Origin of the sequence: Oribacterium sp. FC2011 (genome assembly GCF_000701645.1) — a bacterium.
Taxonomy (GTDB): domain Bacteria; phylum Bacillota; class Clostridia; order Lachnospirales; family Lachnospiraceae; genus Oribacterium.
Genome location: NZ_KL370810.1, coordinates 1 through 52404, shown reverse-complemented (window position 1 = coordinate 52404; position 52404 = coordinate 1). Strand labels below are relative to the sequence as shown.

Here is a 52404-nt window from a genome sequence, read left to right as displayed (position 1 = left end):
CGTGTTAATGCCCTAGGTCGGGCGTCAGCCTTTTCTACACTTGGTGTCCGGAATTGGCTCTATGAGCGGCTCCGTAAGGCTGATTTAAGACATCTATGTTAAATATTCTACAATGTGGTCGTTTTTATGCTTGTATTTGGTGTCAGGCTGAAAACACCGGATTTTTTCAAGTTTTTACACAACTAATAAAACCTCGAATAACCCATCCAAAGCACCTAACCACTTATGTACGCATCCCTGAAAAACCGATCAGTCTTCTTACTTTCACTAAATCTCCAATCGTTTCTGCAGATACCCTGAACCAAGTCAGTGCACCCATCCACTATGAAGACTCACCTCCTATTAAGATGAACCTCTTCAATCTTCACCTTATATCATCAGCTACACTCTGATTCACCTCCATAATGGCCATTTTGCCGGAAGCTTTCCTCGGAATCAAAACCTATCCTCTGATATCAGTACGTTTGTTTATTAAATTTTATATTAGTATTCTTTATTAAGCAATAACTAATTTACAAGCATAATGCTTATGGTTATCAATCTCTAGACAATCCTTTAATACTGAATAAAGGTAATAACATGAGGTGCATTATATCCTGCGAAAGAGGATATAATGCACCTAAGAATTATACCGGCGCATGATACACTTGCTGAATTTATAGTTTAAAATAAATCAGCGAATTACATTTTATCATGAAATAATATCATCAATTTTAGGTAGTGTTGCTTTATTATTTTTTTGTTTTCTGAATTCTTCCAAACTCATATAGCTTACTTTTTCATTTGAAGGAATCTTCGTCGAATTTTTCATCGAAAGGAGTGCCTTGATACTTGGGTTATTATCCCATGTGGTTTTGAGCTTGCCGTTAAGGAACTTTTTATACTTATTGATATAATCATCAGCATCCTTATTCGCAAAAGGATTTAGATCAAAATCATTTAAATCATATCCTTTTGTTTTTTCAAAACAGCGTAATTGTATATCCTTAATTTGTATTGTCCCAAAACCATAAGATTTTGCTTTTCCTATATTCATCCAGCAGTTATTTTCTAATTTGATACTCCATAATATCAATCCTAATTCATTCTCTGTCAGATTGTGAAAACGAATAGTTCCTTCAAAAACACTTCCTGTGTTAAGAGCCCTTATGGTTGATCCAATATTATTATTGTTCGACTTGTTTGGATTCTCTCTCAAAGTCCAATTTTTTGAACAATCTGATAGCCAATATTGTTTGATACCTCTAAGATTAAAATCATTGTTGTATGTCTTTCCATTTTCAACATAATTAAGATATGCACTAGGTTTAGGTTCGCCTAAAACAACACCGGCTTCCGGACATTCTCCGGCATCTTTTATTATCGTTGCATCCGTAAAAGAAACTCTTGACTTATATGCTTTATTATTATCTGTATCTGTATAGCCAAATAAAATCTTGCAAAGATCTTTATTACCGGTTTTTTTGCTCTTTGGGAATCCGTCTTTTATTTCATGATTATAAAATATTCTAAGCCTCGGAGTAAAACCAATATATTCTACATCATCACCAGATTGAATGTAGAAAACGGGACGTTCTATACCAGACTCCGGCAATGAATAGTATGCCTTCTTTTCTTTATAATCCGGAGCGTCGGGATTCTTTGATGATCCTATCAATTGATTCTTCCGACGATTAAAATCTATCTCGAACTCTCTGATCACTTTATCTTTTACTGAAATCTTTACGGTTTTAACATGATCTATCGGAATGATATACATTATCTTTTTTTCCTGCATAGCACCGGAAGATACAAGATAACCTTTTCTACTGTATTCCCCAGTCTTACCAACAGATGTAACCAGTCTTCCTTTTGATTCAAAAGATACAAGTCTATAAAATGGATGGTATACTTCATTTAGATAGTCTTTAATTTTATGTTTCTTATTTTCAAAAATCTTCTTTATTCTGTTTAACTCTATTTTATATGATTTAAAATCCTTTTCTTTAAATGTTTCTATCAATTTATTTATTTCTGCTACACCCTCGTTAAATAATTTCTCATCAGGCATACTAACATAGTGATTTTTAATTATGCGCTCATTATTTACCATTTCATATTCTTGATATTCATAAAATATATTATTAATCTTATGTTGTAATAAATATGGATTTTTTTTAAAATAATCAAATTTTGAGGGTTTATTGTCTTTTTTTGATTCTTGTATAGCTGAAATAATCGTTTTTTCACTAATCGGATAATAATTCATCTTTTCAAGATCTTTAAACGATGAATCTTTTTCAACAGGATAAATGACATAATTACCATCTTCATTTTTTAAAATACCTGCTTCAACATTAGTAAGAACGCTTATATTATGACCCTCTATGGGAATAGGTTTTGTTCCTAATATTTCATTATAATATTTTTTATCAACACCATTTGCCACTTCCCTAAACATCAGCTTGTAATTATCGATATCATCATCGACGTCTGACATACCAAGTATTTGCGCATTACTACGAATCATACCTCGTATGGAACTTCCGGGAATTGCGTATTCTCCATAAGAATTTTTATAAAAATGTTCCTGTTTATTCCCATTGCCGATAAAAATAGGCGTTTTAGCTTCAATTTTATATGACACTTCACCTGAAAGAAGCTCAGAAGCCACCGAATCGTGCGAAATCTCTTCGCCATCTAAAATAATCTCAGGAAAGGGGATGAAATTATATGGAGCATAAGCAGTGAAATCAGAACCCCTTTTATTTCCTCTATTATTATCTTTTCTATCTCTTTGAGATGATCTTTCTTTCTTCATTAAATCATCAATATTTTTTTTATTCTTTTCTTCCTCTTTTTTATCGCGTTCTTTTTTTGCTGCTGAGGCTTTATCCGGATCATAATCATTGGTTTCCAAATTCAGTCCTGCCAACATAGAAAAGTCATTTAATCTTATATTCATCAATAGACCTCACTTTCAATTTAATCCTTCCACATCAGATAAACATGTTGCAGAAATAAAGGTCTGTCCATCATCGTCAGTATCCAGGTATTCCCTCACTGTAATTGTACCGTTTCCAAACACATCTTTCAGAGCATACTTTTTTTCGATATAGTCAGCATTATTTTCTTTTGTTCTGACTGCTCTCATCTCATCACCATAATTAAACAAATGCAGCTCTTCATCCGGCTTAAAGAATCTGGCCTCGTTAAATGAACACTTATTATTTTCCCAAACATCCGGTGTTAAACCAAATCTTATTCCTGAATTAGTATAGATGATTGCATATGGAAAGTTATCAGCCTCAGAAAGTGCAACATCTTTATTTATGATTTCTCTGATAACGCCCATTTCATACCTCCTGTTTCAATAATTTCAAAGATTCCATTGCTTTCTTGATTATGCTATCCCTATCATCCATCTCTGCTTTTCCTGTCTCATCGTATGATATACACATTTTTTGACCGGTTCCTGTTTCAACCTCAATCTCATCAGTTTTTATAAATCCTTTTCCTATATTGTAACCACTACCAAGTGAATAAGTTTCCGCTGCCAGATCTCTTAATGCAAAAATAAGAAGTGCAAATGTTTCATCACTGTATCGATTATCACTTATCTGTATTTCTATTTTAAGCTTTCCATGAACGTTCTTTTCCGAAAAAAGATTTCCGTTGATAACTGCTCCGGAAAACTTATCGATATGGATACGATTTCTGACAGGTGATTTACTGTTTGATTTTTTATCACCTACAACTATATCTCTGAACGATATATTCCCAACATAACCGGAGATACCTTTATCTTCTGCACGACCAAATGCATGATAGATCACATCTTCAGGAAGCCCGAGATACTTTCTGATCATATTCATCCTGTTTCGTACAGCACCCTTTACAGAGCTTCCGGGAACGATGTATTCGTCAAGAGCATTTCTTATATTTTCGGCATCGGGAGAGTCTGAATCATAAATTCTGGACGATATAGCTTTTACAAGCATTTCCCCGTCTGTTTTTCCGGAAAGATGTATGGTATAAGCCATAGAAGATTTCTTTTCTTTTATTTCAAGTTTCTTCTCATTGTAAGACTTTCCTACTTCCCATGCAGATCTTGCTGTCTTATCTTTCATGTCATACCGGGAATATTCAACATTATCTATATAGATAACACCACAGCCGTTGCTCTTCTGTCCTCCAAACCGGATACTTCCGTTATTAATCTCAGAAAAGCACTCTGAAAGATTATCAACGTATGATTTTACTGAACGAATAGTTATCTCAAATTGAAGCTCAGCTCCCGTACCTACATACTGCATTTCAAATTTGTGACCTGAAGCAATTCCCTCGCCCTTTGTTTTACTTGAAGAAACGGTTCCGGTTGCCGGATCCAGTGCAAGTCTCGGGCGTATTTCAACCTTGACAGTTCCGCCTGATGTAAGGAATTTTCCATCAGAAAACTTTATGAGACTATCAGGCATCTCAGCATTGGCTATGGTACCGAACAGTTCACAGGCAGCTTCGCGGCCGAATTTCTCTTCATAACAACTTCTGAAGACCCCGGCTAATCCTGTTGCAGGAATAAATGGCTGATTGCTTTCCTCGTCTAAAAGTATATATCCTTTATCTTTATCACCACTTCCTATATGCATAGGTTCAGCACAATGCGCTTTGATGATAAATTGCTCAATCATTGTGTAAAGGGCTTTATCCATTGTATTTCTCCTTCCTGTTACTATGATCTATCATCTCAAGCAACATTTGGATCCTGAACTGCTTCCATTCCGTTTCATCATAAATATCCTTAACGGGTATACCGAGAATTGTTTCCTGTCCTTTTGTGCCAAACAGTATTTCCGGAACATCATTATTGATCACAGTTCTTATTTGTTTATTCAATGACTTAACATCTTTTGTACCTGAAAAGACTTTCATGTCATCGGCTTTCTTTTCACTATGTTCCATATAGTCTTTTAACTGTTTAACCGCTTCATCCGGATTGAACTGGTTAAGAGATGCTATGGACCTGATTGTTCCAATCTGGCTTCTTTTTAATTTGCCAAAATTCAAAGGATTACTGTTTATATAATCCATTAATGCACTGTTCAGTTTCTTTCTGAGGATACCTTTGGCAGCTACCTTTAAAGTACTTCTGTCATCAGCAGTAAGCTCAGTATCTTTACTATGTTCTATACCTGTATTTCTCTCTTCAATTCTGAACGCTTCCTTGAATTTGATGTCATCATAATTTTTAACAAAGATAACCCGACCGAATCCTTCATTTTTTCTGATTCCTATTCCGTCATCGTAAAGTTTTTTGACTCTGTCTTTCTGTATCTCACCATCAAACTCAAGTTTAAACATTGATCCCATTTCATACATCTTTACTGATGGTACATGAGTTTTCCATGTTCTGTTAAAACCACGAACATCTACAACCGATGAGGATGCAAGGGCTATCTTCAGGTTTTTTATTCCCAAAGCTGTCTCAAGAGATGAAATATCGATACCTACATTCTCACCATATTGGTTAAGCATGGTTCCATGAGAAAGAAGCATCATATATTGAGGTGCTTTCAGATTTCCGGATTCTGCAAATGTTTCTGCGTCTGTTGAGTCACACTCTTTAATATCTATTATTTCTGTATGGCCTAAACCGCTCCACTTACCATTTCCAAGATATAATGAATCATGCTCCTTTATCCTGCTAAGAGTATCTTTGATCTTATCAAAGAGCACTTCATCTTCAACCTTTATATATCCGGTAAATATCCTTCCTGAAGGAATATACTGAATTCTGAAAACGTTTTTCTTTATTCCTGCCTCGCGTCCTATGTTTATTTTCAGATCAGCTTCCAGATTGAAATTGGACAAATACTTTATGGTATCACCATCAGGATAGCAATATCTTCCCAGACCTGCTCTTTTTTTCCCTTCCTCCACTTCTCCGGTTTTAAGTACATTTTCGATTGGCTTTTTCCCTTTTACTTCCTGCTTATCTTCGTAAAAACCTTTAACAGAAGGGATGAGCTCCTTAATTCCATCAGAAGAGTACGAACTTGGGTAAGCATTTATAAAGCTCACTTTATCGGAGAGTATTTCATCTATACTTTTCTGAAGCTCCTCAGCTCCTTTCATTTTCTCATTCTTTATTATTTCCGCAATTAATGCACCCCTCATGGAAGAACCGGGAATAAATGTAAGTGTTTCTGTCTGTCCACTCTGACTTACACTATCATCCGATATGCGAAGTGGTTCGATATTTTTTAATTGTATTCGTAAATATTTCATCTGGATGCCTCCCGGACTATTTCAAATCCAACACGTCCAAAGCCTCTGTTCCGCATACTTCCGATCCATTTAATTAAAGAAAGGACCTCTTTAACAGTTTCTTCCTGTTCCTTGCTGCAGGTGATATTTCCATATAGAGTGATACCCTTTTTTAAACATCTGGCCTGTCTTAAGCTTCCTTCCTTAACCATACCGTTATCATTGTCTATGGCAGTAAATGTTCTTACAGTGGTAAAAGCTTCATTGACCTCATTGGCAGATAGTCCTTCTTTTCTTATCACATTTTTTACAGCTTCTGACAATTCAAAATTTGTAAATCGAAGCTTTGTCTCATCTGCATCAGAACTAAAACCATTGCTGCCTAAAAGATTAAAAAGTTCTTTTTTTACTTCATCCTCTGAGCAATCATTCCAGTATAAAAGATTTGAGTATTCTTCCCTGAATATACCCTTGAGAGATCCACCCTTATAATATGGAAATCCCTCCCTGTCAACCAGGATAGTGATATCTTCAGCACCCGGCACTGACTGTCCACTTCCAATGATCGTATCTGATATAATATTCATTTTTATTCTCATATCATGCCTCCAATGGATTGATCGGAATGAATGTATCGATCATTTCTATTGCATCAAAGAGTATTGATCTTTTAACTCCGTCAGCTGTCTCAATTACCACCTTGCGCTCCAGACCTTCCCCGATTCCTATACCTTTGATTTCAGGCTTTGTATAAGTACCCTGATATGCATCCAGGGCAAGCTCATTCATCAAATTCTTTTTCAGATATGTATAGGTAGACTTTTCGCCCTGTTTAATCGCATTTCTAAGACCTTTAATCTTTCCGCTTGCATATCCGATATTACCATCCTGAATACTGCATATGGTCTTCTTGAAATACTTATAATCTCTGGACGGATCTTCTTTTATCACACTATCATCACCGCAAACAATATATGGACGTAATTCCATACGGCTTCCGTCATCGCATAAATAGTCATGTCTTACTTCATCTAGGGTGTCAGAAAGTTCACCGTATTCTATATGCCAGTCAATTGCCGAGTTTCCTGCAGCCGCATCCGGTCCCGCAACAGTTGATATGTACTTTTTCGCATTACTGCATAGTAATTCCGAAAGCTCGTATGCTTTATAGAAAGGATATTTTTTATGGACTATAGCAACACCGGCACATGCCGAATATCCTTCACCATCCACACTATTTTTCTTTGTGGACAGTTTCTCTATAAAAATCCTTGCACATTCAAGACCCAAATGTCCTTCAGTAACAAAGCAAATGTCATCTCCCGCAGTAATGATACGTTTTACCGGAAAATAAAACATACCTTTATCCTCTACCTCTTGGAGCTGAAGTTTTCCCAGCTTCCCTTCAGGACTGATATGCTCCGCAATTTCTTCACACATTTCTTTAAAGGAATTTTTGAAATCTGTATCTATGGATGTACTGAATTTGTCCAGTTTATCTTTTGCAGATGCCCAGTCAGAACCGATTTTTTCCATTATTTGAATAGTTCTTTTACCCATGGAATTTCCATCAATGTGAACTACTGCAATAAAGCTGTTATCTCCGTCCTTTACAGTTAACCTTTCAAATTCGAAAGCTCTTCTAAAACCTTTAGGAGAAAGTTCTTTATCAATTATTTCTTCTTCAGGAATAGAAATATCAATATTCTTGCCATTAACTGTAATAGGTTCAACTGAATTGTTCTCTGTATTAATTTTTTCTATGCCGAAGCTTCCCTGATGAAATGAAGCAGATCTGATGGATTTTTTCTTTTCCAGTTTTTGGCTCAATTCAAGAAGCTTGTCCTTTGGTTCACCATCCGCATCAAGATAAGTGCCAAATAATTCAAGTCCGGGATATCGTTCCATAGCTGCCTTAGTAACTATTGAAATGAATTCCTTTGCAGATTCTTCATTTTCAAAAATAAGAACAGTGTGTCCTCCGCCCGAGTACACAAGGTTTTTGTCAGCATAATCATTCTTCGCAACTTCCTTAAAAAACTCAGGTGAAGTTACATGTGCTATAACAGCTGAAGCTTCGATATTCTTTCTAAGCTTATTACTCGAAAATATATATGCCTGTTTTTGTGATACCTCAAGTATAACCAGATATTTGGATGCCATTTGTCCTCCTCATTCGTGACAGTACAGTCTGTGGACCGTACTGTTTTCATCATTCAAATCAATTTAATTTGGTTTTACAATCATTAAATGAAAACATTTCTTCATATCTTTCATATTCTATATTCTCTTTATAGAATTCATAAAACTTTGCCCTTTGTTGAGATATGGCTCCGTCTGATACATCCATTCCCTCATATTTTTTTAAATATGTTTTTATTACACCCTGCTTAAGCGGCAGTTTAGCCTCAGATACATCTTCCGGATCTTCATCGGAAATATCACACAATTTCTTTAATGGCGAACGTAATATAGCAGCTATCTCCCTGCATTTATCCAAAGTATAATAATCCAGAAATTCATGCTTCAAGGAGTCGATCAATTCTCTTTCATGTTGATATTCTTCATCAATAACACCTTCATGACAAAGTATAGATACCGCTTCCGTATGAAACATCCTTTTGTACATCATACTTTTTTCATTCTTGCTTTTCCCTGACAAATAATCTTCGAGACTCAGCATAATCGTGACAGCATGAAGCAAAGTATTGTCTATACCATCTTTTCTTATATAATCACCGTATTGATCAACCTTATCACGTACAAAATCCAATTCTTCTTCATTCTGATCTTCACCAAATTTATCTTTAACAGGTGCACTAAGAAGATTAGAAGCGGCAAATTTATATACTTTTTTTTGAACGCCTTCTGCTGTGTACCCATCTGTGTCATCTAATATTCTATGTCCATCCCAATCTTTTTTATAATCATATTTGCTACTATATTCCAGATATTTATCTACATAGTCCCCTAATTGCTTTTTTGATGGATCATATTTTTCCCAATATCGTTCAAAAAATGTTGACAATGCATCAAGATATTTATTATTACTATAGCAGTTATAAATAGCGACAAAAATCTTGTTTTGCAATTCTCTGCACATTGTTTCGTTTTTTATATCCCGTTTGCCCCATTGTCTTCCAAGCTCATTTAATATTTTATTATTTATTTTATTATTCACTGACATATCACAGGCCCTCCCATCAGACATTCAGTGAAGCCTGTATGATATCCTTTGCATTCTTGATCTTCTTCGGAGCAAGAATATTGATCAATTCATTGACCTTGACAAGCGCAGTCATATCAAAAATCCTGGCTGCCTCATGGTCTCTGTTTTCACGATTGATCTGCCCGTATACGATGCAGTCAATAGAAATATTCTTCATTACACGATATGCATACTGGATTGCCATCATAAGGATCAAAGACAATGTTTTTGTTCCGTATGTCATGCATGCATGAAGGGCATCATCATCTGAAACATAGTCTGTGACCTTCTGGAAATTTTCAAGTTCGGTTCTCACGGAATCATCAACCGGAACTGTTATCGTCTCAACACCTTTTGGGCATGTGATATTCTTATCTTTACATATCTCCCTGATTTCATCTTCCAGTACTTTGAAATTCCTTCTACAATCTTCGTTATCTGTCAGGATCGCGATAACACGGATCTCATCTCCTTCCTCTGCGTATCCGTTTATCACATTAATGATCGGAAAATGTGTTTTCTTATTGTATGTCAGTCTTTCATTCTCCGCAGGTGAATAATCATATGCAGAAAACTTCTCCGCAGGCTGTAATGGGACACATGTAAAAAACTTTTTCATTATTAATTCCTACCTTTCGTTATTTGTTTTTAATCACTTGTATTAATATTTCCGGAACTTCACGAACTTGAATACAGAGGATTTTTTGCAGCTGCCGTCCTCTAAGATTTCGGTTGTTGTCATCCTTTCCGAACAGGCTGAAATACAGTTAATACCCAACTCTTTCAATTTATTAACCAAACTATACGTAAGCGTAAATTCACCCTGAACCATAGCCGCTTCCGGTTTATATTTTTTCACTTCTTCAGCATAGTCTTCAGCAAGTCTTTTTATCTCTGTTTCAGTACTCTGTGCTGATATCATCGGAAATGGGATATCTTTGATTTCACCATATATGTGTGCTGCTTCTTTTTGACTTTCATCCCAGACATCTGATGGATGGTTTGATAAATTAACGATCATAATTTTTCTCCTTTTAAAAATTGTTTTGATGTTTCCTTATATCCTTATATCCTTATATCCATCTGAAATCACAGATATTTAGCGATGTCAAAAAAATTATTATTTTTGCACAAGATTTGTTTTTGTTGTCATAAATGTCGTCTATGTTTTAAATACATTATTCACCACCACTCATAATTGTATATTTGCCAAATCCAAAGCTCGTATTCTTCCCTATATGTATCAGTTCTCCCGCAGCAAGAAGCTCTTTCGCATACTGATCTATTTCTTCTATGTCTGCATATCCCTTTATTCCTCTAAAAGTCATCACCTTTTGATGTGTTGAGGAATACCTGGAAACACTGCTTTGTTTAACGTCTGAATCAGTCAGTAAGGGGATATGCCCGTTCAGATCGATTCTTCCGGTATCATTCCCCTCAAAACAATTCAGAATATAAACTCGTCTTTCAATTGCACGCATTATAGCTTCTATATCGAACTTTTTTAAGAATTCCGAGTTATATTTCAAAGTCAATGGAGTATGGAACATGAGTCTTGCGGTTCCGTTGATCTTTTTACATCTATAATCTACATACTCCCGGATTGACATCGTTTCAAGTGCGTTCATGTGTACCATAGTTCCATCGAAAATTATCTTACCCTTGGAATTGGTGACCTCGGAAACAATAAATTTTGATTTATCCTTACCGATTCCGGACATGCCAAGATATTGAAACGCCTGAAGATATAAACCAAAAAATGCAATATTTCTTCCAAATAACAACAGATTAAACATGAGTTCGTCTCCGGATTCGAAATAATCTGAATAGTCCTCACATTCTATAACGTATCCAGCACTATCCCCTTCTGTCATAAAAGTGGGCTGTATCTTCATCTGAGAATACATCATCTGCCTTACTAAACAATCAGGATTGAAATCACAGTTCTCACATTCTCTGCTTCTTACACAATGCATCCTTAAAAGCATCTCACCCATGCCACCACGCAATGCAGAAACTTTGTTTTCCGGCCATTCAGATGACACGGTAATGTTTAGATTAAAATGTAATTTTATGTATCTTATATTAAATATCTTCATAGTTATTTTGACGCATTCTTAATAAAAAATATGAGTGTTTACCTTATGTGCTTGAACCATTTATACAATTGTCATATTGCCCCATTTAATTTTATAGTAATTATGCACAAAGTCAATGGAATGTGTTAAGATAAAGGTTATGTAACTATTATGTAAGGAGAAATTGTAATGGATGAAGCATTTATTCACGATTATGTATGCAAAACTCTAAATGAGTATCATTTAAAGGAAGCATCCCTGAAAAATATATCAGCTTATGTAAAATTCTGTTTGATATCAAACCATGAGGGCAATCCTGTACACTTTGGATTTATGGTGCAAACAGATAAATATATAAAAGGCTCTTTTATTCATGATTTTTTAAAAATTCTTAGAAATGTTGTATCTTCATCATTTACCGGCTTGGTTGTCAGCGAAAGGGAACTTTTGGACAAGCACCCGGATATATTCAATAAACTAAAAAGTAACAGTGTTCTGTTCATACAGGAATGCGAAGATTCTCCCATGACAGAATCCGAGGAAAACACTTGGAAAACTATCGCCGATTTATTTAGAGAACATTCTCATGTTGTTCCTGTTATGATGGCATCAGATACCATTATCGAAAACCGATTCAAAGGGCATGATGATCTTTTCTATCGCATATTCAGATATAAAATCTATTCAAAAAATACTTTAAATATCTCCGAAGTCGAAAAAGAAACTACTGAGATTTTACTCAGTCATGATTTGACGATGGATAAAGCATTTGAACAGGAAATCCATGATTATATAGAAACTGTTTATGATAAAGCAGATCTTAAAGGTTTTGATTTTGTCAGTGATCTTATTGACCGCATCATAGGGCAATATTACAGAAAAGATCAGATGGATGGTATACTCGATTCTTCCTGCGTACCTTTTTACAAAAAAAGTGTTTCTTTTGTTCCTGCAGCAAATTCTCCATCTCAGGAAACATCACTTCCTGAAGATGATCCCGGAACCGTAGATATAAAAGACTATGTTCCCAAAAGCCTTGATGATTCAACTGATATTGAGGTAAAGAATGTTTTACTTCTCGCCCTCAGTACATTTCCATATAACAGTCAGATGAAAGAATTCACGTATGAAGGAACATATGCCGGAACCAATTATTCAGGATCATACTTCTATCAAATGGAACCGGTTGTTGACCTTTTGACTAAGCACCTTTCAAAAAAAGGCGAGCATATTGATGAAATCATAATTCTTTCAACAAAAGAGACGGAAGAAACTGTTGAAAACATAAGAGTTGTCACAAAAGATAATAAAACAAACACCGTTATCATGTCTGACAGAGAAGAACCAACACGTATTTCTCCGTTAGATTACTTTGTATATTGCGTAAATAAAAGAAACAGTGAAAGGAGTACCAAATTCAGCATTCACGATTGTTCTTCGCTCGAAACCAGTCATATTGCAGAAACCATCCATGAAGTTCTGACGAAATTACGAGAACACAGTAAGGCAAAGGTATATGTTGATATACATGGCGGTCCCAGAACCACACAACAACTTGTCAGCAGCATCTTATCTTTATTACACCTGGAAGGAATAGGAATACTGTCAGACAATGTTTTTAATGTCAGAATCGACAAAAACAATACTTCATACGTTGAAAATGCCGGAAACACATTTAGGATCATGGATTTTGTTTCAGGAATGAACGAATTTATGGCTTATGGAAGAACAGATTCTCTTGAACGTTTTTATAAGAATGAAAAAAAACTATCACATACCAATGAAGATAATATAGAGAATACCAAGTCCGAATTGGAAGCAATCGAAATATTTAAAAAGATCGCTTCCGGTATTCAGCTTTGTGACATAACTTCATTTGAAAACGGTTTAAAAAATCTTAGAACATTCAACAGTTCCATGAGTAAAACAAGCAGTTTTTTATCTATTTTCTGGAATGATGTTGAAACCAATTACAAAGGTCTTCTGAACCCCGGGGAATCCAAAGCAAGTGTACTGGATGAGATAAGATGGTGTATTTCAAAAGGCTTTTATCAGCAGGCTCTCACACTCATTGAAAGTAGAATGCCGGAAGAATTGATCAACGACAAAAAGATAATCAATATACAGAATAATTCCGGATATAATCCTTCTTTACGAACTCCGGTATCCGATTTTGACTTAAAGAGGTTTAAATGCAAAATAATTAATTCCAATAAGCCAGATTTAGAGCTGGAAAGAATCCTGAACAATAATAAACTTCCCTGGGGTACCATTGTCAACTGTTTATTTGAACGTTGGGCAACAAGCTGTTATGTTATCAACACAAAGCTAAACAAAGAAACCGGTCGAAACGAAAAAATATACCTTGACTTGAAATCAAGTTTTGATTTGCTCCAGAGACAAATGAGAAATAATATTAATAACCCTCAAAACATGAAGATATATATTAATTCGCTTGATACTTCACTGTGTGGTTCTAATCCTAATAACTATCTATATTTTGAAACAAAAGAGGATCCTTCACACAAAGACTCTGTCAAGCTGCGTATATCTCCTGTGCGTAGGGATATTAAACCTCAGCTTGAAAAATTCATGTGTCTACACATGACATTAAAGAATCAAAGAAACAGCTCAAACCATGCTTCTGATGATTCATATACACTGGAGGTCATTGAATGGGCATTAAGAGCCTATGTTACGCTTGCCGAAGAATGTTTTTATAAATAATCTGACTCCCAAAAGCCACGGTTAACCTACTATCTGATAGTTAGATGATCGTGGCTTTTCTCACCTCCCTCCATCTACTATATTCAGTCTACTGATATCATTTTTTCTTATAAAAAGACATACATACGGTACCGGTTTCCCGTCTTTTTCTTTATCAAAAGCGACATTCTTTATTTTCATGTACGGCTTAGCCACATTTTCTATCTTTATATTTACAGGCACATCACAATCCCCCTTTTCAAGATACATTAAGACTTCTCTTTTTATGTCTTCAAGATATCTGAATTCAAACCGGTCTTTATTCAGGTTTATATAGTATTTACTCTCTTCTGTTACTTTACCGTCTGAAGGATTGTATGGGATCACTCTCATTCTGTCATAATCCCTCTGGGAAATGATAAGGACCCGACGCCGCACCGGAAAGCCCACTATGCTCATTTTATAGTTTCTAATATACGGAATTACTACATTCTCCTTTATAACTACTCTGAGGGGTTTATCTTCTTCGTTTCGGAACACATAGGAGTCCGGATACATTCCTCCCCTGTCTCTGCCCATTTGAAACACATCTTTTTCTATATTAACCTCTTCGACTTCAATGGATGGCTTGTTTCTCATAGTAATGCATATTCCGGCGATAAAACTAAATACCAGTATAATAATTGACAAATTCATATGCTTATATCCTTTCTTTTTTTCGGATACTGATTAATTTCTGTTTCCTTAACTCATAAAGCTTCTCTTCGGCTAAAAAGACAGCATACTATTACAAGTTTTTAAATATAGAATTCAAGCTCAAAGGTTGTATAACGCTGCGGCATAAACAAAACCTGACTTGATGTTACATCTATATTGTATGGTATTCCTCCTATAAAGAATGTTGCCCAGGCGTGAGGTCCCCCATTAGCAGTTCCAATAGAAACTCTTGATGTGATACCGTCCATACAGGCCAGTTCATTTATAAGCATTGCCTGCCCTTTACAAATAGTCTTACGAGTATTGACCGCATCGTAATAACACTTTAACATCAGGTCTAAATCCAAATCACAATAAGCTTTCTCGTACTCAACATTGTCATTCACCCAATTTGCGATATTAAGGGCTGTATCCATCTCACTTCCTCCCTTCAGGGCTTCAGCCAGTGCTTTTACCTGCAATACACAGCTTTTGTATCTTTCGATATCTGAAGGTGTAGAATCTTTAATCTTTGTTGCAACCAGGTTATATCCTTCGGTAGACCTAATATTCATGGCCATCAGTTCATAGACAAAGCCATAATAGTAGTTGTAATAATTTACAAAGTTTTCGCAATCTTCCATAGTGCCGGTATATAAGATGAGCAGCTTACCACTGTTGAACCTGTTACGCTCAATCATGTCGAAAGCTTTGTACACATAACCGTCAAGAACATCATTCGATGTACTCACATAAGTTCTTTTCAGAATAGAACTTATAGGCTCACCCTCGATATCTACAGATGACACTTCTTCACCTATAATTTTAGGCGTACCGATATGACCGTTATATATAAAGTCAGTGCTCAAAATCGCAGCATCCGCATGTGTTACATTAAATGAAAATACTAGCACCATACTCAACATAGCTAAAACCAGGGCAGCAAATATACTTTTATTATTGTTTTTCATCCTTATTTCTCCTTTTGATCTGAAAATATAATTTGATTACTATCTACTTATATATGCACTTTCAGATCATAGGAATTTAGCGATGAACAAATCTTTTTTAGCTAAATGTGGATTGATTGCTAATCCTTCAAGGCCCGTGCTTTGAACATTTTCATAATCAACATAAAAGTATCTCATACTCTTCCTCACGTATAACCGATTGGAATTCCAACCGGTTATCTCCTTATTTACACAAAGGTCTCAAAACTCTTTCAAAGGTTCTGTAATTTGTTTCATCTTTTTGATTACTGTACACTGCGTATTCTATGTGTTTAAAGGCATGAAGATAATCCTCCAGCACATTTTTGTTTGCCCGTGCAACCACTTCCGGACTATTGCAAAATGCTCCACATCCAAAGGCCCCCAGCACGATAGCCTCTGCTCCTTCCGATAATGCAGCTTCAAGGATTCGTCTCAGTCTCTTTTCATGCAATGCAAGAAGGTCCTTATCCTTCATGACTGCCCGATGTGGGTTGTTGCCGCCGTTCCCCTGCAACTTCGGTGCTGCACAAGTTATGACATCAACGTTATACCAGTCTTTTTCCGGCATCAGTACCGGGTTGGAAGTATCCGTCTTGAATACAGTAACATCCGGAGTGTAGATAATATCATCATTATGGATTGGATCATGTGCGTCCCTGTGAGGCTTGTAAAAGCCTTCCCACATCTCAGGTGTGTTGATACTGAAATATAATCCTGAGCATCTGCATAGACATTCTTCCTGTGCTCTCGCTCCATTGACTACACCTCCTCCCGGAGTTGTGGCCGAAGCAAAGTTATGTACGACAGTTTTGAGCCCTTTATATCCTTTTGCGGCTTCAAAAGAACGTTTCTTTGAAACTGTAACTTTCGCCGGTTCCTCATACAGATTTCTGTTCTGTTCAGGAATGTTATCCGTTTCTCTGATCAATTTCTGCCCGGCAGTTGCATTTTTAACTGATGCCTTCAGCTTCTCGTTTGTTTTGCATAGTTTTTCTGTGTCTTCAAAGACTCGTATATTATCTTCTCTACCCATTTTATGATTTCCTTTCACTTACTCGATCAAATGTTATACAGCAAGTATAAGACCCTTGGGAAACCTTGTCATTTAACCATAAGTTTAAAATATTATCTACATTTCATTTTTTAGATATCCTGTTTTTTCATTATCTGTGCTATAGATACAGAAATTATAACAATGAATTAAGTAGGGGTGGCTAACGATATACGCAGCCACCCCACTTAATTCATTCTGTGCAAATCTTTACTTTTTTTCCGGAAAATGCTATCCCCATTTTGATGATGTTTTTTACTCCGTTATCAATCATCTCAATGCTATAGCTTTTATCATTTATTTGATTCAATGCTTCTTTAGATAACAACTCCAGCTTATTATCTTCAAGATCTTTACCCCATTTCAGCTCCAATATAACCCCCGGATACTTATTTTCTCTGGGTATCAAGCTGATATCATATCTTCCTTCACCAGATTCCCTGTTAGATCTGACCATGTACTGGTTATCCATTAATGCTACCAACCCGAGAACAAGTCCATGATAAAAGCCCTCAGCGCCTGCATCATAAAAGCTGATACTCTTCATCATATATTCACCTATTCCATCCTGAAGCTTTCGGACATCCAATGCATAAATGCTTTCCGCAATCTTATTAGCTGTTGCCCTGCCCATTGCCCCGATATAAACCAGATGTGATAGTACTTCACTCTTATAAACAGCTGCTATCTCTCGGTTAGGTATAGCAACCTCACACAGCCATGATCCGTCCCCCTGGAGTTCCTTTTTTGGTGTTTTAAGATATCCTGCAACCAGAAGCAGGCTATAGATATTCGCAGGTTCTTCTGTAAGTGATCTATATACTACATTCTGATCTATTCTGGCTATAACTCTTTCTCCCATAAGTAAGGATCTGAGTCTTTCTGTTGTATCATCGGAAGCAGACTTCAATACATCTTCCAATATTTCATTCTTTCCTGTATTAACCCAATAGGCCTGAGGGAGGCATCCCTTTGACAGGTAATTGATCACTGACCATGGATTATATATCTCTTTGTTGCCGAAAATGTATCCGTCATACCAATCTCGCAATTCATTTTCTTTTCCCAAAGCACCATAATAAACAAGCATTTCCCTTACTTCGGATTCTGTAAACCCAAAGAAGCCATCATACTCACTATCCATTACCGAGTTTACGGTAAGATTATTGAGTCCGCTAAAAATACTCTCCTGAGCAATCCGCAGGATCCCTGTCAAAAATCCATAGGATAGGTTTCTATTATCTTTAAATGCACCGGAAAAGAAGTTTCTCATGAATCCGATAATCTCATCATAGAACGATTTAGAATAACCCTCCTGTATCGGTGTGTCATACTCATCAATGATTATGATAGGTGCTTTTTTATAATGTTCAGTAAGCATTTTAGAAAGCTTCTGAAGGGACGCAGACAGTTCAACTTCGTTTGCTTTTCCGTTTACTACCTTCTCATAATAATCTTTCTCGTACTTTTCGATCTCATCACTGTTTTTAAGTTCAGAATGTCTGCCAAATTCATCCTGGAGAAGTTCTGCGATTTTGGAAAATGTTGCTTCCCATGAATCAAATTTTACATCTTTAAAAGTCAGAAATATCACCGGATATTTCCCCTGATGAACTGTATATTCATTTCCACACTTCCAAATGGCTTTGTCCAAAAAATACTTACTGGTATCATCTTCAGATATTTCAAAGAAAACACGGAGCATATCCATGTTAAGTGTTTTTCCAAAACGTCGTGGACGGGTGAATAGGGAAACAAGTGCTTTACGATCAAGAAACTCTTTTATCAGAAGCGTTTTATCAACATAATAGTATTCTGACTGCGCACGTATATAATCAGAAATCCCAACAGGAAGTGGTTTCATTTCTTTATTCTTATCGGATTTAATGTATTTTCCTGTTACTATACGACTGTCAACAGGCTTTTCCGCATCATTTGGGATTTGCCACTGTTTTCCATCCTTCACAGCTCCCGGTATTTTACCAGTTTTACATAATTCAGTGATACGTCGCTCCGAAATACCCCATATTAAAGACATTTCTTTACATGATTTCATAAGACAATTCCTCATTAATAGTACTTTTTTATATAATAAAACATAATTCGGAAATATGTCAACGTAATATCGATATACTTCCGAATTATGTTTTATTCTACGAATTATTTTCTTCCATATCCTTGGTTATGAGACCATTCGGGTGAATTAATTCTTTAAGAAAGTGAGCATCTGTTCCGATAATCAAACTGTTTCCCATATTAAACACGTATTTATATAAAGTCAGTATAAAGCCTTGGGTATGCCATGTCACTTAACTTGTGGTTTAAAAAATCTCAAATAAACAAGGAAAGAGAGGGACCTTCGTCCCTCTCTCTGTTACCTATCAATATATCATCAATTGGTGTTTTAAATAACTTGCTTAGCGCATAAAGGTTATCAATGGTGGGAAGGCTTTCTCCCCTCTGCCACTTGTAAACCGACTGTGCGGAAATATCGCCAAGGAATCTGGTTACATCTTCCACTGACAATTTCGATTCCTCCCGAAGATCTTTAATCCTTTTTCCCGTTTCCTTCAGATCCAGTATCGGATATTCCATTTTTGCCTCCTTTGTGTAATACCTATCGTTAAAGTACAAACTGATTACAACATCCTCTGCGATACGCGCAATCAGACACCTCTGTCTTCCGGGGGATGTAAGGCTATGATTTTAATGTGCTGAATGTCCCCAAACTTAGTGTTCAAGAGTTTTTAATTATAGCATAAATTCGAAAAAAAGTTAAGATTTTACATCGTGTTTATTTGACAGATTTTACATCGTGGTTATTTGATTTTTTAACATAATGCTACATAGTAGTCATAACCTTCCGGGTGATGAACTTTTGAGCCTTAAATTGATTACTTGTTTTTCTCAAACTATAACCTTATCATCTATAGTAAGTATCGAATGTGAACATATAAAACACTTCGGATGTGGGAGGAAAAACGATGCTTATTCACGGACTTCAAAAAATGACGCTTCTGGATTTCCCGGAACATATAGCATGTACGGTGTTTTTGGGCGGATGCGATTTCAGGTGCCCATACTGTCACAACTTTGAGCTGGTGGATGGCAGTGCTGCACCCCTTATGGATGATGAAAAGTTCTTTGGGTTTCTGGAAAAACGGCATGGACTTCTGGATGGCGTTGCCATAACAGGAGGCGAGCCCCTCATGAGAACTGACATTGCCGATTTCATCAGAAAAATAAGAGCTATGGGATTCAAGGTTAAGCTTGATACCAACGGCTATCACCCGGAAAGACTTCAGGAACTGTATCGAGAAGGACTTTTGGACTATGTGGCAATGGACATAAAGAATTCCTTGCCAAAATATGGGTTAACGGTTGGTATCGACAGCCTTGATACAGAACGCATACTTAAGAGCATCTCCATCATCATGAGTTCCGATATCCCATATGAGTTTAGAACCACAGTTGTACATGAACTGCATTCAGACGAAGACTTTACAGCTATCGGCAAGATGATAAAAGGTGCATCCCGTTACTACCTCCAGCAGTTCACCGAAAGGGATACTGTACCTAATAAAAATCTTACCACGCCATCAGATGAGGACATGGTAAGATTTCTTGAGATTGTAAAAAATTATGTTCCGGGGGCTGAACTCAGAGGGTTATAATAGCTTCTTCAGCTCCCCATACATTATCTTCCCCGCTTCGTTCTTCGGGAATTCATCTATCTCATAAAGGCCTTTTCCGCTTTCACTCTGTCAATCATTTTAAATCCTCATTAATCCCGGTTGATTTTTCCCAACGCAAAATTATAAAACTCTTCCTTCTTATTCCCCAAAACCCGATCCGTCAACATGTACCCATGCAGCTTGTCCGACATGACTATCACCATGTTTTTCTGTTTTATAACCTTTGGAATTCTGCTCCATGGGATATCCTCATGTTTGTCTCCCTGTTCAACATGCATTCCGCTGTCATCAAAACCGAGAACCACACCCTCAGGCATGCTTTCCTTCTGTTTGATGCTCTGACCGTATATCGCAAGTGGGTGAATAACGGGGAACAGTAAGCAGCCGAATATGATCAAAATTTTATAAAACATATTGGCAGTTCCCAGGAATTTAAACGCAAGTATAAACATTGCAACAGTAAAAACGATGTTTACTGTCCCGGCCAGGGATCTGTAGGTTCTGGACATTGTTATATAGAACAATTCGGAAGCACTTATGTCCATCTTAAACTGATATTTCAATAAAAAATCCTCCACTACCTATCAAAATAGAGCCGCAAGAAATTTTGAATTCATTTCAAAATACTGATAAATGACATCATCATACGAAAAACTAATTCCGGTCAGATAACGTTCCCGGCTCCAACAACCTGAATCTTTGCGGTATCAAAACGGGAACGTATAGGATATATCTATTATCCCTTACGTCCCCGTACATCTCAAGCTATTTACTTATGCTACTTTTGTCATTTTATCCTGCATTAACCTGCATATCCGAACATTCTTGGAACACCCAGAGAAATTGCAGGAATAAAGGTAATAAGCAAAAGGGCGATGATCATGCAGATATAGAATGGAAGTGTTGCCTTTACAACTCTCTCCATCTTTACTTTACCAACTGCAGAACCTATGAAAAGTACCGCACCTACAGGAGGTGTGAGAAGTCCGATACCGCAGTTAAGTACCATCATGATTCCAAACTGTACCGGATCGATGCCTATGCTCTTTGCAATAGGAAGAAGGATCGGAGTAGCTATCAGGATGATAGGCGCCATATCCATGATACATCCGAGTATAAGAAGTATCAGGTTAAGTAAAAGGGCGATAACTACAGGGTTATCGGTAACTCCGACAACAGCATTGGCTGCAATCTCAGGAACATGAAGTGTTGTGAGGCAGTATCCGAATACGCTGGAGGTAGAGATAAGTATGAGTACTATTGCGAGAGTATCTACGCACTTCTCAAGTGATTCCCATACACCCTTCCAGTTAAGTCCTTTGTAAATGTAAACACTGACTATGAGACTGTAGATTACAGCGATAGCAGCAGACTCGGTTGCTGTGAACCATCCACCTACAACACCTACTACTACGATGATAACCGCAGCAAGTGCCCAGAAGGATTTAACCAGCTGTTTTCCGAGATTCTGAAGAGAAAACTTTGCACCCTTTGGATAGTTTCTTTTCTTTGAAATGATATATGAACCTATCATAAGGGAAATCGCAAGCAGTGCGCCCGGAACGTATCCTGCAAGGAAAAGGCTTCCTACAGAGATTCCGCCTGCACTCATGGCATAGATGACCATGTTGTGGCTTGGTGGAACCAGGAGTCCTTCGCAGGAAGATGTGATGGTTACAGCGGTTGAAAAATCATCATCATAACCCTGCTCAACCATCATGGGGATAAGGATACTACCGAGAGATGCTGTATCTGCCGATGCGGATCCGGAAATTCCACCGAAGAAGTATGAGGCAACGATATTAACCATGGCCATACCTCCGGTCATCCAGCCAACACAGGCGTCGGCAAGATCGATGAGCTTTTCGGAAATACCGCCGGTTCCCATGAGAACACCCATGGTGATAAAGAAAGGTACCGCCATAAGTGAGAAGGATCTGATACCCTTGATCATCTGCTGTGATATGGTGGAAAGGGGAAGTCCCTGATACATCAGGCATGCTATGGATGATAATGCTACTGCGTATGCTACATGGAAACGCAGAAAGATCATTATTGCGAATGTTCCGAGAAGAACCGCGATAGCTGAGCTGTTAATAACCATTACTGTACCTCCTTCTTCTCATCTTTAATGAATAATCTTCTGACATGTCCGTAGATGGACTCTATTTCAAAAATAAGCATCGCAACTCCCGCAACAGGAATCGGGTAATAGTACCATGCTCTGGAAAGCCATGTGATACTTATGAAGGTTCCCTTGCTTCCCAGTGTGGTTGCGTACTGCCAGCCCACAACGATCATTATCACTGCAAGAATAAGCACAAAGACATCGGCAACGATATCCAGGAATATAACCAGACCTTCAGGCAGATATCTGTCGAATGCCGTCATTCTTATATGTGCCTTCTTTCTGATGGCGAGAGATGCCGAAAGAACTGCCATATAGGACATCAGTGTAAGTACAACCTCTTCAACCCATGCCTGATGAGGTATGAATTCAAGGTATCGCGCCAGCACCGCAAAACTAACAAGTAATATATCTCCTATAAGCAGGATCTTGCACAATAAAAGAACGAACTTATATACAGCATCATAGACAGGCTTAGCTTTATCTACAGTTCTGAAAAAGTTTTCCATTATTTACCTCCTTAAGACTTTTAAAAAAGAGGCACAGTTATGCGACTGTGCCTCCGCAATGTTTTTAATTACTTGGCAAGATCAAGGATCTGCTGATAGAGATCTTCCTGTCCCTTTGTGTTGTCAGCGATAACCTGCTTTGTAGCCTCCTGCCATGGAGTCTTATCATCAACGTCTACAACATTAACACCGCTTGCTCTGAGTCCGTCAAGAACCTCATTCTCCTTCTGCTCTGAGATTGACTTGTTGTACTCGCCGGCAGCCTTACCAGCCTCCATAAGGATGTTCTGCTGATCTGCTGTAAGCTTGTTCCATGCTTCCTCAGTGATAACTACCTGGATAGCACCAAGTGTATGTCCGTCAAGGATAAGGTTAGGAGCAACTTCATCAAATGCGTTTGACTTGTAGTTTGCGATAGGCTGCTCAGCACCGTCACATACACCTGTCTGAAGTGCTGAATAAAGCTCTGTGAAGGAAACCTCGGTGGCATTAGCGCCAAGACCTGAAACAAGACCAACCATTACAGGGTCATTGGATACACGGATCTTCTTGCCCTTGAAATCATCGATTGATGAAACAGGATCCTTTGTGAAGAAATGACGGAAGCCCTCTTCTCCATAGAAAAGACCGATAAGGTTTGTTCCGTTCTGTGAAGGCTCATCAAGGAACTCTCTTGCAAGATCTGACTCTGCGAACTTCCAGAAGTGGTCTCTGCTTACGAATGTATAAGGAAGTGAAAGAAGCTTTGACTTTTCTCCACCGTAACTTGTAAGTGCAAATGCTGAAATTCTGGAAATATCAACTGTGCCTGTACCGCCAAGCATACCATCAAGTACTTCATTCTCGGAACCAAGTACACCACTTGCCTGAATGTCGATGATGATGCTTCCGTTTGAACGGCTCTCAACTTCCTCTTTGAACTTCTGGCCTGTCATACCAACGATAGTGTCAAGAGGGTTAACCTCTGCATAAGTAAGAACGATAGCGTCAGCTGCAGGCTCAGCAGCAGGTGCTGCGGTTGTCTCAGCCTTAGCCTCTCCTGCAGCCTGTGTGGTTGCAGCAGGTGCTGCTGTAGTGCTTCCGGTATCAGCGGCGGACTTTGATCCGCAGGCTGTCATGGAAACAAGCATAGTTGCACATAAAAGTGTTGATAAAATTCTCTTCTTCATTTCTACCTCCCTGATTTGTAGGACAATCTTCGTTACACCTTTTTGGTTTTAAACGTTCATATCCTTTTTTTAAATAAACATATATCTTGATTATAATGACATTTGCAGAAAAAGTAAAGCGCTTTCTTAGTCAATTTGCAATATACTTCAAAATATGAAACCACTTACAATTGTGATATTAGACAAATGTATATAAAGACGTTGTAATATATCCAAAAGACCATCTCAACGCCGGAGTTATCCACCGGGGACGGTTCTCGCCGGCGGATAGATAAAAAAGAATCAGAGGCTGTTTCACCTCTGATTCTTAAATAGCAAACTTAATATATGAGCATCAACCGCGGGATGTTTTTTTAACATGGGTTACAAGCTTCATAATACAAACCATGTCTATAAATAACGCGACCGCTATACTGCTTATTCCCCAAGCTATTCCGTAATTCTCTGCGATCAGTCCTATGATCGCCGGCATTATGATGGATCCCAGGCTGGCGATGGTCAGAATGAAGCTCCATGCCAGACTGTACTTCTTTATGATTTCTCCTGCAAATGAAACCGTTGTGGCATAAATCCCCGCCATGGAATATCCGAAGCCCATGATTCCGATAATGATCGGTGCTGTTGTTTTGGAAATGATAAGGACCAGGAAGAAAACAACTATGCCTATACCCATTGCGGGAAGAAGGTTTTCTTTCCTAAACTTTGTCGAGAGCCATGCCACCGTAAGTCTTCCGGCCAGGATCATTATCCAGAGTATGCTTGCGGTTACCTGAGAAAGATTTGGATTCAGAAGTCCGGTATCCTTGAAGTAGGTTATCATCCAGCCGATGACTCCTGTTTCTGCGCATAAATAGAAAAACAAGGTTGCGGTGCATATGTAAAACAACGGCTCTTTGAAAAAGCCTAAGGTCTCTCTTACCTTATCTTTTGCATCCGTCTCACCACTGTCTGTTTTTTTATCATCATCCTCTGGGATGATAAAATATAAAATCCAGGCTATCACTCCTACTATCGTAAGAAACCAGCAGGCATAAACCCAGTACCCATTGTTTGCCTTGGTGAAAAGCATCAGCACAAGGGGAAATACAAAGGCTCCCACAGCAAAGCAGGCATGGAGGCAGTTCAGAACCCAGGCTATTCCGGGCGCTATAGAGTTGATCTTCACATTACAGTAATTACTGCATGCACCTCTCGCAAGTCCCGTAGCCAGAAATGCAAAGGCCAGAAGAGGTCTGTTTCCCGAAAGCATTAACAGAACGGATATCGGAAAGAATGTCTCAAACAGAAGTATGCTTTTCTTCCTTCCGATCATCACGGCAAGTGTCCCGGCGAAGAATCCGGATATCAGATTTCCCACCGAATGAAGGCTTACAATGAGTCCACAAAATGCATAGTCAAGGCCATTGCTTTCCCTCAGAAACGGAAGCAGCGATCCTGTGGAAAGTGCCAGCATTCCGTTTGCGATAAATGCCCCGCAGCATAATATAAATTGTTTTTTCTTTATTACATCATCGTTCATAAATACTTTCTGACAGCCTCTCTTTTTTCAAAAAATATGTCCCTAATCATATCATATCTTTTGAGATTATCAAAAGTGCCCGGTTTCCCGGGCACAATGAACTAAATACTATGTCCATACTGTTAGTGATTCAATGTCTCCCAGAAGGAAGGCACTTATTTCCACCAATACACTGAATGATGTAAAAACATTTGGTCGGGCGGCTGTATTCACTTTAAATATATTTCCTCACATTGCTGCCCTGTAAATCTTTTCAACCGCTGCAGCGTCCAGCGGACGAATTCTTGAAAGCTTCATGGTGTCCTTCATGGTGGCATCCATGGCAAGGTCTCTGAAGTCCTCATCTGTAGGTTTAACTCCAAGCTCTGTGAGGCTTACAGGCATGTTTATGGATCTGAAGAAATCTTCTGTCTTTTCGATGCCTTCCTTCGCAGCCTTCAGATCATCAGTCTCCGTTACGTTCCAGACTTTTCTTGCGAATCTTGCAAATCTAGGTAATGCTCCCTCATAGAGTTCCCTTGCCCAGGTTCCCCAAACCGCAGAGAGGGATGCACCGTGTGTAACGTCATACTTTGCGGATAATGCATGACCGATCTTATGTACCGAGAAATCCTTGCCTCTTCCGCACTCCGTAAGGTTATTGTGTGAAAGACTGGAAGCCCAGAATACCTCACCCATTGCATCAAAATCATTTGGATCTTCCATCACCTTTGCGCCGTTGCTGACCACTGTACGGATAAGGCCCTCTGCTATTTCATCTGTAAGGTCTGCCTTGATATCCGGTATGAAATAGCGTTCCATGGTATGCATCATTATATCCACAACACCTGCCGCAATCTGATTCTTCGGAAGTGTTGCAGCAAGAGCCGGATTCATAATGGCAAAACGGCATCTGTTGAAATCAGTGTTAATGCCTCCCTTTTTGCCGATATCTTCGTTTGTAAGAACTGCCGAATCACTCATCTCACTTCCTGCCGCCGCGATAGTAAGCACGGCACCAACAGGCAATGATTTCTCAAGGGGAACCTTCTTTGTCCAGATGTCCCAGAGCTTGTATTCAGGATTTGCAGTACCATGGGCAATGGCTTTGGCTGTATCTATGGCACTTCCGCCGCCTACAGCGATAACCATATCGGCACCATAGGCTAATGCTTCCTTAACACCTTCTTCCGCATGAGCAAGTGTGGGATTTGGCTTTGCTCCGCCATATTCTTTATAGTCTACTCCTGCTTCAGTCAGTGATTTTTCAACTCTGTCCAGGAGTCCGCTTTTCTTTACACTGTTCTTTCCGAAAACAAGTAATGCTTTTTTCCCGTATTTCTTTGCAGTCTCACCGGTTTCCTTCTCTGCATCTTTTCCGAATACCACTTCTGTTGGTGCATAGTACTTGAAATTGTTCATTATTAAATCCCCCTTCATTCTATAGAATCCTTTCGGATTATTTTTAACAGTTCAAATATTGCGTAAAATAAAAATAGGATGTGAATGTCAAATGACATCCACATCCTATTATATCGCTTTATTATCAATTTGAAATATTTTTTATTTCTCCGATATTAATAAAACATTATTTCTTTTTGACTTCAATAAATATTCTCACTCTGCTCTGAAATCTATAGCCTCTTCCGGATCCAGAGGCGGTGAGAAATAGTAACCCTGGATGGTATCAGCATTAAACTCACGAAGCTTGTCATACTGCCACTCTTGCTCAACACCTTCTATGGTTATGCTCTTACCCATATCATGTACAAGCCGGATAACATCTTTGATAAAATCTTCTTTTCCTTCGCAGAGATAAGTATCTACCAGTGACTTATCGAGCTTTACATCATCTACCGGAACATAAGTAAGGTAAGCAAGTGACGAATAGCCGGTTCCGAAATCATCAAGCAGAAGTATAACTCCGAGGTTTCTGAAGCTCTCAAACAGCTCTTTTGTGATTGTAGTCTCCTCCATCAAAAGACTTTCTGTTATCTCAATCTGCACATACTTTGGATCTACATTATATTCTTTCAGTAAGGCTTCGAGATACTTACAGTAATCAGTGTCATTTATCTGTCTACTGGAGAAATTGATGGATATGGGCTTGATATCCTTCCCCATCTTTTGCCACTCGCCAAGCTGTTTAACCACAAGCTTTGTAATAAGTCTTCCGAGTCTTGAAGTCCATCCGCTCTTCTCTATGACCGGAATAAACTGTCCCGGGCCATACTTTGAATCCCTGAGTCTTACAAGTGCTTCGTAGCCGATGACCTCCTTTGTCTGGGCGGAAACCTTTGGCTGGTACTTCATATAGAATCCGTCATTGTCAAAGGCCTTCAGGAAGGAATCCTTGATCCTGGATTCTTCCATGACCTTCTGCTTCATGTCATCCTCATAAATAAATACCATGTTCTTGCCGCGATTCTTTGCTTCATACATTGCAATTTCCGCGTTGATGACATGCTGTTCGGGAGGTGTTTCACCGTCTGAATTGGATATACCTACACTTGCTGACATTACCACATTGCCGCTGCCTATTGACAGGGGTTTTGAAAAGATATTCATAATGTCATCAACCAAAGGAGATTCTTTATTCAGAATCTTACCTTCTGCGAACATTATAAACTCATCTCCACCATACCTTCCTAAGGTCATACCGTTCTTTTCGGCAAATTTACGAAGAGCCTTTGCTATATCTTTGAGCAGATTGTCACCAACATCGTGGCCGTAATTCTCGTTGATATCCTTAAACCCGTCAAGATCCAGCATTATAACCGTGAATTCCTGATCGGTTGTCAGGGTGCTGTTCAGATTATCAACTATGGCACGTCTGTTAAGGAGACCCAGAAGATCGTCATGCTCGGCCTGATAAATTAACTTTATCTGTGAATTTACAAGCTGTGCTTTGGATGCTTTCAGGGCTATTACATTTTGCTTTTCCTGCTCAAATGCCATCAATAAGGATCCCATAAAGGACAGCATGGAGACTATGATAAGTACAGCTACAGGAAGCATGTTTTTATATACTTCCACAAAGGATTCAGGCTTATTTATATATATAGTATCCTTGGGAAGCAGATTCTCAGACAGCCCGTACAGCTTAAGTACCATATAATTGTACTGGGTGATGCTCGGGGTATATAAAGATAACTCATAGGTTGAGATATCTGCCCCGTTATTCAGAACTTCAGCAATGATCTCTGCGGCATTTCTTGTCTGGACCGTAAAGTCCATATAAGTTCCGCCCAGAACTCCGTATTCTCTTCCTTCCGCGTAAGGTCTGAAAATGGGGGCCTTGACATTATTCACGATTAAACTGGTGGTTTCAAAAAGTGAATGCCTTTCACCATTTCTATCATCATAACAGGTCATGAAGAAGAATATGGCATCCTCCGGAACTTTTTTTAAAGCTTCAAGTATAGCTGTGGGTTCCAGTTCCGTTGAAGTAATGGCATGGAAATCATACTCAGGATATCTCCCCCTGTATGACAGGAATTTTTCAAGATCGGCTTTTCCAGCCGGAGAAGTATCGCATATTGCATATAATTTCTTCTTTTCCGGGAAAAGAGTTATGGCTTCTTCAAAGGTGTCCGCAAAATAATCCAGTTCATAGAAGCCGGTCATCATCGGATTGGCCTCTGCCTGCTTCGCCAGATCCAGACTATTGATACCGAAAAACACCATGGGAAGTCCTTTAAACAGCTCTTCCTGATGTTCGAGGGCAAACTTAAGTGCGGCATCATCTCCCAGGAGGATCGCCTCATAGTGCATTACATCATTATTGTATCTTTTGCTGAAATATTTATAGAACTCATCTATATCCATGTCACTGCCATATATTTTCGTATCCATATAGCAGATATCAAATTCTATATCATTGCTATAGAGTCCATCTTCTATACCTCTGATCTGATCTTTATAGGTATAATACATGGGATCATAGGATGAAAGAAAAAGTACCTTATGCTTAACCTTATCAGGTCCTTTCTGATATCCGGGAATAAACTCACTTTTTATTTCGAAAGCAAGCTGAACAAGGGCCAGTATCATACATACTGCCCCTATCAAAGCAAAAAACATCTTATAAAACTTGTAAATCTTATTTCTATCCATATGTTGTCTGTTCAATCCTGTATTTAATGAAAATCTTATAAATAGAAAGTCAGATTCTCATATAGGCATACACAGAAATACCTTTTCTTCTATAGTACTGTAGTTTTTATCGACAGATTTTTATATATAATTAGCAGATTTATATAATTAAAAATCTACTGAACGTGAAATATGCTATATTAGCTAAGGATATTTTAATCCGGGAAAGCTCCCGACCGGAACGGAAGAACTGAATACTGAAATGGAAAAACTGAATACCGGTTTGACTTTGATCTTATATGAATAGATGACTTTGGTTCAATATATGAAAGGTGAAATAAGTGGAAAAATTATTTGATATAAATGAAGAAGGCTTCAGCATTCGCTGCAAGCTTTATTACGATAAAACTCCTCATGATCTGAAACACATCGTACTGGCAACCTATGGCTTCGGCGGAAACAAGGACAATAAAGCTATTGAGAAATTTGCGGACAGGATTACTACCAAGTACAAAGGCTTCGGCGTTGTCTGCTTTGACTGGCCCTGCCACGGAAAGGATGCCCGGAATAAATTGATAATTGATGAATGTCTGGAATACATGCGACTTGTTACAGAGCATATCCGGAACGAAATGGGAGCCGATGAAGTTTACAATTATTCTTCAAGTTTCGGCGCCTATATTACCCTGAGATATCTTCATGAAAAAGGGGAGAATCCCTTTAAGAGAATCGTATTCCGGTGTCCTGCCATAAAGCTCTACGATTCCATGACCTCCCGGATCACCGATGATGATTGGACGGTCCTCAACAAAGGCAAGGAAATCCTCCGTGGCTACGACAGAAAGATCAAAATCTCTTTGGAGTTTCTCGATGATCTGAAAATTCATGATGTCAGCACCTGGGACTTCATGGACTACGCCGACGAGATCCTCATGATCCACGGCACAAAGGACGAAATGGCCCCCATAGAGGTCGCAAGGGAATTCTCCGAGAATAACGTCATCGAACTTATTGAAGTGGAAAATGCCGACCACCCATTCTCAAACCCACAGTACATGGACTTCGCAATTCAGAAGATCCAGGAATTTTTCAGTCCGGAATAAAATTTCAGCCGGGGCATGATGCCCCGGCTGAGATTTTATCTGTTATCGATCTTTTCAGGATACATGTCATGTTTTGTGAGTCTGTCCCAGGCCACCTTTTCCCACTCGGTGCCCTTCTTGCCGTAGTTGCAGTACGGATCGATGGAAAGTCCGCCTCTGGGAAGGAACTTGCCCCAAACCTCGATGTACTTCGAGTCCATAAGCTTGATAAGATCCTTCATGATCACGTTGACCACATCCTCATGGAAATCGCCGTGATTTCTGAATGAGAAAAGATAAAGCTTCAAGCTCTTGCTCTCTACCATCTTCTTCCCCGGCACATAAGATATGTAAATAGTCGCAAAATCCGGCTGACCTGTGATAGGACAGAGTGATGTAAATTCCGGACAGTTGAACTTTACAAAATAGTTATTCTCCGGATGCTTGTTATCAAAGCTCTCAAGCACCGACGGATCATACTCGTACTTATATCTTACCTGCTGGTTCCCCAGTAATGTTAAACCTTCGTTTTCTCTCATTGTTTACCTCGCCACTCTTATTTCTATAATTAGACCTTTTTGGGATCTTCCGTTTAATCTCCTCTTCAAACCTTTATTCAGCCAAAAGCGGATCTACAACTCCGTTTGCCTCAAATGCTGCCTCACGGTCTATGCAGGTTCCGCACTTTCTGCAGGGCTTATCCCCTCCTTCATAGCAGGACCAGGTAAGCTCGTAGGGAACCTTCAGGTCAAGTCCGATCTTTACCACATCTTTCTTAGTGATATTTACAAATGGAGCCTCTATTTTCAGCTGATGGCCTGAACCTTCCCAGATAGCAGCACTCATATGCTCATTAAATACCGGCGAGCAGTCAGGATAAGCACTTCCTGCCGCATCATCGGAATGTGCGCCGTAATAAATCACGCCGCAGTCTTTACTGAGAGCAAGACTTGCTGCCGATGATAGGAACAAACCGTTTCTGAAAGGAACATAAGTGCTTACAGGAACTTTTCCACCGGTCTCCTCGATCTGCTTCGCATAAGATTCCTCAGGAATCTCCTCTGTTGACTGCTTAAGAAGAGAGCAATTGCTGTATTCAAAAATCTTTTTAAGATCAAGAAACAGATGCTCTACCCCATAGTGCTTCGCTACCGCGGTGGCTGCATTAACCTCTTTGTCATGCTTCTGGCCGTAGGAAACGGTCAATGCTATGACATTATCCTTTCCATATTTATCTACTGCCATACCGAGGGCTGTGGTGGAATCCACCCCTCCGCTTAATAGAACCATTGCTTTCATAAAATCTCCTTTTTTATCTCAGGTACATCTGGAGGCTCGGGTCTGTTTTGAACTCGCCTCTAAGCTCAGCGGTAAAGGTCTTAGTGTTATGCTTTTTGATTCCTCTTGCTGTCACGCAGCTGTGGCAGCCCTCAATAGTTACTGCAACATCTTCGCTGCCGGTTATCTCGATCATTATATCCGCGATGTCCTTGCCGATCTTTTCCTGAAGCTGAAGGCGTCTGCCTACCATATCACACACTCTTGCGATCTTGGATAGTCCCACTACCTTGCCCTTCGGCACGTAGGCAACATTAACCTTCATATCGTACATGAGGGCAAGATGATGCTCGCAGTAGGAGAAAATGTCTATGTCCTTCATAACCACAACCCTGCCAACGCTGCTTGTACCCTGAAGATCCTCTTCAAAGGACTTGTCAAACATTTCGGCAATCTCATGATTTGTATAATTCATGCCCTCAAAAACTTCTGCATACATCTCGGCAACCCGCTTGGGAGTTTCCAGGAGACCCTCTCTGTTCGGATCATCACCAAGGGCGATCAGAATGCCGCGTATATGCTCTTCTATAGCTTTTTTATCTATCATTTAAACACCTCTTTTATTGGGATCCCAGATTACCTTGTGAAGCTGTATCTGAAGTCTCACATCATTCATGTTGTTTTTTATCATATAATCAACCATGTCCACCGGCTCAATGCTTCCGAATACAGGACTTAGGTAGGTGTGGCATCTGTTTGTAAGATCATAGGTTTCTATGATGATTTTTGCTCTATCCAGATCCTCGATACTTCCGGAAACGAACTTAACAGTATCCTGTTTATCAAGGAGCTCAAAGTTGCTGTGAAGCATCCGGCTTTCACATTTACTTCCCGGAAGCTTGTAGTCCATGGTAAACACAGGCCTTTTAAACTTTGGGGATAGAATTCTGCCGTTTTCTTCTGAACTGCCCATAGCTGCCTTGTTCTCACTATCAGAAACCGAATTCCGTATAAACGGCTTCAGATCCACCGCCCCGTTGGTTTCGATCTCCACTCTGAGGTCTGAATCCAGCAGCAAATCTATAAGCCTGTCAACGCCCTCCTGTAGCAGCGGTTCTCCACCGGTGAGGGTGACATTCTTCACTCCCGTTGATTTTACATAATCAAGGATCTCTTCCTGTGACATCTCCGTAAACGGACAGTCCTTCTCATTGGCCCACATGGTATCGCAATAACTGCATGCCAGATTGCAGCCTTTAAAACGTATAAATACCGCAATCTCACCGGCTCTCGTTCCCTCTCCGTTAATGCTTACAAATTTCTCAACAACCTTCATTTTTTAGCCCTCATAGCAAGCACAGTTATTGGGAGTTTCATATACAGAAACCCTGTTAACATCAAATCCGGAAGCCTCAACACTGTCATAAAAGAACTTTGAGAAGTTCTCCGCCGTAGGTCTGAAAGGAACTGCATTCAGCCTGAAGTCCTCATCAAGAAGTGCCTTAACAGTTGCTTCCTTTAATGAACCTTCTTCATATATAAGTGTGTGATCAAACTTGTCACAAAGCTCCTTCACAATCTTTTTCAGATCTGAAAAGTCCACCAGCATTCCCCTGGTCTGAGTTTCTTCACTAAGCTTATCTCCCTTTATCTCCACCACAACTCTCCATCTGTGTCCATGGATATTGCTGCATTTTCCTTCATAGCCCTTTAGAAAATGTGCGGCATCAAAGCTTGATTCCGATTTAAGATAAAACATAAATTCTCCCATCGATTAAGATTTAACTGCAAAAAAATAGCTCTGCATACGCAGAGCTACACAAAATCCAAATACATAAAGAGGCCGGTATAAACCAATCCTCTATAAAGATCCTCTATTATAAACTGGTATATATAGACGGATCATCACATATTTAAAAAGGTAGTCCTGGTTTTGTTTAGTGACAGGAAGGTACAAATGAACTGTCATTTTTAGTTTTCGAAGCTGTATCATACCACTGAAATCAGAACCGGTCAACCACCAGGAGATATTATATTATAAGCATGCATCTATCTTTTAAAAATCAATTATAGAAGTAGGTGCCCGCCGGCTTCGGCGTACGGTATGACACTTTACTGTATTCGGATATCCGTGATCGCCACCTGATTTCCGGTGATGGCGGCGTAAACCTTCTTGTTGCCGTCCCGGATCCTGGTGATATTTTCGATGAAAATTCCGAGATTTTCAGAATCCAGTGTCACACGGTTGCCACGGCGCAGCAGAACAACCTCATACTCCACTCCGTCCTTATTGAGACGCTTCCAGTCTTCCCAGTTGGTAAAGACCTCTGTCTTTCTCATGGTGAACTTGTTCTCGGCATACTCATCGGAATTCTCATTTTCACCATTCAGCTTGATAAGAGCATATTCATGATAACCTTTACCGTTTATCTTTTTGTCCTCAGATGTATAAATGACTATATAAGGACAGTCCCAGACAAGGCTTGCGGAAGGAAGACTCATTGAGTGGAATCTTAACTGTGTCCAGTCCTTGATCTCAATTGCTGCGGTTGAAGCAGATCTGTTACGATCCACCTGAACATTGGGCATATCCGAGGACAGTCTGTCGATATAGCTTACCTCCTCTGCAATACGCGGGATATCCCCCTCCTTAACACTGTCTTCGGTCTGCTCCACCTCGATATCGTAGATGCAGCAGTTTTCACCGGTAAGACCCAGGAACGAGAGCTTTGATTTACTCGGAAGCGCAACTATGGCATCAACTGTACTTTCGGCACTTCTCAGCTGCAGCTTGATATGATCCTCATATCTTCCCATAACGATCTCATAGAAATGTTCCGCAGTATCTTTGTCAGCAGTAGCCGCACTGTCTGAAGTTTCCATATCGTCCCGATGTGACCGGCTGTATACATAAGTATTTTCAGTAAGCTTCACCTCGGTATTTCTGGCTCCGGTTGAGATGATGTGCCCATCAAACCACAGTTCACCATACTCGTAATATTTATACGCTTCGATGGATTTTGCATTGCTGTGGATATGTCTGTCAAAGGATTCAAACAGTATGATGGAGGGTAATGCTGTTCCCTTGTCCTTATCAAATGCCGTACATTTGAATCTCAGCTTACTTATATCATTGGATATAGGTATGCCCACAGTAACATTGTCTCTGTAGTTCTCACACTTAAGCTCTTTTTCGATGGTGGCATCGGTTCCGTCCAGAAGTTCTCTGCTTTCTGAATCTATTATCTGTATCATGATCTGTGAAAACTCAGGATCAAACTGTCCGCCGGATTCATTCAGAAGCTCTTCCCTGACTATCTGCATTGGAAGCGGCCCTCTGAAACGTTTTTCCGTCACCATGGCGTCATAGGAATTGGCCACGGAAATGATACGTGAGATCTCAGGTATCTGGGTCCCGGACAGTCCATCCGGATAACCCTTGCCATCATATCTTTCATAGCTGTAATGTGCTCCCTGACTGAGAAACGGATATTCTGTAATACTGGAAAGAATCTCCCAGCTCATAAGGGGCTTCTTTTTAACGATCTCATACTCCTCTTCAGTAAGGTTGTCGGTTTTTCCTATAAGACTGTCCGGAAGACCGATCATGCCGATATCATGTAGCAATGCCGCGTAATAGATCTTTTCACAATCCTCGTCATTTTTACCGCTTTGTTTTGCGATCTTTTTGGCGATATCAGCAACTCTTGCTGCATGGCCATGCAGGAATGGATCCTTTTTCTCTACTGCCGCAACAAAGGCATTGGCAGTCTGATCAAACATTCTCTTCATACTCATCTTTTCCTGACGCAGACTTTCCATTTCCACTCTGTGCGCCCGCTCAACGAATTCATTCATATCCATGAGAACGAAGATATAGATGATCACCACCATTACAGAAAGACAGATGTTGATCATTGAAATACCATAAACAAAAAGCTGTATGACACTGGCTGCTATTGGCATTATGGAAAAAATCACAAGTGGAACAAAGAGTTTCTTTCTCAGACGACGGTAATGCTTAAGTACCACCGACAGCTCAAGTATAGCCATGAGGAACGGAACGATATAGCTGACGGCAAAGCCCGGGGATCTTACATAATAGTTGCTTTCATCAAACATGTAATAAAATCCGGTTATCTGGGAAACAATGATGAGAAGAATGCCTATGGCTGCCAGTTCATCATTAACGTACAGAACTCCGGGAACTTTTTCGGATCCGCCTTCGTGGGTGCACACATCCTTTATGTACTGGTTAACCGAAAAGATAACCCCTATAGTCATACTGAATACAAGGAAATTACTGATTCTGGTCATAAAAAAGCCCATTGAGTCAGCCTGTCCGCGATAAATATATGCAAATCTGTCAGCGAACAGGAGCACCATGGCAGAAAGCTCCATGCCTATAAGAGAAGCTTTTCTATGCACACTGATGAATCGGGAGATAAGACTGAAAAATGCAGTCATACCGCATATACTCCCGAGTGCCAGCATTATATTCAGTTGATGTGCTGCAATTAATTCAATCATAAAACACCTTCCGGTATCATTCTTTTTGATCCGTATTCATGAGCTTCTGTTTGTCTTTTGGATTTTTTAACTCATCAATAACTTTACCTGTGTCCGGTTTCTCCACCATTTCCTCAGGGAGATGCTTAAGTACTGTCTTTTCAAGTATCAGACTGTCTATAGGCTTGGTGAGCCTTCCGTTAAAACCTCTGGAGATATAATATTCTTCACTTAGGCTTGTGTTGGCTGTAAGTACGTAGACCGGAAGCTCAGGATACTTTTCCCTTATCTTCTCAAGAGTTTCCATACCGTCCATGCCCGGCATCATATGATCCAGGAGGACGATATTGAATCTGGTCTCCTTCAGTTTTTCGAGACATTCCTCTCCGCTTGAAGCGGTGGTAACAAATATCTTGGTGGGCTTTAAAAGCCCCTTTATGACACTTAGGTTCGTTGGAGTGTCATCAACCACCAGAACATCCGCATCCGGTGCTATAAACTGAGGAACATACTGACCCTTTATAATATCCTCTTCATTTTCAAGGAATGCTCCCATGGGCGAAGCATCCATTATCTTCTGCTGTACGGTAAAGATAAACTCTGAGCCTTTTCCATATGTACTCTTACAGATCAGATTGCCTCCCATAAGCTCGGCAAATCTCTTTGAGATATCCAGGCCAAGTCCCATCCCCTGCATATTGTTCTTTGAGTCCTTTACCAGACGCTCATAAGCCGTGAACAGCCTGTCCTGATCCTCTGCTTTGATTCCTATTCCCGTATCCTTAACGGAAAATACAAGGCTGCATACATCATCTTTACGTTCCGGCATATAAACCTTAAGCCTGAAGCCTCCCTTATCCGTGAACTTTACAGCATTGGTGAGAAGGTTCAATACTATCTCCTTTATCTTTCCGGAATCACCGTAAAGCTGTTTAGGTATCATCTCATCCACTTTTACATCGAAACTGAGCTCCTTCTCGGAACTTCTGACTCTTATCATGGAAACCACAGATTTCAGAAGATCTTTTACTTCATAGGATTGTTCGATAAGAGCCATTTTTCCGGACTCGACTCTGGAGATATCCAGGAAATCATTGATTATGCTGAGGAGAGATTCAGAGGCATTTCTGATGTCCATGGCGTAATTCATTATGGACATGGAATAATTCCTGGGTACTCCTTCCGTATCCTCCCTGAGAATCATTTCATCCATTCCCATTATAGTATCTATGGGGGTACGTAACTCCTGAGTTATGTTGGCAAGGAATCGTGTCTTTGCACTGTTGGCACGGTCAGCCTCATCCTTTGCCAGAAGTATCTCATGGTACTGTTTTCTGATGATGGTATTATTCATGAAATGCCATACCAGAAGTCCCACACAGACTGCTATGATGAGTATCCTGAGCAGCTTAATGATAAGAAGATCAGTCAGTTTCGGCTTCTTATATAGCCGGTAAACCACATCAGAAATTACGGTTCTTCCATCTTTTTCAAATACCTCCACATGAAGGTCATAGTTTCCGTATGGAAGATCTGTGTACTCCAGTGCATTTAGCTGACTTCTGTTTTCATAAACACCTTCATCGGATACTCCATGTAAATATACGTGAATAAGCGGATCTGCCATGGAATATTCAAAAATATCCGGAAGTATCCTTACACGGCTTACATCTGACGGAATGGTATATAGCCCGTTATCATCCGGATATACCTTTGTGCCGTCACAGTCTATGCTTTCCAGACCTATCTTAACGTAGGAACTGCTTTGGTTCAGCTCTTTGATACCTGTTCTGATAACACCCTGTCTTCCCGCGATAAAAAGCTCTCCGTTACTGTTCATTGCACTGAAAGAATTACCCGTTATGGCATAAGGCATTCCGTTTTTAACAGTATAGAGATCATATTCATTGATGCAATCCGAAAGCATTTCCCTATCGTCAACGATGTAGAGTCCCAATGATGACAGGACATAAAGTTTATCTCCCTCATCAAAGTAAATGTCATAGTTATTGCTGTAAGGAAAGCTTGAGACATGCTTCAGGACTCCGTCCTTTATGTACTGAACAGAGTTTGAGGTTATGACCCAGATAACGTTTCTTTCGCTATCTTCCTTTATTCGGAGGATAACATCACTGGTGAGTCCATCTTCACGGGTAATGTTTGTAACCTTATCATTTTCTATCACAAAAATACCGCCGCCATCGGTACCAAGGTAGACTTTGCCATCGGCACATTGCGCCAGTGTAAGAATGACTCCGTTTGTGAGTCCTTCCTTTGCTCCGAAAGTTTTGGTCACCTTGCCGTCACTGATGACCGCCATTCCTTCATTAGTACCAACCAGTATATCTCCGTTTCCGGCTTCGGTTGTGCATCTTATTTCTTCAGACGGAAGACCATCCTTTTTTGTATAGGCAGTAATGAGTCCCGAAGGTTCTCTTTTCACAAGACCCATTCCGTTTGTATAAACCGATACCCAGACATTGCTTTTTGAATCCTTCAGGATATTTCTGATCCTGTTTTTTCCCAGGAATCCTGTAAGCTCATCATTTAAAAGTTTTCCTGTTTTATCGATAACCTTATAGCCGCCGTCGTAGCCTATGTGTATATTGTTGTTTACCAGGCAGACTGCATTAACTGCGCCTTCATTTACTCCGGTATCCTCAGTAAGGTCAATGAAATTGTTGGAAACAAGCTTCATGACTCCCTGCTTTGAGGATACGAACCAGAGATTACCCTGATAATCAGCTGTCATCTTTTCGAGACCGCTATGGAATTTTATATTGGAGAGTACCTGAAGCTTGTGTGAATCATCAAGATACCCTACCGTATCCGAAGACATAACCCAGATCCTGCCGCAGTTATAGCTTATCCAGTGAGCATTGGAAATGGGGGCAATTGATATCCGCTCCATTTTACCGTCTGAAGCCCCGAAATCCCCATAGTAAACCTCGGAATTTTCGGTCAGGATGTAGATTTTCCCATCATTCTTCGGGTCCGGTAATATTGATGAAATATCGTCTATGTTAAATTCTTCACCGGTATGGACTTCCGACAAAGAACCGTCTTTGATGGTAAAAATGATTCCTCCAAAAGTAAGACCGTAAACCTTACCGCCTGTGGTTCTTGAAAGCTGTAAGATGCGGTGGCTTTCTATTCTTTCGTCCGAAAGCCTTCTTACTCTTCCGTCAATATCTATGTATACGAGTCCCCCTACGGTTCCGATGTAGACATTACCATTACTGTCCTCTGTAAACGTACGGGCTGAAGAGGATGGCAGTCCTTCCTTATAGGTGTAGTGAGTACTGTTTTCTCCATCAACGACAACCACCCCGTTATCATTGGTTCCAACCCATATCCTGCCTTTACTGTCTTCAAATATATCTCTGCCGCTGGTGAGACCGCCGGTGGAATCCAGTCTCTCAAATCTCTGTCCGTCATAGCGCAGTACACCGCTGTATCCGCCTAACCAGATATGCCCGTCCGAGGCACTTAGGATACACATGGCATCGGAAGTGGGAAGCCCGTTTGTTGCATCGTAAACCTCGGTTGTGTATGACATTCCGGCCACCTGTCCCGACGCAGCGTAACCTCCGCCTATCTTGACTGGGGCACCTTCGGGCACACTGCTCCCCGCTTCGGCAGCTGATGCCTTAAGGCTACAAAAACCAAAGACGACCATACATAGTACAGTCACCAATATCTTCAGTTTGTTTTTTACCGGATACATCATGAGCATCATTACTCCTACTTACTCTGTCTTGTTATACTTTCTTAGAACAGTCTTTACTTCAGGCATTGCCTCGAAAAATACTTCTATGCACTTTGGGTCAAACTGGGTTCCGGCGCCCTCATTCAGTATTTCCAGGGCTTTATCCAAAGGAAATGCCGGTTTATAAACTCTTGGAGAGGTAAGTGCATCAAACACATCGGCAACTGCCATGATGCGGGCAGAAAGAGGGATAACCTCTCCGTGAAGTCCCTCAGGATACCCTTTTCCGTCCCATCTTTCATGATGGTAAGCTGCCATATTACGGGCTTCCTTCAGATAGCTTTCACCCGAAACCGTACTTATGGCATCCTCGATTATCTTCTTTCCATGAATCGTATGGGTCTTCATGATCTCAAACTCTTCAGGAGTAAGCTTTCCGGGTTTGTTAAGCACACTGTCTGAAATATTGATCTTCCCTACATCATGAAGAGGTGCACTTCTCACAACATCCGACTTAAATTTAGGGGTTATCTTTTCCGCGTAATAACCTTTTTTCTCCAGACCTTCAACAATTATCTTCACATAAGCCGCTGTTTTCTGAATATGTGCACCTGTGTCGGAATCACGATTTTCCACCATGTTTGCCATGGTCATGATAAGCCCCTGCTGCATCTTTGCTGTGGACTCGTTAAGACGTCTCAGGCTTCTCATTTGTTCTGCCTGGTTCAGGGTCATATCGCAGATAGAGGTGTATAATTTTTCAACTTCGTCTCCGGTATAGATATCAAGTCTCCTGAGAGCTCTCACATTGTTATCCAGTGCTTTCTGGTCATATCCGGAATGTGAAAAGCTGTCCACACACTTTGCAAGACTGCTTATAGGGAAGGCATTGTAAATATCTGACATCCAGATAGCGAAAACCAGTATAACCAGGAAGAATCCTGCAAGAATAGTCATTACCTTGAGAAGGAACTTCTGCATATATATCGCCATGTAATCAAGACTTACATCGGCGCCCACATAGCAGGCACAATTACCCTCTTCATCTTTCACGGGGTAATAAACTGTCAGCAGCCATTTGCCTAGACTGTTGTTCTCTATAGGCTCAATCTCCTTTCCCTCAAGAAGATCCGGCAGGTAAGGATAAAAAGCATCTTCAATGAGACTGAACTCACCGGGTTCATAAGTCTTTGCACCGTCGTCCGATTCCAGATCAAAGATGAATATCACGCCTCTTTCATCTATCTTCAGGGCATACAGATATTCTACCCCTATGGCATTTTTACGAATCTTATAAAGAAGCTCTTCCGTTTCATTGTAACCGTCAACGCTCCTGCCTCTTTTTATGTAGTCATTGACCTTACCGGGATCAATGACAGAGGCCGCGAAGACAACTGCATTTTTTGCATTCTCAGTTCTGTCATTTTTTTCGTTGTCATAGTAAATGCTTCCGCCTATCCATCCCATTACGGTACATAGTATGAAAGCTATACTTACGATAACGAGGGTCATCCTGGTTCTTGAGGATTTCTTCAGATCCTTTTCCCATTCTTTTATCTCAACAAGTTCTTCGTTAGTGAGGGGTCTCTGCCTCCATATTCCTGCAATGATGCTCCTCTTTTTTCCTTCAGGAATATAACGAAGAAGAAAGGATACAACAAAAACTGTTAATGCCTTATCCAGAATGTTGAAAAGTATATTGATGATCAAATAGGAAACAGCGAAGGAAGTATGCAGCGATCTTGAGAGAGTCTCAATGAATACATTCATGGAAAAACTCAGGGGTGACTCAAATACTCCAAGTCCCACCATAGTTCCCAGAATTCCCGAAAATGTGCCTGAGACAAGTGCAAACCGCAACGCATCAACCGGTTTTTGAAAGTCGTATTTTCTCAAAAACCAGACAGTGTACATGGCAACCAATACGTTTACGAATGCAAAATACAGCATTCCGTTTTTTATAAAATTGCATATGATATTTGTTGCAAATGCCGTCAGGACTCCGGGGAATATTCCTCCCAGGGCAGCAACGCCTACGCTTCCGATGGTATCCATAAATATAGGAAGCTCAAGTTTTTCCACAATGAAAAACATGACCACATTTATGATCACACCAATGATCACAAGGATGGCACGTTCCCGGATATTCCGTTGTATTCTTTTAGAATTATATTCCATAATCCGTTGCTCCGTATATGTAAGACCATCAAGGGTACTTTTGCTTTAATGAGAAGCTCTGAATTTGACAGATTTTTCCAATTCTTTGTAATGCACAGACTTATAATATATTCGTCGGCAGAATTCTCAAAAAATATATAAATTTATAATAAAAAAAAAATCAGTTCAGCCTTTGTTTTGGCTGAACTGATTTCAATTTTTATCAGGATTTAAATCTGAGTGTCAGTTTCGCTGCATTGGCGGAAACTGTGTTTACGATGTTGTCAACGTCTGCCAGGGCCTCGCTCAGTTTTCTTCCACTCTTTACTTCTGCAACGATAATATTAGAAAGGATTTCTGTCATCATATTGCTGACGTCGTCAGGTCCAAAGGAGACTTTGCCATCCTTGTCAACATTAGCTCTCATCTGAAAAGCTCTGCCATGAGGAAACATGGCCGGCATAGGCTGCGGAGCCGACATGGCACTTAACCGATCCCTCAGGGCTTCCATAATATGTTTTCCCAAAGGTGAGTTAATGTCTATCTCATGTATGCCATTTATATCAATCGCGTCTCCCACATCCTGCTTAAGCTTTTGCGACTGTTTTTCAATATCTGCTTTTGAATCATTGTATTTTTTGTCAAGCTGTTCTATATCACGGTTAAATTCCCGAAGTTTGTCATGGGTGCATTTAACAACTGTCTCAGCCAGTTTGTCATAGGTAGAAACGATTGAACCATCCTCTATACGCCCATCCACGTAGGCGACAAAATCCTCCATTACCTGAAATCTGTCATCCTGGGACCTGTCCAGAAGGATGAGGAGATCTTCATTACCCTTTCCCATATATGCAGAGTACACTCTGTCATCTGCATCATAAATATATAAAATATAATGATCTTCAAAACCATCTATTTTTTTCTTAATAGCATTCATACATGTGTCCTCCGTGGTCCTATTATACTAATCGGCAAAAAACAGTAAACAGATAATACCTCAGCCTATACAAAAAATCAAATGGTCAGGCCAATGTCACCTTCACCTTATGATCGTACCATTTGCCCTTTGTGCCAAGGAGGGCAAGGTCAAATTCCTCATCCAGTGCCTCAACCGGGATATCGAAACCATATACCTCTTCCTTTGTTCCGTCGGAGTAGGTCACCTCATCAGTAGTTGGCTCCAATGTCTTTGCACCGGCTTTTTCGGCATCTTTTGCTGTACCCGGGAAGAGCTTTACTATATTCTTTGAAGCAAGACTTACATGGATAGTCATCCTGCCGTCTTCCACAGTAAGTTTTCCGAGGTCGGCATTAGCCTCATTTACATGGAACATGCTGCTGTCGGTGGTGAACTTGGCATCATACTCTCCGTCCTCAAGGGCAGTTACTTCTTCTGTGGTCCGCCCGGTTCCGGCTGATTTCTGTGAAGCTTTGATGGCAGCACCGGAATGTGCGGCATAAACTTCCTGAACTTCCTTTATGCTTCCGAGACCTGCAATCTGTGTGTCCACACTGTCAAATGCTTCGGTCGCAAGGAACATGCTCTTCCAGGAATCCTCTTCATCACCGGCCATATCATTGTTTGCGTGATCTCCGGCAACCACCATGAGAGGTCTGAGAATAACCTTCTTGTAGCCGGCATCCTTTATTTTTTCGATAACCGCTTCGCAGGCTGTATCCTCAGGCTCACCCTCAACAGTTCCGATGAAAACATTGGCATATCCAAGCTTTTCCATCTGTGCCTGCATCTGGCTATAAGTCACCTTTGCCGTGTGAGAAGTTCCGTGGCCCATAAATACGAAAGCTGTGCCGTCTTTTTCTGCATCCTTTATATCCTTGAAGCCGGCAGTCTTAAGCGCTTCCTCTGTGATCGCCTCGGCTACGGACTCCTTGTCTTCATTTACTGTATCTGCATCTTTTCCTACCTGGCCAAGGAGAGGCTCAGCAACAGTAACACTCTCGAACATATCTTCATAATCTGCCAGCGTGTCGCAGAGCTCGTCATACTCCGCACCATGCATTAGATGTGTAGGCTGAACCACAAGATTCTTCACCTTATTTTGAACGGCACGCTCCAGCGCCTGCTCAACATTGTCGATCTTTTCCTCATCACGGGCCTGTATATGGTTAATGATGACCTGAGCGGTGAAAGCTCTTCTTACTGACCAGTCCGGGAATTCCTCTGCAAGGTACTTTTCGATACCACCAATGTCTTCTGCTCTGCTGTTATTGAAGGATGTTCCGAAGCTCACCACCAGGAGCTCGTTTTCGCCAATGTCATCGGCATTCAAAGGATCGTCCTTTGAGACATCACCTGTATCTCTTCCGAAATAATCGGGATCCGCATGCTCGCCTTCAACCATTTCCTTCTGCTCATCTGTAAGAGCGTCCCAGGCTTCCTTTGCCTCCCTGCACTGCTCATCTGTGTCATCGTTTCTTTCCTGAACATAAATGGCGTCGATAAGTTCGGCAACATGATCAGCTTTTGCCTTATCATCTTCTTCGGAAGCTTCGCCTGATGCAGCGGTTGTCTCTTCTTTTGCTTCCTCTGTTGTTTCTTCAGCCTTTTCATTTTCCTGAGCCGTAGCCGCTTCTGTTGCTGCACCTGCTTCAGGTACACTTGTGCTTTCGCAGGCCGCCATCGTGACTGATGTAAGCACCGCGGCTAAAATCACTGCAAGTTTTCTCTTTTTCATAATTCCTCCTTTAAAAAAACATTCTTGATGTAAATATTAAAAATCGACATCGAATCGTTCCGCACAAAGCGCTCACATGGGATTGTCAGCTCATTTAAATTCTCTGTGCGATGGGATAAGGCTTATATATGGCAGTTCCTTTTGAACTGCCATATATCCCGCATATCCTATTTATAACACGAATCTCATGGATTGCAACATTAGCTCAAACTGCTCATCCGTAATGTCATAAAGATCCTTGATAACAGAAGACTGTAATACTTCTTCCGGTTTCCCTGTCCTGCCAATGCCTTCTTCCTTTACGCATATGACCTTATCTGCAATAACTCTCGCAAGCTCAAATTCATGAAGAGACATGACTATAGTGATGTGTCTTTCGCTTCTCAGCTTTTTAAATATTTCTATCAGTTCCAGTTTATGTCGGATGTCGAGATATGACATAGGTTCATCCAGAATCAGTATCTCCGGCTCCTGGGCAAGAGCTCTTCCGATAAGTATCCTCTGTTTCTGCCCGTCGCTGAGCTTCCTGAAGAGTCTGTCAGCAAGCTCCTGAATTCCCAAGATCTTTATGACATTGTCCACCACAGCGTGGTCACTTTCACTGAGTATCCCCATTTTACCTGTGTAAGGATATCTTCCGGTTTCGATAATGTCTCTGCCGGTCATATATTCCGGATCTATCCGCTCAGTCAAAAGCAGCGACAGAACTTTCGCAAGCTCCCCCTGATCATACCCGTCAAGCTCCCGTCCGTTCACATAAGCAACTCCGGAAACTGGCTGAAGCTGTCTTGAGACAGTCTTTAAAATAGTTGACTTTCCGGCTCCGTTTGGGCCTATCAGGGTGACTATCTCTCCTTTTCCGATGACGAAATCAATGTTCTCTATGATGGCATTACCCTCATACCCAACGGAAAGTTCGTTGAGCCTGATGATATCTTTCATAGTGGCATTACTGTCGTCCCCTACAGAAAGGCCGTAGGGATTGATGATATTTTTTTTTAGGATATCGCCATCATCCCTAACGGAAGGTCCGTTCGGTTTCAAGGCATCATTGGCCATTTCTTTGTCGGTATAATTTTCAGACCTTTCCATCCAGCCTCCTGTCCATCAGCATAAAAATTACTATAGGAGCTCCAAAGATACTTGTAACCGTGCTTATGTTAAGCTCCGTGGGAGCAAAAGTACATCTCGCTATAAGATCGCACAACATGCAGAAAACCGCGCCGCACATAAATGATACCGGAATAAGCACCGTGGGCTCCGAGCTTTTAAGCATCTGTTTTGAAAGAAATGGAACTGCTATGCCCACAAAAGAAATCGGTCCCGCAAAGGCAGTTACGCAGGCCGAAAGAACACTTGATAAAAGGATGATGACTATCCGGAAGACTTTGACATTGACACCCATGCTTTTTGCATAATTCTCTCCAAGCCGGAGCGCTCCTATGGGTTTTGATAAAAGAAAAGTGATGATAAGGGTAATGCCTATGACTGCTGCGGAGACACAAACCCCGTCCCAGCTCATACCGGAAAAACTGCCCATGGACCACCCTCTCAGATTTATGATGTCCTTATCCTCCGCAAAGGTCAAAAGGAAATCCGTTGCCGCGGAACAAATATAGCCTATCATGATTCCGGCCACCAGGAGTCCGGCTTTATGCCTGACACTGCCCGAAACAAAGATAATGAATGCTGTTGACAGAAGTGCACCGGCAAAGGCTGAAAGAATCATGGAAAGCGATGAGCCGGATTTTGACATACTTACCCAGAAAATCATATTGAGGGCAACAGTGAATTTGGCTCCGGAGGATATGCCCAGCACAAAGGGTCCGGCTATAGGGTTTCCGAAAAAGGTCTGAAGCAGAAACCCGGATACTGCAAGAGCCCCTCCCAGAAGAGCGGCCATGATAACTCTCGGCAGCCTGATGATCAGGATGATCTTGGAGACATTGGTATCACCTGCGGTGCCTGTCAGGATCCCGAGGATGTCACTTACGGAAACCGGCACACTTCCTGTGATAATATTGAGTACAAATACGACAGAAAATGCCAGGACCAGAAAGATGCCGACCCAAAGATATCGATGTATTCTTTTTTGACCTATTGTATTCTTTTCATTCATTATTATATTATTTGCATTTTACCAGAAAAGCCGCAGCTTCATCACTGCCGGTTAAAATAATGTTTATGTCCTTCGCAAATTCGGAAACCCTGTCGGTAGACTGATAGAATTTCCTGTCGATAAGGTAAACATTACCCTCTTTTACCGCTTTAAAATCCTTTAAAAGCGGAGATTTGTTCAGAAGGTCGTTGAGGGTTTTTACATCCGTATCAATGTTTGTGTTGTAGATGAGAAAATCTGCCCCGGAAGCTTTTGCGTAAAATTCTTCCATAGATATGCCGGTACTTCCGGACTCAATGGAATCAAAAACATTGATACCACCGCCGTCTCTTATCATGGCAGAAACATAATCTTCTGAATCCCGGACTATGGCAAGTCCCCGGGTGTTGAAATGGAAAAAGGCAACGGTTTTATCCGTTTTTTTGAAGCCGGTATCGGCTCCTGACCGCACTACTTCATCCTCGAAGAAAGCTTCCGCCTTTTCCTCTTCATCCAGAAAAGCCCCGTACAAACGAATCCATTCTGTGCGACCAAGAGCACTTGTTTCATAGCTTGACCAGTCAGTAAAAACGGGAATGCTCAAAGTCTCAAGCTGCTCCTTCACATTAGGCTCATGAAGGATCATGGTTGATTCTATGGCAAGCTCACAGCCTCCCGTAATGAGGGTTTCATAATCCGGCGCACTGTACTTTCCCGCAAACTTCATCCTGCCTGATTCCAATGCTTCCTTCGGTGCCTCAATGCTCCATCCCGACACATCCGTACCGGTAAAGCTGACAGAGTCGATTTCCCCCAGGGCATCAAAAAGTGACATGGCACTTGTTGCAGCGAGATATATGTTACTGACCGGTTTTCTCAGAACTGTTGTGTTTTCCGGTAGTTTTTCCGGCACCTCAGCATCCCTCGGGAGTAGGAGAAACCTGCTTCCGTCTATGACTGAAATAAGCTTTATATCATTATCATAATAGTGAACCGCGAAACCCTTTGCATACTTAAGCTCCATTGAGTGATCATAATTTAATCCTTCTATAGCAGGTATTTCTTTTGAAAGGTCTAAGGACTTATCATTGATCTGTACTTTTACTTCGGCTCTTATATCCTCCGTATCACTTCCGATGCTCACTTCGCCACTCTCTTCGTGGTTGACCTTCGTTTCGGAGGTAACTGCACTGCTTCCCAGGGTTTTTCCTTCAGTACTGCTTCCCGGGTCATTTCCCGCCGCACTGCTTTTAGGGTTATTTCCTTCGGCACTAATATTAGGGTTATTTGTCGCTCCCGATATTTCATCGAGAGAAATGTATATCGTGTAGCTTATCTCGTGGGGTGAGGACATAGCCGTGGTGCAGCCTATGAGCGTCATCTCCTCATCCAGCTTCACAGGCACTTTGAAAGTCGATGATTTATCCGTATATTCTCCGGTGATCTTTGTATCATCAACACGGACATACTCATAATTCGGACTGGAAAACGATATTGAGGCTACGGCCTCTCCGCCTGAAAGCTCAACCTCTTCACAGGATATCGTAACCCTGCCGCTTCCTCCGGAATAATGAAATACCGAAGGAACATATGTGCCATCAGGCCTTGATTTTCCACAAGATATAAGAAAGAAAAATGCCAGTAGCAGAACCGGCAGAATTGTTTTACGGGTCATTTATTTCCTCAATCATAATGACTTCAAAACTTCAAGTACGCCATCTTCCCAATAAGGCTTTATTACCTCATCCGCAACAGCCTTAAGCTCATCTCTTGCATTACCGACAGCGTAGCTGTGTCCGGCATTCTTGAGCATTTCCATGTCATTGATATTATCCCCAAAGGCATAAGTATCCTCTTTACTGATACCGAGATACTCCTGAAGCCATTTTAATGCAGTCCCCTTGCTTGCATGCTTCTCCACACAATCCATCCAGGCACTGCCGGCTGATGCAATCTTCGCTTTATCCTTCCATTTTGGAGTAAAGCTTTCCCTGCATGCCTCCTCACAGTCAACTCCATGAAAAATCGAAAACTTAATAACCGGGTCCTTTATATCTTCGATATCCTTCATAGGAGTCATCTCAAACCCATAAGACTCAGTAAGCCAGTGATACATCTCACTATCCGGATCCGGTGCATATCCTGCAGCTCCTGTTGAAATAAAACCATCACACCCGGGAATCTTCATAGCATCCCTGAATAACCCCTTCCAGAGACTTTCTTCAATAGGAAAGGTTTTGATGATCTCCCCATCCTTCCATATGCTGGTTCCGCCATCGCAAATAAAATATAATTCATTCACTAATGAACCTAAAAGCTTCGAAGCACTAGAGAAAGACCTGCCGCTGGAAATCACCACCTGAATCCCTTTATTCAGTAATTCCTTTACCACTTCGAAATACTCCGGATTGATATCCAAAGTCCCATCCTTCACCAACGTTCCATCAACATCTGAAATCACAATCTTATTCATATATAAACCTCAAAACCATTTAGAGTTGCTCTCACTGTACAGATTTTTATTCTATATATTTTCAGGGCGACATGCAAGTTTGATTGATATGTAGAACAGTTCAGCCGGTATGCCTTATTTTCGCAGTGAACAAGGCATTACATTGACCCATATTCCGGTTACCAGCATTTGAGTCATCCTGAATGGCAGGTTATATTGACTTTATTTCAGGTAATCAGGATTTGGGTCATCCTGAATGGCAGGTTACATTGACTCTATTTCAGGTAATCAGGATTTGGGTCATTCTGAATGGCAGGTTACATTGACTTATATTCTTAATTCTGAGTTTTAAGGTCAATCAGTGGTTCCAATAACTCCGGATGGTGAGAAAAATAGCCGACCACGGTCTTCGCGAACCATTGCCGGCTGAACTGTTACTCCCCAACAAAAAAGACGGTCGCCCGTCAAGGTGATCGTCTTATCTGTCCAGCACCTGCAACTGCCAAAGATCCATGTCTTCCAAAGAAAACGTATTATGGGTCGGTGTAAATGCCGATGCAAGTTCTTTTGCGGTAACAGTGAAAATGTTTGCCATTCCCGTGACAAGAGTGATCATACCCTCCTCTTCATTGATAACGGCAGCATGTTTTCCGTCCGCAATGTTCTTGTAAATTCTAGTCTCGTTGATAACCATGAAATACCTCCTATATCAAGACTAATCAGTGAGTTAACATACAGATCCTGCCTTTTGCTGCCGACACACATTTTAGACCCGTACAATTACTCACATAGTGCTGTAAATTTGTTACACAAAAATTTCTTTACTCTTTATTATATCGGCAAAAATTATTTTTACTATAACAAAAGATTATTTATTTTTACAAAATTTATAAAAAATAATAGTAGATATTCAAAAATATAATTTTATATATCTCTTCTTTGGTGTAAAATGTTTTTCAATTGCAGTTTCTTCGGATGATCAAAATTTATCATTCTGATGATCAGTGCAGTTCAAGCAGTATCTCGGATTTTTTTATTCGTTATACATGAAGGGGGAAAACAATGGAAAACTTCAAATCATTTCTGAAACGTAAGGATATCGAGATTTCAGTGAAGCGCTATCTTATCGATGCTCTGGGTGCTATGGCACAAGGACTATTTGCTTCACTTCTTATAGGAACTATCATAAACACACTTGGTTCCCAGTTTCATATTCCGTTCCTGACCAGCACAGTGGCAACAATCGCAGGCACGGAATATACCGTAGGCGGACTTGCTTCCGCAATGAGTGGTCCGGCAATGGCTGTAGCCATCGGTTATGCACTTCATTGCCCGCCATTGGTTCTGTTTTCTCTCATTACAGTAGGCTTCGCTTCCAATGCCTTGGGCGGTGCAGGCGGACCTCTCGCGGTACTCTTTGTAGCAATCTTCGCAGCAGAAGCCGGTAAAGCCATCTCAAAGGAGACAAAGATAGATATTCTTATAACTCCGCTCCTGACCATCGGCGTAGGCATTTTCCTCTCAGCCCTGTGGGCTCCTGCACTTGGAAAGGCAGCCATGAAAACCGGAACTCTTATAATGTGGGCTACTGCTCAGCAGCCTTTCATCATGGGAATTCTTGTGTCTGTCATCGTGGGCATAGCATTAACACTTCCTATTTCTTCCGCAGCCATATGTGCGGCTTTAAGCCTCACCGGACTTGCCGGCGGTGCTGCAGTTGCAGGCTGCTGTGCACAGATGGTAGGCTTTGCGTTTATGAGTTTTAAAGAAAACGGCGTGGGCGGCCTCGTATCCCAGGGCATAGGAACCTCCATGCTCCAGATGGGAAACATAGTTAAGAATCCCCGCATATGGATCGCTCCTATACTTTGCTCCGCCATCACGGGACCTCTCGCAACATGCGTTTTTAAAATGCAGATGAACGGAACTCCTATTTCATCCGGCATGGGAACCTGCGGATTCGTCGGTCAGATCGGTGTTTACACAGGCTGGCTCAATGACATTCAGGCCGGCACAAAGGCTGCCATCACAGCAAATGACTGGATCGCTTTATTCCTGATATGCTTCATCCTTCCCGCAGTTTTGTGTCCGGTATTCAATATGTTCTTTACAAAGCTCGGCTGGGTAAAACCCGGAGACATGAAACTTTGATAAATCGAGCCGGGGTAAGTTGTTTACTTATCTTGAAAACAATTACAACAATGTCTTAACTTTTTCGAGATGGCCAGAACTATAGACTGCTCCTGGACATTTATAAATAAATCACAACCACCCGTCAAACGGGTGGTTTGCTCTGAGGCTATAAGCCTCTGATTACTCAGCCGGCGTCTCAAGGCGCTGGCTTTCACTTTG

Annotated in this window: 41 protein-coding genes; 4 read left to right on the top strand and 37 right to left on the bottom strand. The window is 40.5% G+C overall.

Translation table 11 applies throughout. From position 1 onward, the window contains the following. Nucleotides 1-691: 691 nt before the first annotated feature. The 10 genes from T357_RS0118630 to cas6 all read right to left on the bottom strand — a co-directional run bounded on the left by T357_RS0118630 (nt 692) and on the right by cas6 (nt 11553). Nucleotides 692-2944: a TIGR03986 family type III CRISPR-associated RAMP protein gene (locus T357_RS0118630; RefSeq protein ID WP_031556057.1), complete on the bottom strand. Its 2253-nt coding sequence runs from the start codon at nt 2942-2944 to the stop codon at nt 692-694. Between the two features lie 15 nt (nt 2945-2959). Continuing rightward, a complete protein-coding gene (locus T357_RS0118625; RefSeq protein ID WP_031556054.1) occupies nt 2960-3334 on the bottom strand; it encodes a hypothetical protein in 375 nt (124 codons plus the stop codon). 1 nt (nt 3335) lies between these two features. Next, nucleotides 3336-4691, bottom strand: a complete 1356-nt coding sequence (locus T357_RS0118620) for an RAMP superfamily CRISPR-associated protein (RefSeq protein ID WP_031556051.1) — start codon at nt 4689-4691, stop codon at nt 3336-3338. Further along, nucleotides 4684-6267, bottom strand: coding sequence for an RAMP superfamily CRISPR-associated protein (locus T357_RS0118615; RefSeq protein WP_031556049.1), 1584 nt, complete (start codon nt 6265-6267; stop codon nt 4684-4686). The genes T357_RS0118620 and T357_RS0118615 overlap by 8 nt, the downstream gene beginning before the upstream one ends. Continuing rightward, the gene (locus T357_RS0118610; RefSeq protein WP_031556047.1) at nt 6264-6845 is read right to left on the bottom strand and encodes an RAMP superfamily CRISPR-associated protein; all 582 of its coding nucleotides are present in this window, start codon (nt 6843-6845) and stop codon (nt 6264-6266) included. Before T357_RS0118610 ends, T357_RS0118615 begins: the two co-directional genes overlap by 4 nt. A 1-nt stretch (nt 6846) precedes the next feature. Further along, nucleotides 6847-8409: a Cas10/Cmr2 second palm domain-containing protein gene (locus T357_RS0118605; RefSeq protein WP_031556045.1), complete on the bottom strand. Its 1563-nt coding sequence runs from the start codon at nt 8407-8409 to the stop codon at nt 6847-6849. 58 nt (nt 8410-8467) lie between these two features. Next, entirely contained in the window at nt 8468-9433 is a 966-nt protein-coding gene (locus T357_RS0118600) for a hypothetical protein (protein WP_031556044.1), read from the bottom strand. Between the two features lie 16 nt (nt 9434-9449). Beyond that, nucleotides 9450-10073 carry a TM1812 family CRISPR-associated protein gene (locus T357_RS0118595; RefSeq protein ID WP_031556042.1) on the bottom strand — a complete coding sequence of 208 codons (624 nt, stop codon included), beginning with the start codon at nt 10071-10073 and terminating at the stop codon, nt 9450-9452. A gap of 42 nt (nt 10074-10115) precedes the next feature. Continuing rightward, complete coding sequence (locus T357_RS0118590; protein WP_031556040.1) at nt 10116-10475, bottom strand: hypothetical protein; 360 nt, start codon at nt 10473-10475, stop codon at nt 10116-10118. A 157-nt stretch (nt 10476-10632) separates the two neighbouring features. Continuing rightward, the gene (gene cas6, locus T357_RS0118585) at nt 10633-11553 is read right to left on the bottom strand and encodes a CRISPR system precrRNA processing endoribonuclease RAMP protein Cas6 (RefSeq protein WP_031556036.1); all 921 of its coding nucleotides are present in this window, start codon (nt 11551-11553) and stop codon (nt 10633-10635) included. A gap of 168 nt (nt 11554-11721) precedes the next feature. Here cas6 and T357_RS0118580 point away from each other — a divergent pair, with 168 nt between their 5' ends. Continuing rightward, nucleotides 11722-14259: a TM1812 family CRISPR-associated protein gene (locus tag T357_RS0118580; protein ID WP_031556032.1), complete on the top strand. Its 2538-nt coding sequence runs from the start codon at nt 11722-11724 to the stop codon at nt 14257-14259. A gap of 60 nt (nt 14260-14319) precedes the next feature. Here T357_RS0118580 and T357_RS0118575 read toward each other — a convergent pair whose 3' ends face one another. The 5 genes from T357_RS0118575 to T357_RS0118550 form a co-directional block, all read right to left on the bottom strand. After that, the gene (locus tag T357_RS0118575) at nt 14320-14934 is read right to left on the bottom strand and encodes a hypothetical protein (RefSeq protein ID WP_155991576.1); all 615 of its coding nucleotides are present in this window, start codon (nt 14932-14934) and stop codon (nt 14320-14322) included. Between the two features lie 101 nt (nt 14935-15035). Next, the gene (locus tag T357_RS0118570; protein ID WP_031556025.1) at nt 15036-15905 is read right to left on the bottom strand and encodes a transglutaminase-like domain-containing protein; all 870 of its coding nucleotides are present in this window, start codon (nt 15903-15905) and stop codon (nt 15036-15038) included. A 223-nt stretch (nt 15906-16128) separates the two neighbouring features. Beyond that, complete coding sequence (locus T357_RS0118560) at nt 16129-16959, bottom strand: TIGR02452 family protein (protein ID WP_031556022.1); 831 nt, start codon at nt 16957-16959, stop codon at nt 16129-16131. Between the two features lie 211 nt (nt 16960-17170). Next, nucleotides 17171-19033, bottom strand: coding sequence for an AAA family ATPase (locus tag T357_RS0118555; RefSeq protein ID WP_031556018.1), 1863 nt, complete (start codon nt 19031-19033; stop codon nt 17171-17173). Between the two features lie 275 nt (nt 19034-19308). Then, complete coding sequence (locus T357_RS0118550; protein WP_031556015.1) at nt 19309-19572, bottom strand: helix-turn-helix domain-containing protein; 264 nt, start codon at nt 19570-19572, stop codon at nt 19309-19311. A 389-nt stretch (nt 19573-19961) separates the two neighbouring features. Here T357_RS0118550 and T357_RS0118545 point away from each other — a divergent pair, with 389 nt between their 5' ends. Next, entirely contained in the window at nt 19962-20651 is a 690-nt protein-coding gene (locus tag T357_RS0118545; RefSeq protein WP_031556012.1) for an anaerobic ribonucleoside-triphosphate reductase activating protein, read from the top strand. A gap of 110 nt (nt 20652-20761) precedes the next feature. Here T357_RS0118545 and T357_RS0118540 read toward each other — a convergent pair whose 3' ends face one another. The 7 genes from T357_RS0118540 to T357_RS20700 all read right to left on the bottom strand — a co-directional run bounded on the left by T357_RS0118540 (nt 20762) and on the right by T357_RS20700 (nt 30092). Then, entirely contained in the window at nt 20762-21235 is a 474-nt protein-coding gene (locus tag T357_RS0118540) for a YcxB family protein (RefSeq protein ID WP_031556009.1), read from the bottom strand. 239 nt (nt 21236-21474) lie between these two features. Beyond that, nucleotides 21475-22776 (bottom strand): TRAP transporter large permease, encoded by a 1302-nt coding sequence (locus T357_RS0118535; RefSeq protein WP_031556007.1) that lies wholly within the window; start codon nt 22774-22776, stop codon nt 21475-21477. Further along, a complete protein-coding gene (locus tag T357_RS0118530; RefSeq protein ID WP_031556004.1) occupies nt 22776-23309 on the bottom strand; it encodes a TRAP transporter small permease in 534 nt (177 codons plus the stop codon). The genes T357_RS0118535 and T357_RS0118530 overlap by 1 nt, the downstream gene beginning before the upstream one ends. A 68-nt stretch (nt 23310-23377) precedes the next feature. Next, complete coding sequence (locus T357_RS0118525) at nt 23378-24478, bottom strand: TRAP transporter substrate-binding protein (protein ID WP_031556001.1); 1101 nt, start codon at nt 24476-24478, stop codon at nt 23378-23380. A gap of 334 nt (nt 24479-24812) precedes the next feature. Next, nucleotides 24813-25997, bottom strand: coding sequence for an MFS transporter (locus tag T357_RS0118520; RefSeq protein ID WP_031555997.1), 1185 nt, complete (start codon nt 25995-25997; stop codon nt 24813-24815). A gap of 228 nt (nt 25998-26225) precedes the next feature. Then, nucleotides 26226-27398 (bottom strand): iron-containing alcohol dehydrogenase, encoded by a 1173-nt coding sequence (locus tag T357_RS0118515; RefSeq protein ID WP_031555994.1) that lies wholly within the window; start codon nt 27396-27398, stop codon nt 26226-26228. 195 nt (nt 27399-27593) lie between these two features. Next, nucleotides 27594-30092 (bottom strand): GGDEF domain-containing phosphodiesterase, encoded by a 2499-nt coding sequence (locus T357_RS20700; protein ID WP_081828260.1) that lies wholly within the window; start codon nt 30090-30092, stop codon nt 27594-27596. A 320-nt stretch (nt 30093-30412) separates the two neighbouring features. Between T357_RS20700 and T357_RS0118505 the strand changes: the two genes are divergently transcribed. Next, nucleotides 30413-31174 (top strand): alpha/beta hydrolase family protein, encoded by a 762-nt coding sequence (locus T357_RS0118505; protein ID WP_031555987.1) that lies wholly within the window; start codon nt 30413-30415, stop codon nt 31172-31174. Nucleotides 31175-31209: 35 nt separating this feature from the next. Here T357_RS0118505 and queF read toward each other — a convergent pair whose 3' ends face one another. The 15 genes from queF to T357_RS0118430 form a co-directional block, all read right to left on the bottom strand. Continuing rightward, nucleotides 31210-31692 carry a preQ(1) synthase gene (gene queF / locus T357_RS0118500; protein ID WP_031555984.1) on the bottom strand — a complete coding sequence of 161 codons (483 nt, stop codon included), beginning with the start codon at nt 31690-31692 and terminating at the stop codon, nt 31210-31212. A 73-nt stretch (nt 31693-31765) separates the two neighbouring features. Then, nucleotides 31766-32452, bottom strand: a complete 687-nt coding sequence (queC, locus tag T357_RS0118495) for a 7-cyano-7-deazaguanine synthase QueC (protein ID WP_031555981.1) — start codon at nt 32450-32452, stop codon at nt 31766-31768. A gap of 13 nt (nt 32453-32465) precedes the next feature. Further along, a complete protein-coding gene (gene folE, locus T357_RS0118490; RefSeq protein ID WP_031555977.1) occupies nt 32466-33038 on the bottom strand; it encodes a GTP cyclohydrolase I in 573 nt (190 codons plus the stop codon). Further along, nucleotides 33039-33767, bottom strand: a complete 729-nt coding sequence (locus T357_RS0118485) for a radical SAM protein (RefSeq protein ID WP_031555972.1) — start codon at nt 33765-33767, stop codon at nt 33039-33041. 3 nt (nt 33768-33770) lie between these two features. After that, a complete protein-coding gene (queD, locus tag T357_RS0118480; RefSeq protein ID WP_031555967.1) occupies nt 33771-34190 on the bottom strand; it encodes a 6-carboxytetrahydropterin synthase QueD in 420 nt (139 codons plus the stop codon). A 353-nt stretch (nt 34191-34543) separates the two neighbouring features. Continuing rightward, nucleotides 34544-36961, bottom strand: a complete 2418-nt coding sequence (locus T357_RS0118475; protein WP_031555963.1) for an HD domain-containing phosphohydrolase — start codon at nt 36959-36961, stop codon at nt 34544-34546. Nucleotides 36962-36977: 16 nt separating this feature from the next. Then, on the bottom strand, nt 36978-40670 hold the full coding sequence (locus T357_RS0118470; RefSeq protein WP_197027382.1) for an ATP-binding protein: 3693 nt from the start codon (nt 40668-40670) through the stop codon (nt 36978-36980). Nucleotides 40671-40688: 18 nt separating this feature from the next. Further along, entirely contained in the window at nt 40689-42827 is a 2139-nt protein-coding gene (locus T357_RS0118465) for an HD domain-containing phosphohydrolase (protein WP_031555957.1), read from the bottom strand. A gap of 202 nt (nt 42828-43029) precedes the next feature. Beyond that, nucleotides 43030-43743 (bottom strand): hypothetical protein, encoded by a 714-nt coding sequence (locus T357_RS0118460; protein WP_031555954.1) that lies wholly within the window; start codon nt 43741-43743, stop codon nt 43030-43032. Between the two features lie 85 nt (nt 43744-43828). Continuing rightward, on the bottom strand, nt 43829-45502 hold the full coding sequence (locus T357_RS0118455) for a sirohydrochlorin cobaltochelatase (RefSeq protein WP_031555951.1): 1674 nt from the start codon (nt 45500-45502) through the stop codon (nt 43829-43831). A 171-nt stretch (nt 45503-45673) separates the two neighbouring features. Next, the gene (locus T357_RS0118450) at nt 45674-46594 is read right to left on the bottom strand and encodes an ABC transporter ATP-binding protein (protein ID WP_049962557.1); all 921 of its coding nucleotides are present in this window, start codon (nt 46592-46594) and stop codon (nt 45674-45676) included. Next, nucleotides 46581-47621, bottom strand: a complete 1041-nt coding sequence (locus T357_RS0118445; protein ID WP_031555949.1) for a FecCD family ABC transporter permease — start codon at nt 47619-47621, stop codon at nt 46581-46583. Before T357_RS0118445 ends, T357_RS0118450 begins: the two co-directional genes overlap by 14 nt. Nucleotides 47622-47628: 7 nt before the next feature. Then, nucleotides 47629-49275, bottom strand: coding sequence for an ABC transporter substrate-binding protein (locus T357_RS0118440; RefSeq protein WP_049962556.1), 1647 nt, complete (start codon nt 49273-49275; stop codon nt 47629-47631). 12 nt (nt 49276-49287) lie between these two features. Further along, a complete protein-coding gene (locus T357_RS0118435; RefSeq protein ID WP_031555942.1) occupies nt 49288-50073 on the bottom strand; it encodes a Cof-type HAD-IIB family hydrolase in 786 nt (261 codons plus the stop codon). Nucleotides 50074-50530: 457 nt separating this feature from the next. Continuing rightward, nucleotides 50531-50746 carry a hypothetical protein gene (locus T357_RS0118430; RefSeq protein WP_031555939.1) on the bottom strand — a complete coding sequence of 72 codons (216 nt, stop codon included), beginning with the start codon at nt 50744-50746 and terminating at the stop codon, nt 50531-50533. A gap of 368 nt (nt 50747-51114) precedes the next feature. On the opposite strand from T357_RS0118430, the gene T357_RS0118425 reads away from it, so the two are divergent. After that, entirely contained in the window at nt 51115-52203 is a 1089-nt protein-coding gene (locus T357_RS0118425; RefSeq protein ID WP_031555935.1) for a PTS sugar transporter subunit IIC, read from the top strand. Nucleotides 52204-52404 lie beyond the last annotated feature (201 nt).

Coding starts and splice junctions, on each gene's coding strand:
- T357_RS0118630 (WP_031556057.1), bottom strand. CDS start 2,944: ATGAATATAAGATTAAATGACTTTTCTATGTTGGCAGGACTGAATTTG.
- T357_RS0118625 (WP_031556054.1), bottom strand. CDS start 3,334: ATGGGCGTTATCAGAGAAATCATAAATAAAGATGTTGCACTTTCTGAG.
- T357_RS0118620 (WP_031556051.1), bottom strand. CDS start 4,691: ATGGATAAAGCCCTTTACACAATGATTGAGCAATTTATCATCAAAGCG.
- T357_RS0118615 (WP_031556049.1), bottom strand. CDS start 6,267: ATGAAATATTTACGAATACAATTAAAAAATATCGAACCACTTCGCATA.
- T357_RS0118610 (WP_031556047.1), bottom strand. CDS start 6,845: ATGAGAATAAAAATGAATATTATATCAGATACGATCATTGGAAGTGGA.
- T357_RS0118605 (WP_031556045.1), bottom strand. CDS start 8,409: ATGGCATCCAAATATCTGGTTATACTTGAGGTATCACAAAAACAGGCA.
- T357_RS0118600 (WP_031556044.1), bottom strand. CDS start 9,433: ATGTCAGTGAATAATAAAATAAATAATAAAATATTAAATGAGCTTGGA.
- T357_RS0118595 (WP_031556042.1), bottom strand. CDS start 10,073: ATGAAAAAGTTTTTTACATGTGTCCCATTACAGCCTGCGGAGAAGTTT.
- T357_RS0118590 (WP_031556040.1), bottom strand. CDS start 10,475: ATGATCGTTAATTTATCAAACCATCCATCAGATGTCTGGGATGAAAGT.
- cas6 (WP_031556036.1), bottom strand. CDS start 11,553: ATGAAGATATTTAATATAAGATACATAAAATTACATTTTAATCTAAAC.
- T357_RS0118580 (WP_031556032.1), top strand. CDS start 11,722: ATGGATGAAGCATTTATTCACGATTATGTATGCAAAACTCTAAATGAG.
- T357_RS0118575 (WP_155991576.1), bottom strand. CDS start 14,934: ATGAATTTGTCAATTATTATACTGGTATTTAGTTTTATCGCCGGAATA.
- T357_RS0118570 (WP_031556025.1), bottom strand. CDS start 15,905: ATGAAAAACAATAATAAAAGTATATTTGCTGCCCTGGTTTTAGCTATG.
- T357_RS0118560 (WP_031556022.1), bottom strand. CDS start 16,959: ATGGGTAGAGAAGATAATATACGAGTCTTTGAAGACACAGAAAAACTA.
- T357_RS0118555 (WP_031556018.1), bottom strand. CDS start 19,033: ATGAAATCATGTAAAGAAATGTCTTTAATATGGGGTATTTCGGAGCGA.
- T357_RS0118550 (WP_031556015.1), bottom strand. CDS start 19,572: ATGGAATATCCGATACTGGATCTGAAGGAAACGGGAAAAAGGATTAAA.
- T357_RS0118545 (WP_031556012.1), top strand. CDS start 19,962: ATGCTTATTCACGGACTTCAAAAAATGACGCTTCTGGATTTCCCGGAA.
- T357_RS0118535 (WP_031556007.1), bottom strand. CDS start 22,776: ATGGTTATTAACAGCTCAGCTATCGCGGTTCTTCTCGGAACATTCGCA.
- T357_RS0118530 (WP_031556004.1), bottom strand. CDS start 23,309: ATGGAAAACTTTTTCAGAACTGTAGATAAAGCTAAGCCTGTCTATGAT.
- T357_RS0118525 (WP_031556001.1), bottom strand. CDS start 24,478: ATGAAGAAGAGAATTTTATCAACACTTTTATGTGCAACTATGCTTGTT.
- T357_RS0118520 (WP_031555997.1), bottom strand. CDS start 25,997: ATGAACGATGATGTAATAAAGAAAAAACAATTTATATTATGCTGCGGG.
- T357_RS0118515 (WP_031555994.1), bottom strand. CDS start 27,398: ATGAACAATTTCAAGTACTATGCACCAACAGAAGTGGTATTCGGAAAA.
- T357_RS20700 (WP_081828260.1), bottom strand. CDS start 30,092: ATGGATAGAAATAAGATTTACAAGTTTTATAAGATGTTTTTTGCTTTG.
- queF (WP_031555984.1), bottom strand. CDS start 31,692: ATGAGAGAAAACGAAGGTTTAACATTACTGGGGAACCAGCAGGTAAGA.
- queC (WP_031555981.1), bottom strand. CDS start 32,452: ATGAAAGCAATGGTTCTATTAAGCGGAGGGGTGGATTCCACCACAGCC.
- folE (WP_031555977.1), bottom strand. CDS start 33,038: ATGATAGATAAAAAAGCTATAGAAGAGCATATACGCGGCATTCTGATC.
- T357_RS0118485 (WP_031555972.1), bottom strand. CDS start 33,767: ATGAAGGTTGTTGAGAAATTTGTAAGCATTAACGGAGAGGGAACGAGA.
- queD (WP_031555967.1), bottom strand. CDS start 34,190: ATGTTTTATCTTAAATCGGAATCAAGCTTTGATGCCGCACATTTTCTA.
- T357_RS0118475 (WP_031555963.1), bottom strand. CDS start 36,961: ATGATTGAATTAATTGCAGCACATCAACTGAATATAATGCTGGCACTC.
- T357_RS0118470 (WP_197027382.1), bottom strand. CDS start 40,670: ATGATGTATCCGGTAAAAAACAAACTGAAGATATTGGTGACTGTACTA.
- T357_RS0118465 (WP_031555957.1), bottom strand. CDS start 42,827: ATGGAATATAATTCTAAAAGAATACAACGGAATATCCGGGAACGTGCC.
- T357_RS0118460 (WP_031555954.1), bottom strand. CDS start 43,743: ATGAATGCTATTAAGAAAAAAATAGATGGTTTTGAAGATCATTATATT.
- T357_RS0118455 (WP_031555951.1), bottom strand. CDS start 45,502: ATGAAAAAGAGAAAACTTGCAGTGATTTTAGCCGCGGTGCTTACATCA.
- T357_RS0118450 (WP_049962557.1), bottom strand. CDS start 46,594: ATGGAAAGGTCTGAAAATTATACCGACAAAGAAATGGCCAATGATGCC.
- T357_RS0118445 (WP_031555949.1), bottom strand. CDS start 47,621: ATGAATGAAAAGAATACAATAGGTCAAAAAAGAATACATCGATATCTT.
- T357_RS0118440 (WP_049962556.1), bottom strand. CDS start 49,275: ATGACCCGTAAAACAATTCTGCCGGTTCTGCTACTGGCATTTTTCTTT.
- T357_RS0118435 (WP_031555942.1), bottom strand. CDS start 50,073: ATGAATAAGATTGTGATTTCAGATGTTGATGGAACGTTGGTGAAGGAT.
- T357_RS0118430 (WP_031555939.1), bottom strand. CDS start 50,746: ATGGTTATCAACGAGACTAGAATTTACAAGAACATTGCGGACGGAAAA.
- T357_RS0118425 (WP_031555935.1), top strand. CDS start 51,115: ATGGAAAACTTCAAATCATTTCTGAAACGTAAGGATATCGAGATTTCA.